Genomic DNA, 54839 nt, shown 5'->3' with positions numbered 1-54839 from the left:
GATCCTTTCACCCTGACTGACCAGGAGCATCGATGACCGAGACCGTGGCGAACGCCGAAGAGTTCTGGGAAGACTTCTACCGCGAACGTGCGCAGATCTGGACCGGTAACCCGAACCCCCTCCTGGTGCGCGAGGTCTCCGAGCTGACCCCCGGAACGGCCCTGGACCTGGGCTGCGGCGAGGGCGCCGATGCGATCTGGCTGGCGAAGGCCGGCTGGCAGGTCACCGCGGTCGACATCTCCGCCACCGCGATGGAGCGTGGCGCGCGCCGGGCCGCCGAGGCAGGCGTGACGATCGCGTGGGAGCGCCACGACCTCCAGGCCAGCTTCCCGGCAGGCACCTTCGACTTGGTGTCGGCGCAGTTCCTGCACTCGCCGGTGGAGCGGCCGGACGAGCGGGCCGGGATTCTGCGCAGCGCGGCTGCCGCTGTCGCGCCGGGTGGCGTACTGGTGATCGGCGCCCACGCTGCGGCGCCGAGCTGGGCCTCCAGCGAGATGCACGCTCATGTGTTCCCGACCATCGAGCAGGTACTCGAGCAGCTCGAGCTCGGGCCCGCGTGGCAGGTCGAGACCGCCGAGCTGGTCCACAGCCCCTCGACCAGCCCCGACGGTGTGGTCGGCGAGCGCGCCGACAGCGTGCTGCGCCTGCGTCGCGGCTGACCACGATCCCCAGCAACCTCCCAGCTCGGTCCCAGCTCGGTGGCAGCGCGGCCATCGAGTCTGGGTGTCATGACTCAGACCGAGGCCGAGCAGAAGGCCATGCAGAGCAGCCGCGCGCCGGTGCTCGACGTAGTGATACCCGTCTACAACGAAGAGGTCGATCTCGGCCTGTGCGTGCGGAGGTTGCATGCCTATCTGCGCGCCGGATTCCCGTTCACGGCCCGCATCACCATCGCCGACAATGCCAGCACCGATGCCACTCTCGCGGTGGCGGAGTTGCTGGCCGCGGAACTCGACGGCGTCGAGGTGCTGCACCTGGACGCCAAAGGGCGCGGACGGGCGTTGCGGACCGCGTGGGAAGCCTCGGACGCGGCGGTGGTCGCGTACATGGACGTCGACCTGTCGACCGACCTGGACGCACTGCTGCCGCTGATCGCGCCGCTGGTGTCCGGGCATTCCGATCTCGCGATCGGCACCAGACTCGACGCGTCGGCTCGCGTGGTGCGCGGACCCAAGCGTGAGATCATCTCCCGCTGCTACAACCTGCTGCTGAAAACAACGCTGCGGGCAGGCTTTTCGGATGCGCAGTGCGGATTCAAAGCCGTGCGCACCGAAGTCGCGCGCGAACTGCTGCCGCTGGTTCGAGATGGCGAGTGGTTCTTCGATACCGAGCTGCTGGTGTTGGCCGAGCGGGCGGGTCTGCGGATTCACGAGGTGCCCGTCGACTGGATCGACGATCCCGACAGCCGGGTCGACATCGTCGATACCGCGCGCAAGGACCTGCGCGGGATCTGGCGGTTGACCAGGGCGCTGACCACCGGCGCCCTCCCGCTGGACGAGCTGCGGGCCGCGGTCGGGCGTGAACCGCTGGTCGCCGGAGTACCTCTCGGCATGGTCGGGCAGCTGGTGCGGTTCGCGATCGTCGGGGTGACCTCGACCCTCGCCTACATCGCCCTGTATCTGCTGTTGCAGCCGCTGGTCGGCAGTCAGGGCGCCAATCTGATGTCGCTGCTGGTCACCGCGGTGGGCAATACGGCCGCCAACCGGGCATTCACCTTCGGCGTGCGCGGACGCGGCAACGCGATGTCGCACCAGTTCCAGGGCTTGGCCATCTTCGCGTTCGGGCTGGCGATCACCAGCGGGTCCCTGTTCGCCCTGCATCGCTGGGCTCCCGACGCGCCCGTCGCGGTGGAACTCACTGTCCTGATCACCGCCAATCTCGTTGCGACACTTGCTCGTTTCGTCGGCCTGCGCTGGGTGTTCCGGCACGCGGGCGCCGATCGGACCACAGGCGTCTCGCCGGTGTTCGTAGCCACGGACAGCGCGGATTCGGCAGCGCGCCCGCACGCGGTGGGGGTCCGTCGATGACCACGACCATCGCACCCTCCCCACCAGCCGACACCATGAAGGCACCGCCGACCCGACAGCGTTGGGAGCGAACGGCATTGGCGGCGTTGCTGCTCGGCACGCTGATCGCCTATCTCATCAATCTGAGCGCCAACGGCTGGGCCAACGACTTCTATGCCGCTGCGGTACAGGCAGGTTCGCAATCGTGGGAGGCGTTCTTCTTCGGCTCCTCCGATGCCGCCAACTCGATCACCGTCGACAAACCGCCCGCTTCGCTGTGGGTGATGGAACTGTCGGTCCGGCTGTTCGGGCTCAACAGCTGGAGCATGCTGGTGCCGCAGGTACTGCTCGGTGTCGCGAGCGTCGCGCTGCTGTGGGCGACGGTGCGCAGATCGTTCGGCCCCGCGGCGGGGTTGATCGCCGGCACGGTGCTCGCGGTGACTCCCGTCGCGGTGCTGATGTTCCGGTTCAACAATCCCGACGCGCTGCTCGTCTTGCTGATGATCGCGGCCGCGTGGGCGATGACGCGAGCGGTCGCGGACGGCCGGTGGCGCTGGTTGCTGCTCACCGGCGCGTTCATCGGATTCGGGTTCCTGGCCAAGCAGTTGCAGGTGCTGTTGGTGGTGCCGCCGCTGGCACTGATGTATCTGATCGCCGGACCCCCGAAGCTGGGCAAGCGGATCGCGCAGTTGTTCGCCGCCTGTGCGGCGATGGTGGCCGGCGCGGGTTGGTGGATAGTGGCGGTGGAGCTGTGGCCGTCGGATTCGCGGCCGTGGATCGGTGGGTCGCAGAACAATTCGATCATCGAGCTCACCCTCGGATACAACGGGCTCGGGCGGTTGAACGGCAACGAGACCGGAAGTGTCGGACCGGGCGGAGAACTGCCCGCGGGCGGCAACGGGATGTGGGGAAGCACCGGGATCACCCGGATGTTCGAACCCGCGCAGGGCGGTCAGATCGCGTGGTTGATTCCGGCGGCGTTGCTCACGCTCGTGGTCGGGCTGGCACTGCGCGGGCGAGCGCCGCGCACCGATCCCCGACGGGCCGCGCTGATCCTCTGGGGCGGTTGGCTTCTCGTCACCGGTCTGGTGTTCAGCTTCATGGCGGGAATCTTCCACCAGTACTACACAGTGGCGCTCGCGCCCGCTGTCGCGGCGCTGGCCGGGATCGGGGCCGCGCAGATCTGGGATTCGCGTGATCGGCTGTGGGTGCGGTGCGCGGGCGCGATGGCCATTGCGCTCACCACGGCGACCGCGTGGATGTTGTTGTCGCGCAGTGCCTCCTTCCAGCCGTGGTTGCGATGGGCGATCCTTGTCGTCGGTGTCATCGCCACCGTTGCCTTCGTGTTCCCACTGGCCCGCAAGCAGTCGGTGATCGTGGCGCTCGCCGCGGCCTTCATCGGCCTCGCCGGCCCGATCGCCTACTCGGTCGACACCCTCGCGTCCGCGCATTCCGGTGCGATCCCCTCCGCCGGACCGAGTTCCGGCGGAATGCACGGAATGGGTGGACCCGGTATGCGTCCCGGCGGGGACGGTGGCAGGCCCGGCGCCGATGGCTCCGCCAGGGACGGTGCCGCGCCCGGCGGTACACCCCCGGACGGTGCGGCTACGGGTGCGCCGACCGGCATGCCGTCGGACGGTGGCACGCCAGGGCAAGACGGCACGGCCGCGTCGGACGGTGCCGCGCAGGGTACGAACGGCGGTGACCAGCGCATGGGTGGCGCGGGTGGATTGCTGGGCGGATCGCGGCCGAGTGACCAGATCGTCACGCTGCTCGAGTCGAACGGCACCGACTACACCTGGGTCGCGGCGGCCGTCGGTTCCAACAGCGCAGCCGGGTATCAGCTCGCCACCGAACTGCCGGTGATGCCGGTCGGCGGGTTCAACGGCAGCGACCCGTCGCCCACTCTCGAACAGTTCCAGCAGTACGTGGCAGACGGAAAGATCCACTACTTCGTCGCCGGTGGGCGCGGTGGCCCCGGTGGGAACAGCGCATCGACCAGTTCGGCGATCACCGCCTGGGTGACGGCGAACTACACCGCGACGACAGTCGACGGGGTCACTCTCTACGACCTCACCCAACCGAAGTCGTAGCCGTCGCGGCACTTGGCCGGGCCCGGCGGATCACCCCGATCCGCCGGGTCCGGCCTTCGTGTGACCACCCAGGTGTCGCCTACCGTCGCCGCTACTCGGACCCCGCGTTCGGCAGCCTCAGCGAGCAGCGGAAACCGTGGCTGCGATCCACTCGGCGAAGGACGGACCGGCCAGGGTGGCGTGCGGGGAAGGCAGCAGGGTGCCGTTTTCGAATTGCTCGCGGTCGGGGTCGGCCGAGTCCGACGTTTCGATGATCTGCAGGGCATCGCCACGAGCCGCTACCAGCGCCGCGGCGGCAGTGGCCATCGTCTCCGGCTGCGGACCCGCGATCTCGGGGAACGGAATATCTTCGGCGGCAATCGGATTCGCGACCAGGTCGACCAGCGCCTCGGCGACGGTCCGGGCGGCGACCAGCTGGGTACGCATGCCGGGGACGTAGGCGACGGCGTCCTGTGTCCCCCATCCGACCATCACCTCGACAAGTTCGTGGAACTGCGCCGCACGCAGGATCTGCACCGGCACAGCCCCTTTGAGCAATTCCTGCTCATGGGCCAGCTTGGCGGCGTTGTACCCGGCGAGCGAACCGTCGATCCCGATGATGGACACCACCACCAGCCGCTCGACCCCGGCCCGCTCCCCCGCCGCATGCAGGTTCCGCGCGGAAGCGGTGAAGAAGTCGGTCGCCACCTGCTGATCGGCCGACGGCGTACTCGACGCGTCGATAACGATGTCGACCCCGGTCAACGCGTCGTCGAGACCCGCACCGGTCTCGATGTCGACACCGTCGGCGCGCGAGAAGGCGACAACGTCATACCCACGCTCGACCAGCACATCCACCACGTGCCGACCCAACCGCCCGGTTGCCCCCGCCACCGCGATCTTCTTCTGCTCCACCATGATCCACTCCTTCATCGCTTCTTGCGGGTTCACAGAGTCGACGAAGTAGGCGACCGGAGTGTGACATCACCTGGTCACGATGTCTCGAGACTCCCCCGAGGCGCGACCCAGCGGTGATCGAGGTCCACCACCGATGCGACCGTTTCGAAATCGGAGTCGTAGTGGAACAGGACAAGGCGGTGTTCTATCGCCAACACCGAAGCGAGCAGGTCATGGATACCGACCGCGCGGTGGCGGCCCGACCGCGCGAGTTCGCGTTGAATCGTGAAGGCGCTTTGCCAGTGTTCGTCATTGGTGGGCAGGTACTCATAGGCTGCGCGGCGTCGAAAACGAATCTGTTCGTATTCAGCCGGGCTTCGAGCGCTGTAGAGCGCCTCGGAATCGAGCGGTGCACACGTGGCTATCAACCCGGCCTCGAGCAGCGGCCCGAGTGCGGCCCCCACGTCCGGATGACGCATTCGAGCGGCCGCGCTGGTGTCGATGAGATAGCGCGCCGTTATCGCCATACGTCGTCGCGCCGATCCTTGTCGGCCATTTCGGCCATGCCGCCGTTGACCAACCATTCGACTTCGCTCGCGCGCGCATGCGCCACCACGGCCGAGTTCAGCGCGGCACGAACGGTATCGGAGACGCCGGCGGTCCCGAGCGCGTCCTGCGCGGACTCGAGTAGCTCGTCGTCGATCTCGATCAGGCGTTTGGTCATCGCACAGTCCCTCGATATATATTCCCCCATGGCCGAACTATATACCCCGGAACAACCAGGTCACAAGGGTTCAGTGGGACAGGTTCAGGGCGGTGTGGAGAGTGGCGGCCCATTGATCGACGATGAGTTTGCGGCGGGCGGAGTCGTCGGTGAGGACGTCGGCGAGGCCGAGGCCGCGGGCCAGGTCGAGGGTGGCCTGGACGAGATGGTGGGTCACCGGGTCGGAGTCGTCGACGCCGAGCGCTTCGATGGCGCGGCGGTGCGAGATGCGGCCGAACCGGGCCTCGAGGGGCAGGATGCGCTCGCGCAGGGCCGGGTCGGCGGCGGCGTGGGTCCAGACCTGGAGGGCGGCTTTGAAGAACGGGGTGGTGTAGGACTCGACGAGCGCGGACACGACCGCGCGCGTGCGACCTTCACCCTGGGCGACCGCGTTCACCGTTTCGGCTTCGGCCTTGGCCTGGTCCATCCGGAACTCGAACATGAACTCGAGCGCGGCGGTGATCAGGTCCTCGCGGGTGGGGAAATGGTGCTGGGCGGCGCCGCGCGACACCCCGGCCCGCTCGGCGACCACCGACACGGTGGCGGCTGCCCAGCCGGTTTCGGCCAGGCAGTCGATGGTCGCCTCCAGCAGCCGCTGCCGGGTGGCCCGGCTGCGGTCCTGCTTGGGTTCGTGGGGTGTCGCCATCGGACTATTGTGCCCAGCTGGGCGGACGCTTCTGAAAGAAGGCCGTCATGCCCTCGATCACCTCGGGGGTGCCGAAGAAGCTCGCCGAGCGCTTGGCCAGTGCTTCGGCCTCGGCGTCGAATGTGGCCAGCACGGCCGCGTTGACCAGCTTCTTGGACTCGGCCAGACCCTGCGGCGACCCCTTGCGCAGCTCGCCACTCAGGCGTTTCACCTCGGCGGCGGCGTCCTGCGCGGCCACGGTGACCAGGCCGATCTCCTGCGCGGTCGCGGCGTCGAACTTCTCGCCGGTCAGGAAGTAGCGGCTCGCGGCCCGCTGGTCCAGCCGCGGCACCAGCGTGAGCGAGATCATGAACGGCGCCATCCCGATGCGCACCTCGGTGAGCGCGAAACTACTGCCCGGCCCCGCGACCACGAGATCGCAGGCCCCGATGATGCCCATGCCGCCGGCCCGGACATTGCCGTCGATCTGCGCGATCACCGGCTTGGGCGAGGCGAGGATGCCGCGCAGCACGTCGATCATCACGCGGGTGCGTTCGTCGGCGGCCACCGCGGGGTCGGCGGTGCTCGCCTCCTTGAGGTCGGCGCCCGCGCAGAAGGTGTCGCCGGTGTGGGCGAGCACGATGCCGCGCACGGCGGGATCGGTGGCCGCGGCGTCGAATCCGGCGAGCAGCTCGCGAACGAGCTTGGACGAGAGCGCATTACGGTTGTGCGGGGAATCGAAGGTCAGCGTGGCGAACCCGTCGACGACCTCGTAGCGGACGAACGGTGCTTCCGTCGCGTCACTCATCGGGACTCCTGTTCATCCGGTAGGGGTGGTCGCCCCACCTGCCGGGGCGACCACCGTTGTGCCTAGTACGAGCGCGGCAGGCCGAGCGAATGCTGGGCGACGAAGTTCAGGATCATCTCGCGGCTGACCGGCGCGATGCGCGAGATACGCGCGGCCTGCAGCATGGCCGCCAGCCCGACCTCACGGGTCAGGCCCGAACCGCCGTGGGTCTGAATCGACTGGTCCAATGCTTTGATACTGGCTTCCGCGGCCGCGTACTTGGCCATGTTGGCAGCCTCGGCGGCGCCGAACTCGTCGCCGGTGTCGTAGAGCGTCGCGGCCTTCTGCATCATCAGCTTGGCCAGTTCCAGCTCGATCTTCACCTGGGCCAGCGGATGCGAAATACCCTGGTGCGCACCGATCGCCGTCTTCCAGACCGTGCGTTCCTTGGCATACTCCACAGCCCGGTCGATGGCGTAGCGGCCGAGGCCGACCGCCATGGCCGCGCCCATGATGCGCTCGGGATTCAGTCCGGCGAACAGCTGGGCGATGGCCGCGTCCTCTGAGCCGACGAGGGCGTCGGCGGGCAGGCGCACGTCGTCGAAGAACAGCGTGAACTGGTTGTCCGGCTCGATCACGTCCATCTCCTGGACGTTCTTCACCAGGCCGGGCGCGTCCACCGGCACGATGAACAGCGCGGGCTTGAGCTTGCCGGTCTTGTGGTCCTCGGTACGCGAGACCACCAGGATGGCCTCGGCCTGATCGACACCGGAGATGAAGATCTTGCGGCCGTTGAGGATCCAGTCGCCGCCGTCGCGGCGGGCGGTGGTGGTGATCTGGTGCGAGTTGGAGCCGGCGTCGGGTTCGGTGATCGCGAAGACCATCTTCGACGAGCCGTCGGCCAGCTTGGTCAGCCAGGTCTGCTTCTGCGCCTCGGTGCCGTACTTGGTGATGATGGTGCCGCAGATGGCAGGCGAGACGACCATCAGCAGCAGCCCGGCGCCCTGCGCCGCCAGCTCCTCCTGCACCAGCGCCAGCTCGTACATGCCCGCGCCACCGCCGCCGTACTCCTCCGGCAGGTTCACGCCGAGGAAGCCGAGCTTGCCCGCCTCGTCCCACAGTTCGGTGAGCGGCTCGTTCTTGCGCGAGAGCGGCAGCACGTAGTCGCGGTAGTTGTACTTGCTCGCCAGCGAGGCGACCGCCGCGCGCAGCGCCTTCTGCTCTTCGGTTTCGATGAAGCTCATGCCTGCTCCTGCTCTTCTTCCTCGACGACGGCGAGGACGGTTCCGACCTCGACCTGCTGGCCGACGGTCACGTTGAGTGCACTGAGAATGCCGGTCGCCGGGGCCGCGATGGTGTGTTCCATCTTCATCGCCTCCAGCCACAGGATGGGCTGCCCCTGCTTGACGTGGTCGCCTTCGGCGGCACCGAGGCGGATCACGCTGCCGGGCATCGGCGCGAGCAGCGAACCGGCGGCCACCTGCTCCGAAGGGTCGGTGAAACGGGGCAGCCTGCGCACGGCCACCGGGCCGAGCGGGGAGTCGACCGCGACGTGATCGCCGTAGCGGGCGATCTCGAATTGCCTACGCACCGAACCACGTTCACCCGGCACACCGAGGACTACCCGATCGGGCGCGACCGAGATGAGCTCGAGACCGTCGTGGCCCTCGACCGCGACACCCGTGCGGGTGAAGCGGTAGCGCACCTCGTGGGTGCCGGAGGTGCGGCTTTCGTAAGACTTGGTCTGCGGCAGCGAAGACAGGTTGCGCCAGCCACTCGGGGTGAGTCCGGCCAGGCGCGAGGTGCCGCGATTGGCAGCCGAATCGGCAAGTGCCGCAGCGGCAATAGACAACGCCTCGTCGGCCTCCGATACCAGCGGCGCCGAGAGCACGGCCAGGTCGTGGGTGGCGAAGAAGGCGGTGTCGGTGTCGCCGGCGAGGAACGCCGGGTGCCGCAGCACGCGCACGAGCAGGTCGCGGTTGGTGACCAGGCCGTGGATCTTGGCGCGCTGGAGCGCGGTGGCGAGCAGATGTGCCGCCTCCGCGCGGGTTTCGGCGTAGGAGATCACCTTGGCGAGCATCGGGTCGTAGTGGACGCCGACCACCGAGTCGTCGACGACACCGGTGTCCAGGCGCACGCCGGGCTGGTCGAGAACAGTGAATTCACCAGCGGTGAACGGGATCTCGATCTTGTGCACCGGACCGCTCTGCGGCTGCCAGTCGTGCGCGGGGTCCTCGGCGTAGAGACGAACCTCGATCGAGTGACCACGCTGGGCGGGCTGGGTCACCGGCAGCGGCAGACCCGATGCCACCTGCAACTGCAGGCGGACCAGGTCCAGGCCGGTGGTCTGCTCGGTGACCGGATGTTCCACCTGCAGACGGGTGTTCATCTCCAGGAAGAAGAAGTCACCCTTCTCGTCGGCCAGGAACTCGACGGTGCCCGCGCCTTCGTACCCGATCGCCTCGGCGGCCAGACGCGCCGCCTCGAACAGCCGATCACGCATGCCGTCGATCTTCTCGACCAGCGGCGAGGGCGCTTCTTCGACGACCTTCTGATGACGTCGCTGGATCGAGCACTCACGCTCGCCGACAGCCCACGTCTTGCCGAAAGTGTCCGACATGACCTGGACCTCGATGTGCCGGCCGGTCTCGAGGTAGCGCTCGCAGAACACCGTCGCGTCACCGAAGGCCGACTCGGCCTCGCGCCGGGCACCGGCGATCTGATCCTGCAGTTCGCCCAGCCCGCGCACCACGCGCATACCGCGTCCGCCACCACCGGCGGACGCCTTGATCAACACGGGCAGGTGCGCGTCGGTGACCTCGGCCGGATCGAGCTCGGCGAGGACGGGAACACCGGCGGCGTCCATCATCTTCTTGGACTCGACCTTGGAGCCCATCTGCTCGATGGCCGCGACGGGCGGGCCGATCCAGACCAGACCCGCGTCGAGTACGGACCGCGCGAATTCGGCGTTCTCGGAGAGGAATCCGTAGCCGGGATGGATCGCGTCGGCACCGGCCGACAGCGCGGCCTCGATGATCAGCTCGCCACGCAGATAGGTCTCGGCGGGAGTGTTGCCGGGCAGCCGGATGGCAGCGTCGGCCTCGGCGACATGCGGCGACGCGGCGTCAGCGTCGGAGTAGACCGCGGTGGTACCGATGCCCATCCGACGGCAGGTGGCGAACACGCGGCGCGCGATCTCACCACGATTGGCAACGAGGACATTCGTAATGGCCATGTTGTCGCGCCTCACATTCGGAAGACGCCGAAGCCCTCGGCGCCCTTGATCGGGGCTGTGTGAATGGCCGACAGAGCCATTCCCAGCACGGTGCGGGTATCGCGGGGGTCGATGATGCCGTCGTCGAAAAGCCTGCCCGACAGGAACATCGGCATGGCCTCGGCCTCGATCTGCGCCTCGACCATCGCGGCGAGACCGGCGGCGGCCTCCTCGTCGAACGGCAGGCCCTTGGACTCGGCCGCGCCGCGCTGCACGATGGTGAGCACGCCGCCCAGCTGCGCCCCGCCCATGACGGCGGACTTCGCGCTCGGCCAGGCGAACAGGAAACGCGGATTGAACGCGCGCCCGCACATGCCGTAGTGCCCGGCGCCGTAGGAGGCGCCGACCAGCAGCGAGATGTGCGGCACCGTGGAGTTGGCGACCGCGTTGATCATCATCGCGCCGTGCTTGATGATGCCGCCGTGCTCGTACTCCTTGCCGACCATGTAGCCGGTGGTGTTGTGCAGGAACAACAGTGGCGTGTTCTTCTTGTTCGCCAGCTGGATGAACTGGGTGGCCTTCTGCGATTCCTCGGAGAACAGCACGCCACGCGCGTTGGCGAGGATGCCGATCGGGTAACCGTTGATCTCGGCCCAACCGGTGACCAGGCTCGAACCGTAGAGCGGCTTGAACTCGTCGAAGTCGGACCCGTCGACCACCCGGGCGATGACCTCGCGGGGATCGAACGGGATCTTCAGATCCGAGGGCACGATGCCGAGCAGTTCCTCGGGATCGTAGATCGGCGAGATCACCTCCGCGCGCGGCTCCGGCCCCTGCTTCTTCCAGTTCAGGCGACGAACGATATTGCGGCCGAGGCGGATCGCGTCCTGCTCGTCGGCGGCCATGTAGTCGGCCAGACCCGAGGTGCGGGCGTGCATCTCGGCGCCGCCGAGGGTCTCGTCGTCGGAGTCCTCACCGGTGGCCATCTTCACCAGCGGCGGGCCCGCGAGGAAGACCTTCGCGGCTTCCTTGACCATCACCACGTAGTCGGACATGCCGGGGATATAGGCGCCACCGGCGGTGGAGTTGCCGAAAACCAAGGAGATGGTGGGGATCCCGGCCGCCGAAGCCTGGGTGAGGTCGCGGAACATCGCGCCACCCGGGATGAACACTTCCTTCTGCGTCGGCAGGTCCGCACCACCGGACTCGACCAGCGAGATCACCGGCAGACGATTCTCCCGGACGATGTCGTTGATGCGCAGTGTCTTACGCAGCGTCCACGGGTTCGACGTCCCGCCGCGCACCGTCGGGTCGGGCGCCACGATCATGCACTCGACACCCTCGACGAGACCGATACCGGCGATCGTCGACGCGCCGACGTGGAAGTCGCTGCCCCACGCGGCGAGCGGGCACAGCTCGAGGAACGGCGAGTCCTCGTCGAGCAGCAGTTCGATGCGCTCACGGGCGGTCAGCTTGCCCCGCTTGTGGTGGCGGGCCACCTTCTCGGGGCCGCCACCGGCGATGGCCTTGGCGAACTCCGCCTCGACCTCGGTGAGCTTGGTGGACATCGCCTCGGCGGCCGCGGTGTACTCGGGCGAGGCGGTGTCGATGAGGGAACGGAAGGTCGTCACGACTGGTACCCCAATACTTTCGACGCCAGCATGGTCAGGATCTCGTTGGTGCCGCCGCCGATGCCGATGATGCGCACATCGCGGTAGATGCGTTCGACCTCGGCCTCGCGCATGTAGCCCATCCCGCCGTGCAACTGCACGGCCTGGTTGGCCACCCATTCGGCGGTCTCGACGGCGTTGTTCTTGGCGAAGCACACCTGAGCGATCAGGTTCTCGTCGCCGGCGACGTAGCGCTCGACCAGCGCCCGGGTGTAGGTACGTGAGATATCCACGCGCTGCGCCATATCGGTGAGCGTCATCTGTACTTTCTGGCGGCTGATCAGCGGGCGACCGAAGGTCTCGCGATCGCGGCACCACTGCACGGTGAGATCGAGCGCGCGCTGGGCCAGCGAATACGCCTGCACCGCGAGGCCCACCCGCTCGCTGACGAACGCGGCGGCGATCTGCGCGAAGCCGCTGTTCTCGGCGCCGACCAGGTTCGAGGCGGGCACCCGCACGTCGACGTACGACAGCTCGGCGGTATCCGAGGCCAGCCAACCCATCTTCTCCAGCTTGCGGCTGACGGTGAAGCCCGGCGTGCCCTTCGGCACCAGGATCAGCGAAACACCGGCCGCGCCAGGGCCGCCCGTGCGCACCGCGGTGACGACGAAGTCGGCCCGACAGCCCGAGGTGATGAACGTCTTGGCGCCGTTGATGACGAAGTCCTCACCGTCACGCACGGCGGTGGTGGTGAGGTGGCCGACATCGGAACCGCCGCCGGGTTCGGTGATGGCCAGCGAACCGATCAGGTCACCGGCCAGCGTCGGCTTGGCCCACTGGTCGATCTGGGCCTGGTTGCCCGAGGCGATCATGTGCGGCAACGCGATTCCACAGGTCAGCAATGAGGCCCACAGCCCGCCGGACGCACCGGCGACATGGATCTCCTCGCCCACGATCACCGAGTCGATGGCGTTGCCGCCCTCACCGCCCGCCGATTCCGGGTACTCGATGCCGAGCAGGCCGAGTTCGCCCGCCTTCTTGTGCAGCTCACGCGGCAGTTCGCCGGCCCGCTCCCAGGCATCGAGGTCGGGCAGGATTTCCCGCTCGACGAACCCGCGCACGGTGGCGCGCAGCTCTTTTCGCTCCGGCGTTTCCCAAACTGATGTCATGCGAACAGCTCCGTCGGCATATCGAGGTGGCGGGAGCGCAGCCATTCGCCGAGCCCCTTGGCCTGCGGGTCGAAACGCGCCTGATAGGCGACGCCCTTGCCCAACAGCCCGGAAATGATGAAGTTGACCGCGCGCAGATTGGGCAGCACGTGGCGGGTGACGGTCAGGTCGGCCGTCTCGGGGAGTAGTTCTCGCAGCTTTTCGACGGTGAGGGTGTGCACGAGCCAGCGCCACTGGTCGTCGGTGCGCACCCACACGCCGATATTGGCGTCACCGCCCTTGTCGCCGCTGCGGGCGAGCGCGATCGTGCCGAGCGGGACGCGGCCGGTCTCGGTGGGAGGCAGCGGGGCGGGCAGCTCGGGCTCGGAAACAGGTTCGAGCACAACGGTGTCCGTGGCGGGAGTGATGTCGATCCGGGTGCCGTCGGCCAGTACGGCGACGTGCGGTACCTCGTGCGCGTCGACGAAGCCGGGAGTGAAGACGCCGTAGGGCGAGCCGTTTCCGGGCAGTGCGGTGAAGCTGGCGCCCGGGTAGCTGGCCAGCGCCAATTCCACGGCGACACTGGAGAACCCGCGGCCGACCTTGTTCGGATCGGGATCGCGCACCACGCAGCGCAGTAGCGCGCTGGCCTGCTCTTCGGTCTCGGCGTCGGGGCGGTCGAGACGGGCCAGTGTCCAGGTGAGCTCGGCGGGCTTGTCCGGCAACCACGATTCCAGCTGTCGTTGTGCCAGTTCGGCTTTGGCCTCGATATCGAGTCCGGTGAGGATGAACGACATCTCGTTGCGGAAGCCGCCGAGGGTGTTCAGCGAGACCTTGAGCTGCGGCGGCGGGGCCTCACCGGTGACGCCGCTGATCAGTACCCGGTCCTTGCCCTCCTGGCTCAGCACGATGCTGTCCAGGCGGGTGGTCACGTCGGGTCCGGCGTAGCGCGCGCTCTGGATCTCGTACATGAGCTGGGCTTCGACGGTGTCGACGGTGACCGCGCCGCCGGTGCCGTCGTGCTTGGTGATCACGCAGGATCCGTCGCGACGGATCTCGGCGATCGGGAACCCGGGGCGGCCGATGTCACCGAGTTCGGTGAAGAAGGCGAAGTTGCCGCCGGTGGCCTGGGTGCTGCACTCGATCACGTGGCCCGCGACCACCGCACCGGCGAGCGCGTCGTAATCGTTACGGCCCCAACCGAAGTGGGCCGCCGCGGGACCCACGATCACGGAGGCGTCGGTGACCCGGCCGGTGACGACGATGTCGGCGCCGGAGTTCAGGCACTCGACGATCCCCCACGCGCCGAGATAGGCGTTCGCGGTGAGCGGCTGACCGAGGTCGAGCTCGGCGGCGCGCGCCACCAGGTCATCGCCTTCGACGTGCGCGATCTTGGCATCGAGCCCGAGCTCGGCGGCGACCTTGCGCAACTGCTCGGCCAGTCCGGCCGGATTCAGCCCGCCGGCATTGGTGACGATCTGGACGTTCTTCTCGAGCGCGAGCCCGAGGCAGTCCTTGATCTGCTTGACGAAGGTCTTGGCGTAGCCGAGGCTCGGATCCTTCATCCGGTCGCGGCCCAGGATCAGCATGGTGAGTTCGGCGAGGTAGTCGCCGGTCAGCACGTCGAGCTGACCGCCTTCCAGCATCTCGCGCATAGCGCTGAGCCGGTCACCGTAGAACCCGGAACAATTCCCGATCCGGATCAGGTCCGGGTCAGCGGAGAGAGCACTCATGGCACCCAGGATCGCAGCGGTTCAGAAAAAAAGCAAGCACGCGTGCTTGTTAATTCCGTGCAATCGACCAGGCAAGATGGAGGACATGCTGTCCGTCCTCCTCTTCGCCCTCGCCGGATTCCTGCTCGGCGGCGCGTACACGACCTGGAAGAACAACCGCCCGGTGGCGATCGGTTTGATCGTCGCCGCTGTCCTCGCCGGCCTCGGCGCCGCGCTCTGGCTGGAATAGCAAGGCTTTCGCAAGATCAGGGCAAGGCGGGGGCTGTTGGCTTGCCGACATGTTCACTTGGTATGTCGGCCTGCTCGCAGTCAGCGGCCTCGCGATGATCGTCATGGCCAACATCGACAACGGCCGCAGCCAGCTCTCACGTGGGCTCAACGCGGTGTTCGGCGTCGCGTTCCTCGGCTACGCCGGGTACCTGTGGTTCGTGTTCGACGGCGGCGAGTATCTGATCTTCTTCCACGCGTTCATCCTGCCGGTGCTGCTCACGATCGACTTCGTCCGTTCCACGAACTGGCAGGCGCTCACCGACAAGCCGACACCCACCCAGCAGGCCTTCCGCGAGTACTGGAAGGAACAGGATCGGCTGGAAAAGCGCTCAGCCCGCCGTGTGTAGTTTGAAGATCCTGACGTCCTCGGGGACGCCGTTCAGGGGCGCGGCCCAGAAATTCCGCTTGTAGGGCTTGGCGATCACGCCCAGCTCATCGAGGGTTTCCGGACGCAGCGCGGCCAGGGTGGTGCTCGACAGCATCGTGTTGCCGTTGCCGCCCGCCTCCATCATCCTGGCGGCGATATTGACGTCGACGCCGAGCCAGTCGCCGCCGATCTCCCGGGGCGAGCCGGTGTGCAGGCCGACCCGCATGCGCGGGGTGTAGCCGTTGATCTCGACCCCCGCGAGATTGCGGCGGGCCGCCAGCGCGGCGCGCACGGCACGATCGGGCGAGGAGAACACCGCCATCAGTCCGTCACCCATCCGCTTGACCACCTGACCGCCACGTTCGACGATCGGCGGCTCGATGGCCCTGGCGACCTTGCGCAGCAGTTCCAGCGTGCCCTCGTCGCCCACCGACAGCGACCAGCTCGAGAACCCGACCAGGTCGGTGAACACGATGGTCACCTCCTCGGTGCCGCGCCCACGGCCGATCCGCTCCAACCCCGCCTGCCACACCTGCAGGGCACCGAAACCGATTTCCCTGGCCGCGGTCGGGGCGCCCCCGGCGATCTTGTCCGCCGCCCGAGCCACCGCGCGCGCTCCACCGGGACCTGTCACCGACAGCGGGTCACCGAACGCGGGGTCGCCGGGCAGCTGCTGACGCGCCCTGCGCAGGGCGCCGATCACGTCGGCTCTGCGGTTGGCGGCCTGTAGTTTCGACGAGATCTGGACCCGCTTACGGCCTGCGCGCGCATCGGTGTCGGACTCGGCGGATTCACTCACGATCGGCTCCAGCGGGATGGACACGTCCGCGGCGTCGCGCCGCCGCGGATTCACCCCGCCAGAAGGCGTTTCACTCACGCTCAAAGGTTAGCCGATCCGCCTCCCCGATCCGCCTCCCGAGACTTATCGCTCCCACGTACCCGGTGAGTACATGGGTAACTCACCGGGTACAGGCCACCGCGACCACCTACAAACCGTCTGCCGCGTCACCACCGCCCAACGCGCCTGAGTCTGGCCAGAAGTCGCGGGGAGGCGGACAGGTGCCCCCGGCGTCCGGGCAGCGGACGCCGGGGGCTCATGCAGGGGCGACCTCCCGACAAGGTCGCGGCCCTCGCGGCCCGGGCGATTGCGAGGGCGGCCCGGGCTGGCTTATCAGGCGTCGCGGCGGTTGACCAGCACGAGCGCGCCGGCGAACACGATCGCCACGAACACGGCGAAGTAGATCAGGCTGCCCCACACACCCCAGTGCCAGTCGCCTGCGTACTCCTCGACGCTCAGGAAACGGTTCGCGTTCTGGAAGGGCAGGAACGGCTTGACGGTGCGGCCGAAGCTGCCGAACGCGCCGAGCAGATTCTCCAGCAGCAGCGACCACAGCACGATCAGCGAGATCGCCGCGGCGGACTGGCGCACCAGCACACCGACACCGATGGCGAGCATGACGCACAGGAACGCGTAGATCGGAACGCTGTAGATGGCCCGCCAGTTGCCGTCGAGCACGAGACCGGGAGCGTCGTCACCGGTGATCAGTTTGGCCACGATGAACGCGATGAGCGCGAGCACGCCGGTCAGCACGGCCGAGTAGAAACCGACCAGCGCGGTCTTCGACAGCACGACCTTGGATCGGTTCGGGACCGCGAGGAAGCTGGAGCGGATGACGCCGAAGCGATATTCGCTGGTCACCGTCAACGCGGCCATGATCATCAGGACCATGACGCCGAAGCCGGCGACACCCGACACCGCCACGCTCGGGGTGAGCAACGGCGGGCCCTCGCCGGAATCCCCGGTGGAGTCGGCGTTGGTGACCAAGGCGATCAGCACGGCGAGGCCGATGCCGAGCACCACCACGACCGCCGAGCACCACCAGGGCGAGCGGGTGGAGGTGAGTTTGATTCGTTCCGCTGCGAGCACGCCCATCAGAGCGCACCTCCCATCGCCTGTTGATCGAAGCTTTCACCGTGGTACTCCACGGCGCCGCCGGTCATCCGCATGAACGCTTCCTCGAGCGAGGCCTGCTGCGGCGCCAGCTCGTAGAGCGTGACGTTGTTCGTACCCGCCACCTTGCCGACCTCGTCGGAGGTGACGCCCGCGACGATCAGCGCGGCGTCGCCGTCTTCCTTCACGGTCATGCCGTGCGAGGTGAGCAGGCTGCGCAACTGATCCAGCTGCGGGCTGCGCACGCGCACCGACTGCTCGGAGGCGCGGTCGATGAACTCCTGGGTGGTGCCGTCGAACATCAGCTGACCACGACCGATGACGATGAGCTGCTCGGCGGTCTGCGACATCTCCGAGAGCAGGTGGCTCGACACGAGCACCGTGCGCCCCTCGGCGGCCAGGCGCTGCATGAACCGGCGGATCCACAGGATGCCCTCCGGGTCGAGGCCGTTGACCGGCTCGTCGAACAGCAGCACCTTCGGGTCGCCGAGCAGCGCGCCCGCCAGGCCCAGGCGCTGGGACATACCGAGCGAGAATCCGCCCGCGTTCTTGTTCGCCACCTCGGACAGGCCGACCAGGCGCAGGACCTCTTCGACCCGCGACTTCGGGATGTCGTTGGAGGCGGCCAGCCACTCCAGGTGGGCGCGCGCCGAACGGTTCGGATGCACCCACTTGGCATCCAGCAGCGCGCCGACCTGCGTGAGCGGGCGTTCCAGCTGCTGGTACTGCTTGCCGTCGATGAGCGCACTGCCCGCCGTCGGCTTGTCCAATCCGAGGATCATCCGCATGGTCGTCGATTTACCGGCACCGTTGGGTCCGAGGAACCCGGTCACCAGTCCTGGTCGGACGGTGAACGTGAGGTCCTGCACCGCGACGGTCTGGCCGAATTGCTTCGTCAGGCCCTTCAGCTCGATCATGCGCCCCAGCTTGCCTCACAATCGCCGCGCTGCGCGTCGCCGAGAAGTAGCGAGTCGGGTCATCCTCGAGGATGACCTGCGACCCTTAGACGGCTGGGGAAGAAGCCTGAGCCCAGAAACGCTTGGGGATCCGGCCCGCCTGCCTGGCCAGATAGCCCGCACGCACCGCGGCCGACATGGCCGACGCCATGAGTTCGGGCTCTTTCGCCCTGGTCACGGCGGTAGCGAGCAGAACTGCCGAGCAGCCGAGTTCCATGGCGAGAGCGGCGTCGCTGGCGGTGCCGATGCCCGCGTCGAGGATCACCGGGACCCCGGCGGCGGCGACGATCATCTCGATGTTGTGGGGGTTGCCGATGCCCAAGCCGGTGCCGATCGGGGAGCCGAGGGGCATCACGGCGGCACAGCCCGCTTCTTCGAGGCGGCGGGCGAGGATGGGGTCGTCGGTGGTGTACGGCAGGACCACGAAACCGTCGTCGACGAGCTTTTCGGCGGCATCGAGGAGTTCGAACGGATCCGGCAGCAGGGTGCGATCGTCGGCGACCACCTCGAGCTTGACCCAGTTGGTGTCGAGGGCCTCGCGGGCCAGCTGAGCGGTGAGTACGGCTTCGGCGGCCGTGCGACAGCCCGCGGTGTTGGGCAGCAGGGTGATGTCGAGACGCTTGAGCAGATCGAGCACGCCGGTGCCGCCCGCGGCGTCGACCCGGCGCATGGCGACGGTGGTGAGTTCGGTGCCCGAGGCGATCAGTGCCTGTTCGAGGACGGCCAGGTTTTCGGCGCCCCCGGTACCCATGATCAGGCGGGAGCCGAACTCCTTGTCGGCGATCCGCAACGGCGACTCAGCCACCCTGCACCGCCGTGAGCACCTCGATGGTCCAGCCGCGGCCGACCGGCTCGTCCCAGCGCGACTTCGAGAAGACCGCGCCGTCGACCGCCAATGCCACACCTTGGCAGGGCAATTCGAGCTTTGCCAGCAGTTCGCGGACGCTGAGCGGCTCGGGGAACTCGTGGTCGACACCGTTGACGGTGACGCCGATCGGGATGGTCGAGGTCATCGAACTCCTCCTTGCGACAGAGATGGCATCTGCGATGCCGGAAAACGTTGGGGTGCTGCGGCTTCGACGACCGCGGGGGTCTCGCCGCCGAGCAGTGCGGGCACGACCGCCGCGGTGAGCGCGAGGGTGAGCATGCCGTTGCGGCCGTGACCGGTGGCGGCGATGACACGGTCGTCGAGGTGGCCGAGCAACGGCAGGTTGTCGGGGGTTCCCGGCCGCGAGCCCGCGTTCGCTTCGGCCAGTTCGTATTCGGCGATGCCGGGCAGGATGGTTTCGGCGTCGGCGATCAGGTCACGGACACCGCCGACGGTGACGGTGGTGTCGAAGCCCGCCTCGTATTGTGTTGCACCGACCACGATTCCGTCTTCCCGGGGAACCAGGTAGACCTGCCGGCCGTGGACTCGGGCGCGGATCACCCTGGTCGGTGGCGGGCTGACGCCGGGCCTGCGGCGCAACCGGAGGATTTCGCCCTTCACCGGGCGCACCGGTAGGCCGGGCCAGAGCTCGGCGGAGCGGGCGCCCGCCGCGAGCACTATCCGGTCGTGCGGTAGATCATCCAGCGCGGCAACCGCTTCGGCACGGATCTCGGCACCGGCTTCGGCACAGGCGGATCGGAGCGCACGCAGTACACGTCGATTGTCGATGGCGGGTTCGGTTTTCGCGTGCAGGCCGGCGCGGACGGTGCGCGCGAGCGCGGGTTCCAGTGCGCGGACTCCCGCACGATCGAGCACCCGCAGATCGTGACCGAAACCGGCCAGCCAGTCCGAGACAGTGCGCAGGTCCGTGACATCGGCACTGTCGAGAGCGACGGTGAGCGTCTCCTCGGCCACGAACATCGATTCGCCCGAGACCGCACGGAGCCGTTCAGCGAACGCGGGCCACTGCGCCAGGGCCGCCGCGCCGAAGGCGAGCACCCGGTCCTCCCCCGGCCAGCCTTCCGACAGCGGAGCGAGCATTCCACCGGCCACGAAGGAGGCGCCGCGCGCGGGTTCGGGGTCGTAGACAGTGACCGTCCAGCCTGCCTCGGCGGCCCGCCACGCGACGGCAAGTCCGACGGCGCCGCCGCCAACGACCGCCAGAGTTCGCATCACGTTCCACCTGTCTTTTTCGCCTACCGACCGCCACGGCGTTCGCACTCCAACGGTAGCGCGACTACCGTCGTGAACGTGCAGCCCTCCCTGTCGAACCGTTCCGTCCCGCCACGGGAGCGCCTGTCGAGTGCACTGCTGTATCTGTGCACCGATGCGCGGCGGGAAAAAGGCGATCTGGCCCGATTCGTCGATGCGGCGCTGGCGGGCGGAGTCGACATCGTGCAGCTCAGGGACAAGGGCTCGCCGGGCGAGGCCGAATTCGGGCCGCTCGAGGCGAAGGCCGAGCTCGGGGCGCTCGCCGAGATCAAGGCCGCGACCCGTCGCCACGGCGCTTTGCTCGCGGTGAACGATCGCGCTGATATCGCGCTGGCCGCGGGCGCCGATGTGCTGCACCTCGGCCAGGGTGACCTGCCGCCGTCCTACGCGCGCCGCGTCGTCGGCCCCGAGGTGGTGATCGGGCGCTCCACCCACAACCGCAACCAGGCGAGCCTGGCCGCGATCGACGGCCACCTCGACTACTTCTGCACCGGCCCGATCTGGACCACCCCGACCAAACCGGGCCGCCAGGCCGCGGGCGTCGACTTCGTCCGCTCGACCGCGGAGTCCCATCCCACGCTCCCCTGGTTCGCCATCGGCGGCGTCGACGCGCAGCGACTCCCGGAGGTGCTGGCCGCAGGCGCCCGCCGCGTGGTCGTCGTCCGGGCGATCACCGAAGCCTCCGATCCGGAAGCCGCGGCTCGCGAACTGAAGCAAGCGCTACTCGCCACCGACTGAGCGCCGCGACGGCACCGACCATGGCACGGCGGTCGGGTCCGATGTGCGCACAGTCCGGCGAGGTGCCGGATTCAGGCGAGGACGTCCGCCCTGGTGAGGACCGGGCCTTCGGTGGGCTCGCCATCGACGACGACTTCGACGCCGGGGCCCTCGACCCGCGCGTGCAACCAGAAGAAACCCTGGTCGGGCAGTTCGACTGTGCGGGGTAGCGCTTGCGCGAGTTCGGCGTCGGCGTCCAGGCGCACGCGCAACGGCACCGCGCGCAGTTCGATCCAGGCGGCGGCGAAGCCGGGGTGCAACGGCAGGTCGGCGACCTCGTCCTCGGGGACCCAGGCCAGCTCGGCGCTCTCCTTGTTGGCGACCGTGGGCAGCGGCTTGTCGGCGTCGGCGATGACGGTGATGTAGGTCCAGCCGCTCGGGGCGGTCATGGTCAGGCGCTCGGCCCTGACCCTGAGGTCGGCGGCGGTGATGCCCGCTTCCTCCTCGGCCTCCCTGACCGCCGCGTGCTCGGGTGACTCGTGCGAGTCACGCGCCCCACCGGGCAGCGCCCAGGTCCCGCCCTGATGACTCCACGGCGCCCGGTGCTGCAGCAGCACCGCGGACCCGCCACCGGGCAACGGCGCGCGCAGCAGTAGTCCCGCCGCACCGAATTTGCCCCAGTGCTTGACCCCATCGGGGCTCTTGAACCAGCCGTCTCCGTCGCCGCGCATCCCATACTCTTTCCTCCGAGCAGCCGAACAGCAACCGCTGCGGGGGTGTGTGAGGGGCTGCGCTACCCGTAGGCCCACAATAAACTCCGCACAGGTAGGTGTGCACGAACAGCGCCGGGAGGTGAACGATGGTCGAACCGGGGAATCGCAATGCCTCGACGGAGGTGGCGGCCGTCCGTGTTCGCCCGTCATCGCAGGCCGAGACGGGTGCGAAGCACCCCGAGACGGTCGGCGCGGCACCGGTGACACCGCGCTGGGCGCCGCTGCGCCGACCGGCCGCGCCGGTCGACCGGCCGCCCGCGCCCGACGTCAGAGCGTTGCGCGCGCAGTTCCAACCCGCCCGGTTGCGCCGCTTCGCGCACTCCTCGCCGGGGCGGCTCGTTGCCGCCGGACTGGTCCTGATGGTGCTGTGCGTCACCGCGGGCGCGGTGACTTCGACGACCGTGAGCGAGCGTCAGCAAGCTCTCGGCGTCATGCTCGACGACACCGAACCCGACGCGCATTCGGCCAACCACCTCTACACCTCGCTGTCGATCGCCGACGCCGCCGCCGGCACCGCGTTCATCGCGGGCGGACTCGAACCCCAAGCGGTGCGCGACCGCTATACGCAGGCCATCGGTGAGGCCGCCGCCGAACTGGTGACACAGGCCGGGCACGTCTCCGACGAAGAAGCGGCCGATCCGTCGGGCGCCGACCGCCGCCTACGCACCGGCATCGCGACCGGGCTGCCCGTCTACAGCGGGCTGATCGAGACCGCGCGGGTGAACAATCGCAACGGCTATCCCGTCGGCGCGGCCTATCTGAGCGAGGCATCGCATCAGATGCAGACCGGGCTGCTGCCGATGGCCGAGGAGCTGGAGGATCACCGCTTCGACGCGGTCACCGCCGCGCAGTACCGGCACGTGCAGCCGCCGTGGACGGCGATCGCGCTGCTGGTGGTGGCGCTCGGCGCGCTGATCTGGGTGCAGGTCGAGCTGGCGCGGCGCTCGCGCCGGTTCTTCAATATGGGCCTGCTGGTCGGCACCGGCGCGCTGGCGCTGACCCTGATCTGGACGGTGGCGGCCGGTTCGCTCTCCGCGGTGGCGATGATCCGCTGCCGGGACGAGGGCGCGGTGCCGTCGGCGCGATTGGCCGAGAGCCGAATCCTGGTGCAGCAAGCCAGATCAGCGGAAATGGTGAAGCTGGTCCGCCGCGACGCGACCGGCGACTACGACCGCACCTTCGATACGAACGCCACCCGGCTCATCGAGCTGCTCGCCGGTTACCCCGAGGACGCGCCCGCCCGCGACGAGGTGGCGCACGCGCGCGCCGCGCTCACCCGCTGGCAGTCGGCCCATCAGCGGATGAACGACACGCTGGAGCGGGGCGATTTCGTGGGCGCGGCCACCGTCGCGACCGGTCCGAGCGCCGCCGATTCGGCCGCCCAGGTCGACGCACTCGACCGGGCGCTGGACAAGGCAGGCGCGGTGACGCGAGACACCTTGCGCGCCAAGGTCTCGCAAGCGATCGAGGTGCTGTCCTTCCTCGCCCCCGGCGCGTTCGTGCTCGGAATCGTGGCGGCGGCATGCGTCGCGCTCGGTTTGTGGCCGCGGCTGCGGGAGTACCGGTGAGGCGCGGCCGTGTTCTCGCGGCGCTGATGCTGGCCGGACTGCTCGCAGGCTGTTCCGAGGGCACCCCGACGCCCGCCGAGCGGGGTGTCTATTCCGAACCGCCGTTGCCCGCCAAGGCCATTCCGATCGGCACCGACACCCCGGTGCCGCCCACCGGCGGCGAACAGTGCGGCGATCCGACCGCGAGTCTGCGACCGAGCACCGCCACCGGCCCGACGATCGATGCCATTCGCGCGCGCGGCAGGCTCGTTGTCGGCCTCGACACGGGCAGCAATCTGTTCAGCTTCCGCGATCCCCTCACCGGTCGCATCGTCGGGTTCGACGCCGACATCGCCCGCGAGATCGCCCGTGACCTGCTCGGCAATCCTGATCTGATCGAATACCGCAGTCTCGCTTCGGAAGAGCGCGAGCGGGCACTGCAGGATCACACGGTCGACCTGATCGCGAAGACGATGACGATCACCTGCGAGCGACGTCAGCGGGTGGCGTTCTCGACGGTGTACCTGCGGGCCGATCAGCGGGTGCTCGCGGTGAAGGGTTCCGGCATCGACGGTCTGGCCGATCTGGCGGGCAAGCGGGTGTGCGTCGTGCGGGGCACCACCTCGCTCGATCACATCCGCCGCGACCAACCGGCCGCCACGATCCTGACGGTGCCGACCTGGGCCGACTGCCTGGTGGTGCTGCAACAACGCCAGGTCGACGCCGTGAGCACCGACGACTCGATCCTGGCGGGCCTGGCCGCGCAGGACCCCTACACCGAAGTGGTGGGCGGGAGTATCAGCGCCGAGCCGTACGGCATCGGGATCCCCAAGGGCGACGACGACCTGGTGCGTTTCGTCAACTCCACGCTGGACCGTATCCGCAACGACGGCACCTGGACCCGCATCCACCGCCGCTGGCTCGCGACGCTCGGCGAGACACCGAGCCCGCCCGCACCGAAGTACCAGGACTGACGGCCATGAGCACGAACCCGACCGATGATGAAACAGGGCAATCGACACCCCCTGCCACTGCGCCGGATGACCAGGAACGGCGCGAGCCGACCCAGCTGACCCAGCGCCACCGTCCGGGCACGCTGCCCGGCGGCTGGACGCTGCCCGGCGACGACGAGACGCGGCCACTGCCCAAACTCACCGCCGAGGCGGCCGCGGAGTTCGCCAGGAAGCAAGCGAGCAGCCGCGACCAGACCCCGTCGACCGACGCCACCCGGCGCGCCGAGGAGTCCGGCGCCGTCCAGCGATCGGGCGATGTCCCCCCGGCCGACTCGGGTACCTCGCCGCCTGCGCAGGACAGCCTCGCTACGCAGCGGGCGAGCCGACCCGCGCCGACGGCACACGAATCCGCCGGGTACATCCCGACCGAAGCGACGCAACGCGCTCCCGAGGCCACGCCGAACGCGGCGGCCGAGCCCGCACAGCGCACCCGCGAGACCGCGCCCTACGCGGCAACCGAAATGGCACATCGCCCTGCCGAAACCGCACCCTACGCGGCGACCGAAGCGGCACAGCGGGTTCCGGCGAGCGAACCCCATGCGGCGACCGAGGCAGCCCAGCGCGCCGAGCAGCCCGGCGCACGAGCGACGTCCGAATCCTGGCCGTCCGCGCCACAGACCGGCGTGAGTACCGCGCGGTCGGGGCGCAGTGTGCGGACCGCGCGGTCGCGGCCGACGCGACGGCTCGGCGCCGGGCTGGTGCCGATTCCGACAGTCACCCCGGCCGACCCGCGTGATGCCGTGCTGGCCGATCCGATGGTCTCGGAAGGCCGGCGGTTCTGTTGGCGCTGCGGCAATCCGGTCGGGCGGTCGACGCCCGCGCGCGCCGCCTCGACCAGCGGCGAATGCGAAACCTGCGGAGCCGCTTACGATTTCCGGCCGTCGCTGCACGAGGGCGATATGGTCGCCGGGCAGTACGAGATCCAGGGGTGCATCGCGCACGGCGGTCTCGGCTGGATCTATCTGGCCATCGACCGCAATGTGAGCGATCGATGGGTGGTACTCAAGGGCCTGCTGCACGCGGGTGACGCCGAAGCGCAGGCCGTGGCGGTGGCCGAGCGCCAGTTCCTGGCCGAGGTGGCGCACCCGAGCATCGTCAAGATCCACAACTTCGTCGAGCACACCGCGGGTGACGGGTCCATCGGCTACATCGTGATGGAGTACGTGGGCGGACATTCGCTGCGCGACATTCTCGACGCCCGGCCCCGCGGCGAGCAGATGCCGCTGGCCGAGGCCATCGCGTACGTGCTGGAGATCCTGCCCGCGCTGGAGCATCTGCATTCGATCGGCCTCACCTACAACGACCTCAAGCCCGACAACGTGATGGTCACCGAGGACCAGGTGAAACTGATCGACCTCGGTGCGGTCGCCACCATCGACGCCTACGGAAACCTCTATGGCACCAAGGGTTTCCAAGCGCCGGAGATCGCCCGTACCGGCCCGACGCCCGCCTCCGACGTCTACACCGTCGGGCGGACGATCGCCGCGCTCACGCTGGCGCTGCCCAGCGAACACGGCCGCTACCTCGACGGCATCCCCGATCCCGCCGACGAACCACTGCTGGCCCGCTACGAGTTCTTCCACCGATTCCTGCTCACCGCCACCGATCTCGATCCGGCACAGCGCTTTCCGTCGGCGCGGGCGATGTCGGCGCAGCTGGCCGGTGTGTTGCGCGAGATCCTCGCCTACGACACCGGCACGGAACATCCACAGCTGTCCACAGTGTTCAGTCCACAGCGCACCAGCTTCGGAACCGAGGAACTGATCAGCCAGACCGACGCCTATCTCGACGGTGTCGGTCGCTCGCCGCTGCTCGATTCCGGCGATGTGGTGGCCGCACTGCCGATTCCGCTGATCGACCCCGCCGATCCGTCGGCGCCGCTGCTGGCCGCCACCGCCAACCCCGAGCCCGAGCGGGTACTCGAGGCGCTGCACGACTCCCGCGAGCGGGCCGAAGCCGATCCCGACAACGCACCCGACACCCTGGCGGGCGAATTGCTCTTCGCCGAGGCGCGAGCGCGGCTGGAACTGGGTGAGTCGGCGGCGGTGTTGCACCTGCTCGATCGGGTGCCCAACGAATCCGATTGGCGCACCGACTGGTTCACCGGTCAGGCATATCTGCTCGAACTCGACTACGAGGCCGCCTTCGCGTCGTTCGAGGCGGTACTGCGGGTGCTGCCGGGCGAGATCGCGCCGAAGCTGGCGTTGGCCGCCACGGCGGAACTCATTCTGCAACATTGGGATTCCGACGCGCCCGAGCAGTGGCGAAGCTTCGCCGAACGCTATTACGACACCGTCTGGCGCACCGACCGGGCGGTGGTGAGCGCGGCCTTCGGCCTGGCCAGGCAGCTGGCCGTGGCCGGGCGAGTAGGCGAGGCGGTCCACGCCCTCGACGACGTGCCCGCCGCGTCCCGTCACTTCACCACTGCCCAGACCACGGCGATCCTGTTGCTGCTCACCAGCTCTCCCGTCGCCGAACTCGACGAACAGATCCTGCGGCTGGCCGCCTCGCGCGCCCAGTCCATCCCAGCAGGCGAGCACCGTGTCACCCTCATGCGCACGCTGGTCCAGGGCACCGCGTTGGCTTGGCTACAGGCCGGGAACACGCCGAAACGCAAGGACGCCAAGCTGTTCGGCCGCGCCTTCACCGAACGCGAACTGCGCGACGGCACCGAATCCGGTCTGCGCTCCCTGGCCCGCAACGCCCCGGGCCGGGCGCACCGCTACGCCCTCGTCGATCTGGCGAACTCGCTACGCCCCAAATCCTGGTTCTGAGCTCAGCCCGCCGACCAGCTCGTGGGCCGCGCGGGCGATGGCCAGTTCTTCGTTGGTGGGTACCACCAGCACCGTCACCGGGGCGAACTCCGGCGAAATGCGGCGGATGCCAGGGACTCTCGTCGCATTGCGGGTCGGGTCGATGTCGATACCGAGCGCCTGGAGACCCGCCAGCGCGTCGGCGCGCACCGCCGGGCTGTTCTCCCCCACACCGGCGGTGAAGATGATGTTGTCGACAGTGCCGAGTTGCACCAGGTAGGCGCCGAGGTAGCGGCGCAGGCGGTGGATGTAGACGTCGTAGGCGAGCTTCGCCTGGGTGTCACCGCCGTCGATGAGCTGCTGCAATTCGCGGAAGTCGTTGACCCCGCTCATGCCTTTGAGGCCGGAACTGCGGTTGAGCAGTTGCTCCACCTGACTCACATCCAGATCGGCCGCCCGCATGAGATACGGCGTCACACCGGGATCCAGATCGCCCGGCCTGGTCCCCATCACCAGACCTTCGAGGGGGGTCATCCCCATGGTGGTGTCGATCGCGACGCCCCCTCGGATCGACGAGGCGGACGCCCCGTTGCCCAGGTGGAAAACGATCTGGTTCAGCTCTTCGGTCGGTTTCCCCAGGTACTCCGCGGCCTTCTCCGACACGTACTGGTGCGAGGTACCGTGGAAGCCGTACTTGCGGATGCCGTGGGCCGCAGCCAGTTTCGCGTCGATCGCGTAGGTCTTGGCAGCGTCGGGCATGGTGTGGAAGAAGGCCGTGTCGAAGACCGCGACCTCGGGAATGCCGGGCAGCAGTTCCCGCGTCGACTCGATGCCGACCACATTGGCGGGATTGTGCAGCGGCGCGAGCACCGACAGTTCATCGATCGCGTGCAGCACATCGTCGGTGATCAGGGTCGGTTCCCAGAACACCTCGCCGCCGTGCACCACCCGGTGCCCGACCGCGCCGATGCCGATCGTGGTCAGGTCGAGGCCGGTCTCGCGGAACATCTCGAACGCCCGCAGCAGACCGGCTCTGTGGTTGGGTATCGCCCCGTCGTACTCGAGTTTGGCGGGCCCCGCCTCGTGCACGATCCTGCCGCCGTGCGACTCACCGATCTTCTCGACCAGACCGGATGCCAGCACCTGCGCCGAGACAGCGTGCAGCAGTTGATATTTGATCGACGAGGAGCCGCTGTTCAGCACCAGAACAAGGTCACTCACTTGCCATCCCCCTGAGCCTGGATGGCGGTGATCGCCACCGTGTTGACGATGTCGGCGACCAGCGCGCCGCGCGAAAGATCGTTCACCGGCTTGCGCAGACCCTGCAACACCGGCCCGATCGCGACCGCGCCCGCGCTGCGCTGCACCGCCTTGTAGGTGTTGTTGCCGGTATTGAGGTCGGGGAAGACGAAAACCGTGGCTTTGCCCGCTACTTCGGAATCGGGCAGCTTGGCGCTGGCGACGGCGGGCTCGATCGCCGCGTCGTACTGGATCGGGCCTTCCACCGGCAGTTCCGGCGCACGCTCACGCACGAGTTCAGTGGCCGCGCGGACCTTGTCGACGTCGGCGCCGGTGCCGGACGCACCGGTCGAGTACGACAGCATCGCCACCCGGGGGTCGATCCCGAACCGGGCCGCTGTGCCCGCCGAGGACACCGCGATATCGGCCAGCTGTTCCGAGGTCGGATCGGGGACCACCGCGCAATCGCCATAGGCGAGAACACGATCGGCCAGGCACATCAGGAACACGCTCGACACCGTGGAGACGCCGGGCACCGTCTTGATGATCTCGAACGAGGGGCGGATCGTGTGCGCGGTGGTGTGCGCGGCGCCGGAGACCATGCCGTCGGCGATCCCCTTGTAGACCATCATGGTGCCGAAATACGAGATGTCGGACATGGTTTCGCGCGCCCGCTCGAGCGTCATGCCCTTGTGCTTGCGCAATTCGGTGTACTCGGCGGCGAATTCGTCGAGGTAGCCCGAGGTGCGTGGCGCCATCACCTGGGCGTCGGCGATATCCACGCCCAGCTCGGCGGCGCGGGCCCGCACCGAGGTCTCGTCACCGAGGATGGTGAGGTCGGCGATCTTGCGCTGCAGCACCCGGCCGGCCGCACGAATGATGCGGTCGTCATCGCCCTCGGGCAGCACGATGCGTTTGCGGTCGGCGCGGGCGCGTTCGATCAGCCGGTATTCGAACATCTGCGGCGTCACGACAGTCGAGGACGGAACCTGGATGCGCCGCAACAGTTCCGGTGCGTCGACCCGCTGCTCCATCAGCGCGAGCGCGGTGTCGACCTTGCGCGGGCTGCCCGCCCACATCCGGCCGCGGGTGCCGTGCACGGCACTGGCGGTGTCGTAGGTACCCAGCTCGGTGGCCAGGATCGGCAGCTTCGGGTGCAGGCCCGCCATCAGCCGCGCGATGGCCGGATGCGGGCGAAGGCCGCCGTTCATGATCACGCCCGCCAGCGACGGGAAGCCCTCTGCCTCATGGGCGTTCACCAGACTGAGCAGCACGTCGGAACGGTCGCCCGGGGCGATCACCACCACACCGTCGGAGAGCCGCTCCAGGATGTGTTCGGCGGTCATGCCGCCGACCATGATGCGTAACGCCTCACGTTGCAGCAATTCCGGGTCGCCACTGTAGATTTCGCCGTCGATCGCCTCGCACAGCTCGCCCATGGTCGGCGCCATCAGCAGCGGCACCTCGGGCAGCGTCCAGGACGGCACCTCGAAACCCGCCAGGGCGGTGGCGACGTCGTCGAGCTCGTCGGGAGCGCAGCGATTGGCGACGATCGCGACCAGGTGAGCGTGCTCAGTGGCGAGCTCGGCGGTACACAGTTCGACCAATTGCTTGACCTCGCCGGACGTACGTTCCGCGCCGCGAACGACCAGCAGGACCGGCGCACCCAGGTTCACCGCGATACGGGCGTTGAAGCGCAGCTCGCTCGGGCTGGCGACGTCGGTGTAGTCGCTGCCGACGATCACCACCGCGTCACAAGCCTTGGCGACGTCGTGGAAACGCATCACGATGTCGCTGATCGCGGCGGTGGGGTCGCGGTGGACGTCCTCGTAGGTGACGCCGATGGCCTGCTCGTAGCTGATATCGGCGGTGCTGTGCTCGAGCAGCAGTTCGAGGATGTAGTCGGGTTCGTCGGTAGAGCGGGTGATCGGACGGAACACGCCGACGCGTGCGGTGGTCGCGCACAGCATGCCGAGGACACCCAGTGCCACCGTAGATTTTCCGGTGTCACCCTCGGGCGAGGCGATGTACACGGTGGACGGCGCTTGTTCGACCATGCTCGCGAGCTTAGTGAATCGGCGGCGATTCAGGGGTTCGGCGGGGTCCGATCGGTCGCGTTATAGTCCGGCCCATGACATCGCAGTTCCCGGATCGCCAGTGGGGCTCCCGCGCCAATCCCCTCTCCCGCGCCGCCACCCGATTCGCCGCGACCAAGCCGGGTTCCTGGCTGATCCGCACCATCACCCCGCTCGACCGCGCCCTGCTCGAGCGCACCGACGCCAAGTACACGGTGCTCGGCCCGATCGGCGCCCCGGTGATCCTGCTCACGACCACCGGCCGCAAGTCCGGCGTCGCGCGCACCCAGCCGCTGCTCTACGTCCACGACGGCGACACCCTGTACGTGGTCGGTTCCAACTTCGGCCAGGCCCACCACCCGGCCTGGACCGGCAACCTGCTCGCCGATCCGTCGGCCACCGTCGCCATCGCCGGCGAACGCATCCCGGTCACCGCCACCCCGGTCACCGACGCGGACAAAGACGCGATCTTCGCCCGCTTCATCGACATCACCGGCGCCTACGCCGCCTACCGCGACCGCACCACCCGCGACCTACGCATGTTCGCCCTGCGCCGGGCGTAAGCGCCGGGTTCAGGCCAGATCGGCGGGGCGCACGCGCAGCTTGGCGGCGATCCGAGCCAGCGCTCGCCCGTCGGCGGCGCTCACCTGATCGAGGAAGCGTTCGCGGACCGCGCGCACATGTGTGGGCGCCGCCGCCACGACAGTCGCGTACCCGGAGTCGGTGAGCGAGGCGACCGTGTACCGACCGTCATCGGGGTCGGGCGCTCGGGTTACCCAGCCTCGCTGCTCGAATCGCTTGACGACGTTCGAGAGCCGGGACAGCGATCCGTTCGCCAGGAAGGCCAGCTCGCTCATCCTGATCCGGCGCTCGGGCGCCTCGGACAGATGGCTCAGCACGAGATACTCGAAGAGCGTCAGCCCGGCCTCGGCTTGCAGTGGCGCTTCCAAGCGGCCCGGCAGCAGCAAAATCAGTGAGACCAGGCCGGTCCAGGCTTCCTTCTCTTCCGCGTTCAGCCATGCCGGCGCCGCCACCTCGGCGCTCGCGCCGTCGGATCCTGGGGTCGCCGTAGTCATCGGATAATCATAGCGAGGCACATTGAGTTCACAAGTGAAGTCATTCCGTGCTAGTTTGACTTCATACTTGAAGTCAAACGAAAGGTTCGTAGCGATGAGCACCGCCACCTTCGCCAGCACTCCCGGATACGGCCAGACCCTCTTCGACCTGCTCCACTACCGACAGGCTGTCCGCGTCGGCGACCGGGTCGACATCTCGGGCCAGGGCGGCTGGGACGACGACATCACCTTCCCCGAATCCCTCGAGGAAGAAATCGTCCAGGCCTTCGAGAACGTCGAGCGGACTCTCGCGACAGTCGGAGCGACCTGGACCGACGTCATCGCCGTGGACAGCTTCCACATCCCGGCAGTCGAGGACACGATCGGCGACGCGCACAACCGCGTCATGGTCGAGCAGTTCCGCAAGCGCATGGGTGAGCGCGCGCCGATCTGGACCCAGATCGGCGTCGCCGCCCTCGGCGCCCCCGGCATGCGCGTCGAGATCCGGGTGACCGCACTCGTGAACCGGCAGGACTGACCCGGTATCCGGTCAGCCCTGCCGGTTCGAGTGCTCAGCTCACCCCGTTGCGGTGATCAGACCTTGTCGACTTCGCCGTTCGACAGTGCCTTCTGCAGGGAGTTGAACACCGTCAGGCCCTGACCGACCATGCCGTTGAGCAGCTCGCCGACGCCGTCGGGCCCGTTGAGGACGGTGAGGTTGGCGCCCGCCAGGCCGTGTGACGCCTGCTTGACGATTTCGGGGAGCTGCTCGATGAGCATCTGGTCCAACGCGATTCGGTTGTTGGACGCCGCGGCTTCGGCCTGGATGCGGGTTCGGTCCGCCTCGGCCACTGCGAGGATGCGGACTCGTTCCGCCTCCGCCTCGGCGGGTTTCACCACTTCGGCCTGGAGTTGCTGTTCGCGCAGTTCCGCGTTCTTGCGCGCCTGCTCGGCCTGGGCGTGCAGGACGGCCTGCCTGGCGATGGCGTCGGCGAGCGGGCCCGCCTGTGCCGCTTCGGCATTGGCCTTGTCGATGTCGCGCTGGTACTGGGCCTTGAGGATCGAGGTCTCGCGTTCGTATTCGGCGCGACGGCGCAACGACTCCTGCTCGGCTTCGGCGGAGCGCTGCGCGGCCTGGGCCTGAGCGATCTGGGCATCCCGCTGGACGGCCGCATTGTGCGGTGCCGCGAGGGCGTTGATGTAGCCGAGGTTGCCGTCGTCGATGGACTGGATCTGGAACGAGTCGACCCACAGGCCGATATTGCTCATCTCCACCTTGGAGGCGATGAGCACCTCGTCGGCCAGCTTCTGACGTTCGCGGATGATCTCCTCGACGGTCATCGAGCCGACGATCGAGCGCAGGTGACCCGAGAAGATGCGGCCCGTCAGCACCGACATCTCCTGCTCCTGTTCGGACAGGAAGCGCTGTGCCGCATTGACGATCGACTGGGTGTCGTTGGCGACCTTGAACGCGATCACCGCACGCACATCGAGCTGGATGGCCTGCTTGGTGACGCAGCGCTCGCGGATCTCGGACTCGAACATGGCCAGCGACAGGTAGCGGACCTTGCGGAACAGCGGCACCACCCAGGTGCCGCGCCCGATGACCACCTTGAACGGGGAGTCGTCCTTGGTCTTGGCGCCACTGACCAGCATGGCTTCGTCGGGATCGGGAACGTGATAGCCCAGCATCGCGGGCCCCTTTCATTCTGAGGGAAGCGGTATCCAAGTGACCACGTCGACCAGGCGACCCGGGTGGACCGCGACGATCAACACGGTGGTCCAGGCGGCGATCGGCTCGTCGGCTCGGGCGAGATAGAGCTCGGTGCCCCCGCGAATCGAGATCAGCACCTCACCCAGTGCGCCCGCCTCCCGGATGGGTGACGTGATGGTGCCCGTCATGCCCTGCACGGAGTCGGTCATCGCGGGTGAACCTCCCTGTCTCGCACCGGATGCCGTCAGCGTACGGAGGGTCGGCTACAAGCCGGTAGCAAAATTCTTATTGACAGTATCCTGTCAAATATGACAGGATACTGTCATGTCGATGAAAACAGTTCACGTAGCCGTCTACGACACCCTCGCCGACTGGGAAGTGGGGGCCGCGACGGCGCACATCGCCAACGGCAACTGGCACCGGGAGCCCGGAACGTTCGAGGTCGCGACGGTCGGCCTCACCACCGAACCGATCACCACCATGGGGCGTCTGCGGGTGACGCCCGACCTGGCCGTCGCCGATCTCGATCCGGCCGACAGCGCGATGCTGATCCTGCCCGGCGCGGATCTGTGGATGGGTGCGGACCTGATCACGTTCGCGCACAAGGCGAAAGAGTTCGTCGATGCCGGGGTACCGGTGGCCGCGATCTGCGGCGCGACCTTCGGCCTGGCCACGGCGGGCTTGCTCGATGACCGCGCGCACACCAGCAACGCGGCGGAATTCCTTGTCTACAGCGGATATTCGGGCGCGCAGCACTACGTCGAGGCGCCCGCGGTCACCGACCGTGACGTGATCACCGCGGACGGCATGTCGCCGTTCGAATTCGCCAGAGAGATCTTCGCGCGGCTCGATCTGTACGAGCCGCGGGTACTCGAGGCCTGGTACGAGCTGTACGCGCACAAGGACCCGGCCGGGTACGCCACGCTCGCCGAATACGAAGGGAGCCACGCGGCTTGAACTCCGAACAGGACCTACTCGACGGCGCCGCCCTCACCGTCTTCCGGCTCAACGGTCAATTCCTGACCATCGGCGACGGATTGTCCGCGCCGGCCGGAATCTCGGTGGCCTGGTGGCAGGTGATGGCCGCCGTGCAGGACCAGCCACAGCCGGTGGCCGGGATCGCCCGCGCGATGGGCATCACCCGGCAGAGCGTGCAGCGGATCGCGGACCTGCTGGTCGGCAAGGGCATGTGCGAGTACCGGCCCAACCCCGCGCACAAGCGGGCCAAGCTGGTCGCGATGACCGCGGAAGGCACGGCCGCCATCCGTCGCATCGATCCGCAGCACGCGGCCATGGCGCACCGGCTGGCCGAGGCGCTCGGTCCGGCCGAGTTCGCGGCGACGGTCGCGACCCTCACGCGTCTCGCGGCGACTCTCGACACGATCATCGCCGACGAGGACTAGCCGCGGTACACAGCGACCGACGCCCCCATCACCGAACAGGTGATGGGGGCGTCGCGTCGTGCCGGGTCAGCCCTGGAGGACGGCCTCGATCTCGAGGGTGAGAGTGATCTTGTCGCCGATCACGGCGCCGCCGTCGGGCAGCGGCATGTCGATGTCGAGGCCGAAGTCGCGACGCGAGACCACGGTCTTGGCTTCGAAGCCGGCGACCTGGCCGTTGCCCATGCCCGGGCTCACGCCGACGAACTCGACCTCGAGAGTGACCGGCTTGGTGTTGCCGCGCACGGTGAACTCGCCGTCGACGACGAAATCGCTGCCCTCGCCACGGAACCCGGTGGACTTGAAGGTCATCAGCGGGAATTCCTCGGCATGGAAGAAGTCGGCGGTGCGCAGGTGGCCGTCGCGCTGGGCGTTGTCGGTGGTGAGGGAGTCGACGCGGATCTCGGCGTGCGCGGTGGCGGTACCGTCCTCGGCGATCACGAGGGCGCCGTCGAAATCGGTGAAGCGGCCACGCACCTTGCTCACCATCAGGTGGCGTACGGAGAAGCCGACGGTGGAGTGGGTGGGATCGATGGCCCAGGTGCCCGCGGTGAGTCCCTTGGCGATGGCGGTGGTCATGAGTGTTCTCCTTGGGGGTAGGTGTGAATCAGTGATTTGCTGCGAGAAGGTCTTCGAACGGGGTCGTATCGGTGTAGGGGTCGGTGGGCCGGGGAGCGGACCTGCCGAGCAGTAGTGCGCCGAATTCGGCTGCGGCACGGTCGATTCGATTGTTGAGCGCCTTGTCGCCGCCGTTCGCGCCCCAATCGGTCGACGCCGCGTAGACCGCGGTGGGGACGACGATCGAGCGCAGATAGGCGAACAGCGGGCGAACAGCGTGTTCGAGCGCCAGGGAATGACGCTCGGTGCCGCCGGTCGCACCTGCCAGCACCGGCATTCCGGCGAGCGAATCCGGTTCCAGCACATCGAAGAACGTCTTGAACAGGCCGCTGTAGGAGGCGCTGAAAATCGGTGTGACGGCGATCAGACCGTCGGCGGTGACGACCTTGTCGATCGCCGCCCGCAGTGCGGGGGCCGGGAACCCGGTGAGCAGGTTGTCGGCCAGATCGCGCGCGTGATCGCGCAGGTCGACGAAGTCCACTTCGACCTCGGCGCCTTTCGCGCGCAGCTCGCGTGCTGCCGCGGCGGCCAGTCGATCGGCCAGCAACCTTGTCGACGAAGGCTGCGAAAGCCCTGCCGACACCACGGCGATACGGGTTGTCATGCGATCACCTCCGTGGTGTGCGGGTCGCCGAGTGCGCGCCGCGGTGTGGCTGTCACGCGCTGACCTCCGCCGTGGACTTGGCGGCGAGCAGCGAGTCGTGCGTCGGCGCGTCCGGGACGTGCGCCGGGCGTCGAGCCGCGAACTCCTTGCGCAACACCGGAATCACCTCCTCGCCGAGCAGGTCGAGCTGCTCGAGCACCGTCTTCAACGGGAGTCCGGCGTGGTCGACCAGGAACAGCTGGCGCTGGTAGTCGCCGAAGTGCTCCCGGAAGGTGAGCGTCTTCTCGATGACCTGCTCCGGGCTGCCCACGGTGAGCGGGGTCTGCTCGGTGAAATCCTCCAGCGACGGGCCGTGTCCGTAGACCGGCGCGTTGTCGAAGTAGGGGCGGAACTCACGAACCGCGTCCTGCGAGTTCTTGCGCAGGAACACCTGTCCGCCGAGCCCGACGATCGCCTGGTCGGCGCTGCCGTGGCCGTAGTGCTCGTAGCGACGGCGGTACAGGTCGATCAACCGCTTGAAATGGTCGGTGGGCCAGAAGATGTGGTTGGCGAAGAAGCCGTCACCGTAGTAGGCGGCCTGTTCGGCGATCTCCGGGCTTCGGATCGACCCGTGCCAGACGAACGGCGGCACGTCGTCGAGCGGACGCGGGGTCGAGGTGAACGACTGCAGCGGCGTACGGAACTTGCCTTCCCAGTTCACGACGTCTTCACGCCACAGCCGGTGCAGCAGAGCGTAGTTCTCGATGGCCAGGGGGATGCCGTCGCGGATGTCCTTGCCGAACCACGGATAGACCGGGCCGGTGTTGCCGCGGCCGAGCATCAGGTCGACGCGGCCGTCGGCCAGGTGCTGCAGCATCGCGAAGTCCTCGGCGATCTTGACCGGGTCGTTCGTGGTGATGAGCGTGGTCGAAGTGGACAGCAAGATGTTGTCGGTGCGGCCCGCGATATAGCCGAGCATCGTCGTCGGTGACGACGGCACGAAGGGCCGATTGTGGTGCTCGCCCATCGCGAACACATCGAGACCCACTTCCTCGGCCTTCTGCGCGATCGCGACCATCGCCTTGATCCGCTCGGCCTCGGTGGGGGTGCGGCCGGTGGTGGGATCGGTGGTCACATCGCCGACGCTGAAGATTCCGAACTGCACGGGCCCTCCTTTGGTTGCCATGGCAACTATAACCACGACAGGCGGGCGCCTATTCCGATGAGACGCGGATCACATGGCTACTCGGCGAACGGGTGGCGCGTTCGGCCGATCAAGTCGGCCACCGAGCCCACCACCATGGTCGGCCGGAACGGGTAGGCCTCCACCGAGGACTTCGTCGAGATGCCGGAGGTCACCAGCACTGTGCGCAAGCCCGCCTCCAAGCCGGCGATCACGTCGGTGTCCATCCGGTCGCCGATCATCACCGTCGATTGGGAATGCGCGCCGATCTGACGCAGCGCCGAGCGCATCATCAGCGGATTCGGCTTGCCGACGTAGTACGGCTCCTTACCGGTGGCGCGGGTGATCAGGGCGGCGACCGAACCGGTGGCGGGCAGGACGCCGTCGCGCGAGGGCCCGGTGGCGTCAGGGTTGGTGGCGATGAACTTCGCACCCTTGTCCACCAACCGGATCGCGGTGGTGATCGCTTCGAAGGAGTACGTCCGGGTTTCGCCGAGGACCACGTAATCGGGATCGCTGTCGGTGAGCACGTAGCCGATCTCGTGTAGCGCGGTGGTGAGACCGGATTCGCCGACCACGTACGCGGTGCCGTTGGGGCGCTGGTCGTCGAGGAAGGTCGCCGTGGCCAGCGCCGAGGTCCAGATCGACTCCTCGGGGATGTCGAGGCCGGTGTGGCGCAGGCGAGCCTGGAGGTCGCGGGGCGTGCGGATCGAGTTATTGGTCAGCACGAGGAACGGGATCTCGTTGGCGCGCAGTTCGGCGAGGAACTCGTCGGCGCCGGGGATCAGTTGATCCTCGTGCACCAGCACGCCGTCCATGTCGGTGAGGTACGACAAGATCTGCTCATCCTTGGTGGCCACCAGTTAATTGTCCGCTAAAACTCCGCGTGGTGGGTGACGAAACGGCATGGGCGCGGATGACGGGCTGCGCGCTAGTGTCGTGATGGCAGGGGTCAACGGACGACAGGAGTGGCTGGAATGGTTGAGCTCAAGCTCGGGTACAAGGCATCGGCGGAGCAGTTCGGGCCACGAGAGCTGGTCGAACTCGGCGTCGCCGCCGAGCAGCACGGTCTCGACAGCGCGACCGTGAGCGACCACTTCCAGCCGTGGCGCCACGACGGCGGGCACGCGCCGTTCTCGCTGGCCTGGTTGGCGGCCGTCGGCGAGCGCACCGAGCGCATCCAGCTCGGCACCTCCGTACTCACCCCCACCTTCCGCTACAACCCGGCGGTGATCGCGCAGGCCTTCGCCACGCTGGGTTGCCTGTACCCGGGCCGGGTGATGCTCGGTGTGGGCACCGGTGAGGCGCTCAACGAGATCGCCACCGGGTACAAGGGCGAATGGCCCGACTTCAAGGAGCGTTTCGCCCGCCTGCGTGAAGCAGTGAAGATGATGCGCGAATTGTGGACCGGCGATCGCGTCGATTTCGAGGGCGAGTACTACCACACCGTCGGCGCGTCCATCTACGACGTTCCCAAGGGGGGAATCCCCGTCTACATCGCCGCAGGCGGCCCGGTGGTGGCCAGGTACGCCGGTCGCGCGGGCGACGGTTTCATCTGCACCTCGGGCAAGGGCATGGACCTCTACACCGAGAAGCTGCTGCCCGCCGTGGCCGAGGGCGCCGAGAAGGTCGACCGCGATGTCGCCGAGATCGACAAGATGATCGAGATCAAGATCTCCTACGACACCGATCCCGAACTGGCACTACAGAACACCCGCTTCTGGGCCCCCCTCTCGCTGACCCCCGAACAGAAGCACGACATCACCGACCCCATCGAAATGGAGAAGGCCGCCGACGCCCTCCCGATCGAACAGGTCGCCAAGCGCTGGATCGTCGCCAGCGACCCCGACGAAGCCGTCGCCAAGATCAAGCCCTACCTCGACGCGGGCCTCAACCACCTGGTCTTCCACGCCCCCGGCCAAGACCAGCTCCGCTTCCTCGACCTGTTCAAGCGAGACCTGGCCCCCCGCCTGCGCGCCCTGGGCTGAGACCGGTCGGCTCAGACCTCTGGCCGGGCACGATTAACGGCGCCCGGCCAGATATCGATCCATGGTGACGAACACCGGATCGACACAAGGAAACGAACCATGGGATTGTGGATCGGTAGCCCCGCGCTGAACGCCACCGAGAACGTTGTCTGGCAGAGACTCGCCAATCGAACACAAGGCAGCAGGGCCGTCGGCGGACGCCTCCACCTGACCGAAACCCGGCTGCTCTTCGTACCCAATCACCTCGACGCGATCACCGGCGGCAAGCGCTGGGAAGCGCGTCTGACCCAACTGCGCGCCGTCGGGCAGCAAAGCCCGGATGGCGGCCTGTTCAGCGGCGGCCTGCGCACTCGTCTGCGTGTCGAGACCGACGCCGGAACCGAACTTTTCGTCATCGATCCGATCGACGAGGCGATCGCGATCCTGGACGCCGCAAGGACCTCGTGACGCCTGGAGCGACACAGGGAAGCCCGCCGGATCCGGCTTATTTCGACAGACCGACCCTGTGCGTTCGGCGAATCTAGCTCAGGGCGTGGTCGAGGTCGCCGAGGAGATCCTCGAGGTCTTCCAGGCCTACCGAGATGCGAACTACCCCGTCGGACAAGCCGATCGACGCACGTCCCTCCGGGCCCATGGCTCGGTGGGTGGTGGTGGCGGGGTGGGTGATCATGGTTTTGGCGTCGCCGAGGTTGTTCGAGATATCGATGATGCGCAGGCGGTTCAACACCTCGAAGGCGCGCTTCTTGCCGTCGTCGCCGGTGAGGGCGAAGGTGACGACCGTGCCGCCGCCGGTCATCTGTTCTTTGGCCAGCGCGTGTTGCGGATGTGATTCCAGGAAGGGGTATTTCACCCAGTCGACCGAGTTCTTGGTCTCCAGGAACTCGGCCACCCGCAGGGCCGACTCGGTGGAATGGCGCACGCGCAACGGCATGGTTTCCAGGCCCTTGAGCAAGGTCCAGGCGTTGAACGGGCTCAGCGCCGGGCCGGTGTGGCGCATCAGGGTTTTGACGGGGCCGTCGATGTAATCCTGGGCGCCGAGGATGGCGCCGCCGAGGACGCGACCCTGGCCGTCGATGTGTTTGGTGCCGGAGTAGACCACCACGTCCGCGCCGAGTTCGAAGCCGCGCTGGAGCAGCGGGGTGGCGAAGACGTTGTCCAGCACCACCTTCGCGCCCGCTGCGTGGGCGAGCTCGGTGACCTTGCGGACATCGACGAGGGTCTGCATCGGGTTGGCGGGGGTCTCGAAGAACACGGCCTGGGTGGGGACGGAGAGAGCCTGTTCCCACTGGTCGAGGTCGTCACCGTCGACGAAGACGGTTTCGATGCCCCAGCGCGGCAGGATCTCGTTACAGACCACGAAACAGGAACCGAACAGGCTGCGGGCGGCGACGAGACGGTCGCCCGCCTTCAGCAAGGCGCCGAGCGCGGTGAACACCGCCGACATGCCGGACGCGGTCGCGAAGGCCGCCTCGGCGCCGTCGAGCAGGCGGATGCGCTCCTCGAACATGGCCACGGTCGGGTTGCCGAAGCGGGAGTAGACGAAGTGCTCCACGTCGCCGGTGAACGCCGCCTCGGCGGCTTCGGCGCTCTCGTAGACGAAACCCGAGGTCAGGTACAGCGCCTCGGAGGTCTCGTCGAAGCCGGAACGGCGCAGGCCGCCACGCACGCCGAGCGTGCCGGGACCGACGCCTTCGGGCAGTGGCTTGTCGAACGAACCACCGGTGATCATGCTTTTCTCCTTATGCCTGACGCCACGGCAGGCCGACAGCGCGCCAACCGGTGCTGCCGCGCTGACCGAACGCGTCGGGACCACCTTCGAAACCGTCGAGCACGTTGTAGGACGGTGCCACGCCCGCCGCCGTCGCCAGGTTCGCCGCGTGCGCGGAACGCTGACCGGAGCGACACAGGAACACGACCGGTGCGTCGTCCGGGCGACCGGCGAGTGCCTTCTCGAGCTGCACTCCGAACTCCGGGTTGCGCGTGCCGGTGCCGTCGACCCATTCGATGAAATGGGCCGGGCGTTCGATGGAGCTGGTGTCGGGGATGCCGATGTGTGCCCACTCGCCTTCGGTGCGCACGTCGACCAGCACGGCGCCGGGGTGCTCGGTGAGTAGCTCCCACGCCTTCTCAGGGGTGATGTCGCCGGCGTAAGTCATGTCGATCCTCCTGCGTGAATCCGCTCTTGCCGTGCCGGAAATCCCCGAACACACGGCCAGGTCGTCACCCGGAGCACCCCACCGCGGAGGAGGGTTGCCGACCAGCGAGCCGGGGCTTGACGCTGGCACTCATGACCTTGCGATCTGAGATTGCCTCGGCACCGGTCATCGTGTCAAACGATTCAGAAGGAGCACACCAGCCACGCGCTGTCGACGCGGGTCAGTTTCCAGTTGCTCGCCGCCGGGTTGCCGTTCACCACGAGCGCCGCGTCGATTTTGGCGCGGTCGCCGTTGACGGTGGCGTTCTCGAACCCCTTGCCGTCTATCGTGACAGTGGATTTCGGGCCACCGAGCTGTTCGCCGAGGCCGGAGGTCTCTTCGCTGAAGCCGGGGCAGGCCACGCCCGTCGGCGGACGGAGGTCGCTGCGCGAGCGCGCGTCGATATAGTTGGTGACGGCGGCCGCGAGACGGTCGGCCTCTGTGACATTTTTCTCAGCGGGTGAGAGCAGTCCACCCGCCACGATGCCGATGAGCACGATGATCGCGATCACCGCGGCCGCGACGAACGGGACGATGGAACGCTTGTCGGTCTGATCCACCACTACGGGCTGGTCATCCGAGCCTGTTTGCTCCTCGTTCATGCTGTAATCCTGACAGACCCGCGCGGGCAGATACACCGCGCGCCGGGTGGCTGCAACGCCGCAGCTAGAATCGCCTTGATTGCGGTCGGCTGCCGACGTCGATGGCAGCTGCCAGTAAGCGGATGTCCGACTTAGCCTAAGCTAAGTTGACGCCGTCAAATCAGTTCTCGACCAAAGGGTGCGCGTAGAAATGACCGAACAGAGTGCAGCGACTCGCCCACTTCGCATTGCGATCGTGGGTGCGGGACCGGCCGGTATCTACGCCGCCGACGCGTTGATGAAGTCCGATGCCGACGTGAGCATCGACCTCTACGAGCGCATGCCCGCGCCCTTCGGCCTCATCCGCTACGGCGTGGCCCCCGACCACCCCCGCATCAAGGGCATCATCACCGCCCTGCACAAGGTCCTCGACAAAGACCAGGTCCGCCTGCTCGGCAACATCGACTACGGCACCGACATCACCCTCGACGACCTGCGCCAGTTCTACGACGCGGTCATCTTCTCCACCGGCGCCAACGCCGACCGCGCCCTGGCCATCCCCGGCATCGACCTCGACGGCTCCTACGGCGCCGCCGACTTCGTCTCCTGGTACGACGGCCACCCCGACGTCCCCCGCTCCTGGCCCCTCGACGCCGAGAAGGTCGCCGTCCTCGGCGTCGGCAACGTCGCCCTCGACGTCGCCCGCGTGCTCGCCAAGACCGGCGACGAACTCCTGCCGACCGAGATCCCGCCGAACGTCTACGAAGGCCTCAAGACCAACAAGGCCCTCGAGGTCCACGTCTTCGGACGCCGCGGCCCCGCCCAGGCCAAGTTCACCCCCCTCGAACTGCGCGAACTCGACCACTCGCCGACCATCGAGGTCATCGTCAACCCCGAAGACATCGACTACGACGAAGGCTCCGAAGCCGCGCGCCGCAACTCCAAGCAGGTCGACATGGTCGCCAACACCTTGGAGCAGTGGGCCATCCGCGACCACGGCGACCGCCCGCACAAGCTGTTCCTGCACTTCTTCGAATCGCCCTCGGAGGTGCTCGGCGCCGACGGCAAGGTCGTCGGCCTGAAGACCGAACGCACCCAGCTCGACGGCACCGGCAACGTCAAGGGCACCGGCAACTTCACCGACTGGGACATCCAGGCCGTGTACCGCGCCGTGGGCTACCTCTCGCAGAACGTCACCCAGCTGCCGTTCGACGATCAGGCGGGCACGGTGCCCAACGAGGCCGGTCGCGTGATCGCCGACGACACCGCCGAAGGTGACGCCCGGTTCATGCCCGCCACCTATGTCACCGGCTGGATCAAGCGCGGCCCGGTCGGCCTCATCGGCCACACCAAGGGCGACGCCAACGAGACCATCGCCTGCCTGCTCGACGACGCCAAGGCCTTCGCCCCCGCGCCGAAGCCCGAGCTCGACGCCGTCACCGAGTTCCTGGAGGGCAAGGGCATCCCGTTCACCACGTGGGCCGGCTGGTACCGCCTCGACGCCCACGAGCGCGCCCTCGGCGAGCCCGAAGGCCGTGAGCGCGTGAAGGTCGTGGAGCGCGAGGACATGCTGCGCGCGTCCGAGCCGAACAAGGCCTGAGTTTTTGGCGCGCTGGTGCGCGCGTGTTCGCGGCCCTGAATGGCCGGCCGCGAATCGGCGGCTTCGGCGCCGATCCCTCCTCGAGGTCGGGATGTGCGGGGGCTGGGCTTGCTGTGATGGCAGAACTCGGGGTTTCGGTGGTCCCGTCCTAGTGGGGGCGCGACGTTGAGCGCGCTCGCGCCGCAGAGATAAGGCATTCTGTACTGGTGTTCGATGCCCACGTCCACATCATCGATCCGCGGTTTCCGCTGATCGAGAACGAAGGCTATCTTCCCGAGCCCTACGTGATCGATGACTATCGAAAGCGTATGGCGCACTTCGATGTTCGCGGCGGTGCTGTCGTCAGCGCGTCTTTCCAAGGCGCTGATCAGACGTACCTGAAGGCAGCACTGTCCGCGCTCGGTCCCGACTGGGTCGGCGTGACCCGGCTGGATCTCGACGCCACCGACGACGAGATCCTCGAGCTGAACCGGGCGGGCGTGCGCGCCTTGCGGTTCAACCTCAAGCGTGCCGCCGCCGACATCACCGAGATGACATTGCAGGCGTTGCGCGCCCACGAACTGGCGGGCTGGCACGTGGAGCTCTACATCGACGGCCAGATGCTGGCCTCGCTGCAACCGGTGATCTCGAAGCTGCCCGCGCTCTCGATCGACCATCTCGGCATGTCCGACGAGGGTCTGCCGTACCTGCTCGACCTGGTGGACCGCGGCGCGCGGGTGAAGGCGACCGGGTTCGGCCGGGTCGAGATGGATGTGGCCGAGACGCTGCGGCGCATCCACACGGTCAACCCGGGTGCGCTGATGTTCGGCAGCGATCTGCCCGGCACGCGCGCCGGCAGACCGTTCGAGGAGCGCGATATCGACCTGATCTCGCAGGTGGTCGGCTCCGATATCCACGCGGTGCTCGAGGACAATGCCCGCGAGTTCTACCGGCTGCCCGCGGTGTATCGCCCGGAGCCAGAGCCGCTGCCCCGCGCCGAGAATCCGACTATCCCGATCCCGCGCAACCAGCTCCCCGGCGCGGACGACCACACCCGTCCGCTGCCGATCATCGAGTAGTCAGCTGATGATCGCGCCGGTGAGCCACACGCCGGACGCGATCAGCGCGCCGAACAACTCGACCAGCATCGACAGGCCGACGCCCTTGAGCGCGTGCACCGTCGCGGGCCAGGCCAGGTCGTTGGTCTTCAGGCGATACAGCTCGGCCAGGTACACACCGAGCACGAAGCCGATGAACAGGCCGACGATCGGGATCACGAAGAAGCCGACGATGCCGAGCACCGCACCGGCCAGCAGCGCACGGTTGGACACCCCGGCTTCGCGCATCCGCTTACCCGGCCAGGTGTACTTCACGACGCCGGAGAGCACCAGCGCGACGGTGGCGACAGCCAGCACCGTCCAGGCCGTCGCACCGCCGGTCATGAACGCCCACACCGCGATTGCCGCGAAAATGAGGATCACCCCCGGCAGAATCGGTACGATCACGCCGACGATGCCGACCAGAATGACAAGGCCGACAACGACCTCACCCCACACGCCCACTACCGGGTCCTCCCGTTGCCGCGCCGAGTCGCGCTCGTGCGAATTCTCGCCCATGCTCTACCCGAGCCGCCACCCCAGCGCTATTGTCGGAGTGTCAATACCGTTCGACGACGAACTGAGGTCACCGCGTGAGCACGGAGTCCACCGCCAAGCAGGGGCCCCTTGCGGGCATCAAGGTCATCGAGTTGGCGGGCATCGGGCCAGGTCCGCACGCCGCGCTGCTGCTGGCCGACCTCGGCGCCGACGTGGTGCGGGTGCAGCGCCCGAACCAGCTGCCCGGCTTCATGGAACGCCCACAGTGGCGTGGACGAACGATCGTCGAGGCGAATCTGAAGGACCCCGCCGACGTCGCCAAGATCCTCGACCTGGTCGAGAAGGCCGACGTGCTGCTCGAGGGCTTCCGCCCCGGCGTCACCGAGCGCATGGGCCTCGGGCCCGACGACACGCTGGCCCGCAACCCGCGCCTGGTGTACGGCCGGATGACCGGCTGGGGCCAGCACGGCCCGCTCGCCGATCGCGCGGGACACGACATCAACTACATCTCGCTGACCGGTGTGCTCAATGCCATCGGGCGCAAGGGCGAGCGGCCGGTGCCGCCGCTGAACATGGTCGGCGACTTCGGTGGCGGCTCGATGTTCCTGGTGTTCGGCGTGCTCGCCGCGCTCGTGGAGCGGCAGAGTTCCGGCAAGGGCCAGGTGATCGACGCCGCGATGATCGATGGCGCGCTTGCCCTCTCGCACATGATCTGGGGTATGCGCGGGGTCGGTCTGTGGTCCGACGAGCGCGGCACCAACCTGCTCGATACCGGCATGGCCTTCTACGACACCTATGAGACCTCCGACGGCAAGTACATGGCCGTCGGCGCGATCGAGCCGCAGTTCTACGCCCAGCTGCTGGCCGGGCTGGAGATCGACCCGGAAGGTCTGCCGATGCAGATCGACCCGAACGGTCAGGAACAGCTGCGCAAGCTGTTCACCGACAAGTTCCTGACGAAGACCCGCGACGAGTGGGCCGCGATCTTCGACGGCACCGATGCCTGCACCACACCGGTGCTGACCTTCACCGAGGCCACCGAGAACCCGCACATCGTGGCCCGTACCGGCCTGATCGAGATCGACGGTGTGGTCCAGCACGCGCCCGCGCCGCGCTTCTCGCGCACACCGGGCGGCACACCCACTCCCCCGCCGAATGTCGCGACACCGATCGAAACGGTCTGGGCTGACTGATTTGCCGGCCTGTCGTCGGTAAAGTTTTCCATTATCGACGACAGGCCGAGGTCCCGAACCGTCAGAACCCCACCGAAGGTGCTCGCCGCCCTCATCGCGGTCACCACCTTCGGCGCGGCAGTGCTGTGCTTCATCCTGGCCGAGGGATTGTTCGACACCCGCACTGCGCAGATCGCCGAAAACCATTGCCACAGTGCGGCGCCGGTGCCGGTGATGGTGAGCGTGCTGAACGGGCTCGCGACCGGGATGCTGCTGGCCGCCGCCGTCTCACTGCTGTGTTTGCTGGTGCTGCTGTTCCGCTATCCGTCCGAACGCGGCGCCGTCGCGGTGCCGCTGACCGCGGTGGGGTTGGTGGCCTCGGTGCTGTTCATGTTCGGGGCGGGGTACGAAACCGTGCGCCCCGAACCGGCTTCCACCGGGCACAACCCGTGTGCGTTCAGTAGCAGGTGAGCGGTTGGAGCGGGTCGGCGGCGCGGGGGGTGAGGGCGTCGTAGGCCGCGGCGATGGATTTGACGGCGATGCGTAGGTCGGCTTCGGGGTGGGTGTACGGCAGCCGGATGAAACGTTCGAACGCGCCCTGGACGCCGAAACGTGGTCCGGCGGCAAGCAATACGCCGTGATTGGGCGCGGTGGCGGCGAGCGCGGTGGAGACCGGGCTGGGCAGCTGGGCCCACACCGACATGCCGCCCGCGCCGACCGTGATGTGCCAGCCGGGGAGGTCTTCGGCGACGGCGTCGAGCAGGGCGGTGCGCTGGGCGCGCAGCTGTTCGCGGCGGCGCTCGAGGATGGGTTCGGCGTTCTCGAGCAGGTGGACGGTGGCCAGCTGATCCATCACCGGAGTGCCGAGGTCGACGGTGGAGCGGATGCCGAGCAGCTTGGTGATCAGCGGCTGACTGGTACGGATCCAGCCGACCCGCAGACCACCCCAGAACGACTTCGACGCCGAACCGATGGTGACGATCTCCGAGCCCTTCGCGAACGCGGCGACCGGTGGGGGCATGGTCCCGTCCGACAGGTTCAGTTCGCCCATCGACTCGTCGACGACGACGGTCATCCTGGTGTCGCGGGCGATGGCGGCCAGTTCGGCGCGACCCTCGGCGCCGAGCAGCAGTCCGGTGGGGTTGTTGAAGTCGGGAACCAGGTAGGCCAGGGTGGCCGCGGTTTGCCGCGCCGTACTGCGCAGGCCTTCGAGATCCCAACCGGCATCGGGGAATTCGGGGCGCAGTGGGATCGGGATGGGGCGGGCGCCGACGTCGCGGATGGCTTCGATGGCGTTCGGGTAGGACGGGTGCTCGATCAGGACTCGGGCACCGGGTGAGGCGAGCACGTTGAGGAGCAGCCGAAGTCCGTGTTGCGCACCGAGCGTCACCAGGATCTGTTCCGGTTCCGTCGGCAGACCGCGCGCGGTGTAGCGGCGGGCCAGTGCTTCGCGCAGCGCGAGGATGCCGACCGGGTCCATGCCGTGGGTACCGAGGTACGACGGGATTCCTTGCAGCGCGATCGAATACGCGTCGTGGAGTTCGGGGGACGCGGGCATCGCGGCGTAGGTCATGTCGATGGTCGGCAGTTCCGGCTGTGCCATCAGGGCCATGATGCCGCGGCTGGGCTTGGCGCCGTCGTGCTGGATCGCGGGCGGCAGCGCGACCGTGCTGCGCGAACCCTGGCGGCTGATCAAGTAGCCGTGTTCGCGCAGCAGTGAATAGGTGGAGGTGATGGTGGTGCGGCTGACGCCGAGAGTGCCCGCCAGATCGCGCTCGCTGGGCAGGGCGACGCCCAGCGGGGCGCGGCCGTCGTGGATCAGCAGGCGGATGGCTTCAGCCAAGGCCAGATAGGCGGGCCGGTGCGGGCGGCGCTCGGCATCGCCGTCGGTTTCGGGGTCACGCCACCGGCCGAGGTCGCGAGCCAAGCCTGCTGCGCCGATCACTCTTGTCGCCATAAAGTCCAGTATTCCCTAAGTGGATATTTCTAAGCAAGGCCAGTGGGGGGATTCTTACTGGCATGACCACTTTCCTAGCCCTCGCCGTTGCCGTTGCCTTCGGGTTGGCGGTCTACCACTTCTCGCCCAAGAAGGGCGAGCTTCCCTTCTGGCCCTTCCAATATCTGCCGCATGACCGGGCATTCGGCACCTACGACGAGCAGCGACTCTACCGAGATCTCGATGCGATGCGCGCACACGAGGTCGCTGACGATGCAGTCCAGTTGCCCGAAACTGGCCTTAACGTCCAGTCGACAGACACGCAGCGGGGGTCGCTCGCCGCGTGAGTGTGTCTTTGTCGGTGGGTCGGCGCACACTGTGATCATGAGTGACTCGACGCAGACCGAGACGGTGGTCTCGGCACTGTTCGACACCGCTATCGGGCTGTGCGCGATCGCCTGGCACGGTGACGCCGTTGTCCGATTCCAGCTGCCCGAAGCGAGCGAGGAGGAAACCCTCGCCCGGATCACCCGGCCGTTCCACGGGTCGCCGGTGCCGGAGAGCGCGCCGGGACCGGTGATCGTCGAGGCGATCGCGGGGATTCGCGCCCACCTCGATGGCGCGGTCGACGCACTGCGCTGGATCGAGGTGGATCTGCGGGGTGTACCGGAATTCCATCGCGCCGTGTACGCGGTGACGCGCGAGATCGACCCGGGTCACACGCTCAGCTACGGCGATATCGCCAGTCGTATCGGAGCTCCCGGCTCCGCGCAGGCCGTCGGACAAGCCTTGGGGCGCAACCCGGTGCCGCTCATCATTCCCTGCCATCGGGTCCTCGCGGCCGATCACGCCTTGCACGGATTCTCGGCGCCGGGCGGGATCGGCACCAAGGCACGACTGTTGGAGATCGAACGGACGCCGGGGTTCGGCGAACCGATGTTGTTCTGATCGGCAACTCGCTCGGCAGCGGTCCGGCAGCGCACCGATGAATTCTCGCGACGCGTCCCGTCTCAACGAACAAGATCAGACTCGCCCGGCTCGTGCCAACGGCCGGGTCCGCGAAACCCGCGCGGACCTGCGGTCGAGGTGATCGCGTACCGTCGAGCGCGGCGGCCCGTTATCGAGAGGAATTCCCCATGCAGACTGTGACGTCGGCCGACGGCACCACGATCGCCTACGACCGGATCGGTGAGGGGACCGCCGGGACCGTCATCCTGATCGGTGGCGCGTTCAGCTACCGCGCGTTCCCCACGATGGTCGAACTCGCGCAGGCGCTGGCCGACGATTACGGGCTCACGGTGCTCAACTACGACCGGCGCGGGCGCGGTGACAGCACCGACTCCCCCGGCGTGTACGACGCGGCCAACGAAATCGCCGACATCGCGGCGCTGGTCGAGGCCGCAGGCGGGAAAGCGGCGCTGTTCGGCTGGTCCTCCGGTGCCGCGCTGGCGCTGCTTGCCGCGCAGTCCGTGCCCGGCGTCACCGAGGTGGTGGCTTTCGAGCCGCCGTTCGTGGTCGACGCGAAAGGCCATGTGCCGCCGAAGGATCTGGAAGCCAAGCTGCACCCGATGATCGCCGCGGGCGATCGCGGCAAGACCGTGCGGTACTACATGACCAAGGCGATGGGGATGCCGTCGCTCATGGTGGCGGCGATGCGGGTGACACCGTTCTGGAAGACGCTGACGGCGACGTCGAACTCGACCGCGCACGACTGGGCGGTGATGAAGCCGTACATGCAGGGCAAGAAGCTGGACCCGGCCGACTGGCGGGGAGTCGAGGTGCCGGTGCTCGTGCTCGCGGGCGACCGGACCGCACCGCTGCTCATCAAGGGCTCCAAGGCCGCCGCCGAGGTGCTGCCGAACGCGGAATTCGCCGAGCTCCCCGGGGTGAGTCACAACCCCAAGATCTCGATCCTCGCCCCCGCTACCGGCGAATTCCTCACCCGCGCAAAGTAATTCAGGGTGGCGGTGGGTGATCGCGGAAGAACTGGCACGGCTCACCGGTGAGGTAGCCGTCCAGGCACGCGAAGTAGACCTGGACGCAGCTGTTGCTGGTGCAGCCGACGGTGTAGAGCATTCCGCGAATGCGTTCGTTGCGCTGCTGCGAGGGGGCGAGAGTCTGCGCGGGCGGCGGCGCCGAACTCACCGGGGAGACGCTGGGCGAGGGAGCCGGCGCATCCCGGGCGGCGCATCCCGGCAGGACCGCCAGCGCGAGCAGAGCCGCCGCGGCTGACCCACGTCGCAGAGCCATCATCCACCTCCATCCCGAAGCCCTTCTCGACGCTACCCCGGCGGGCATTCGGACGCCGGGGTCGCCCGAAGCCGATTCCCACCGGATCGCAGGACTGTGACCGTGCCGTCGAGGACGGGTCAGAGGGTCGCCCCGTAACCGCTGCCGAGCACGCCGCCCGCGACGGCACCCGCCGCGGCTGCGGGAACGCCGAGAACGGCGGCACCGGTAGCCGCACCCGCCGCGGCGCCGATGGCGGCGCCCGCCCCGGTGCCGGCGGCGGCGATCGGCCACGCCAGGGCAAAGCCAGCGGGGATCGCCGCCAAGGCGCTCACCCCCGCGGTCGGGACCGCCGCCGCGGCACCGAGAATCGCGGCCGCACCCGCGGTGCCCGCGGCGCCCACCGCGAAGCCGACACCCGCACCGATGCCGGCGCCGATGAGGCCGCCGCCGACCGCGCCGACGGCAGCGGCCGGAACTCCCGCGATCGCGGCACCGGCCAGTGCGCCACCGACGGTCGCCGCGGCGATCTTGTCCGAGCGGCTCGGATTGATGCCGACCGAGCGGCCCTGGGTGGCGATCGCGGCTTCGGCGTCGGCCGCGGTGCCGTTCACACCATCGAGGATGTCGTTCGGAACCTCGTCCGGGACCGGGCTGGTGAAGTCACCGATGCGCAGTGTCCGCTCGGGCGGGGCGATCGGCGCCACCGGCTCGACCGGCTCCGGAAGGTGGAGTTCCTCGATGACGATCGGCGGGGCCGGGGTGGTGTACTCCGGCACCGGGCGCGACTCCGGACGCTCGGGGGTGAGATGCCCGAGCGAATCCGGACCGTCGAACTTCGCCAGATCCGAGCGACCGCCTTCGTCGGCGGGCGCCTCGGTGGTGACACCCGGCTGCACCGGAGCCACATTCACGCCCGGCTGCGGCACCGCGATCGCGACACCCGCACAGGCAACCGCCAGCGCCATGGGCAGCACCCCGATCACCGGTCGAGCGACCCGCCGCACCGTCGAAGAGTTCACATTCACAGACCGACGGATCACGCCGACACCCACTGACACTCGAGGAAAACGGCACGTCCCCGCGCGCCGCCCCGCGACGATAGCGTTAGCCAGCCGGATGCCACAAATCGATAGCGAGTCCACATAATTCGCGCATGTCGCCCTGACCAGGACAGATATCCGCGACCCCGCCCAAAACAAAGGTCCGGCGCCGTAACCGGCACCGGACCTCCGACTGGTTTCCCAGCGTCAGATCAAGCGAGCACGTCGTGCCGAACGATCGTCTGGTCACGCCCCGGACCCACGCCGATGCACGAGATCCGCGCACCCGACAGCTCTTCCAGCCGCAGCACATACGCCTGGGCGTTGGCAGGCAGCTCCTCGAAGGTGCGGGCGTGGGAGATGTCCTCCCACCAACCCGGCAGCTCCTCGTAGATCGGCTTGGCGTGGTGGAACTCGGTCTGCGTAGTCGGCATCTGCTCGACCCGCTTGCCATCGATCTCGTACGCCACGCAGATCGGCACCGTGTCCAGCCCGGACAGCACGTCCAGCTTGGTGAGGAAGTAGTCGGTGACCCCGTTGACGCGCGTGGCGTACCGGCTGATCACCGCGTCGAACCAGCCACAACGCCGCGCACGACCGGTGGTGACACCGACCTCGCCACCGTTCTTGGCCAGGAACTCACCGAAGTTGTCGAACAGCTCGGTCGGGAACGGGCCGGAGCCGACGCGGGTGGTGTAGCACTTGAGGATGCCGAGCACCGTGTCGATCTTGTTCGGTCCGATACCCGAACCCACCGCCGCGCCACCCGCGGTCGGGTTCGACGAGGTGACGAACGGGTAGGTGCCGTGGTCGACGTCGAGCAGCGTGCCCTGCGAGCCTTCCAGCAGCACGGTGTCGCCGCGCTCGAGCGCCAGGTTCAGCTCGAGCCGGGTGTCGGAGATGCGGTGCTTGAACGATTCGGCCTGCTCGAGCACCTCGTCCACCACCTGCTGCGGGTCGAGCGCGCGGCGGTTGTAGATCTTGACCAGCACCTGGTTCTTGAACTCCAGTGCGGCTTCGACCTTCTGGGTGAGGATCTTCTCGTCGAGCACGTCGGCCACGCGGACGCCGACGCGGGCGACCTTGTCCTGGTAGCAGGGGCCGATACCGCGACCGGTGGTGCCGATCTTGCGGTTGCCGAGGAAGCGTTCGGTGACCTTATCGATGGCCACGTGATACGGCATGATCAGGTGCGCGTCAGCGGAGAGCAGCAGGCCGGAGGTGTCGACTCCGCGCTCTTCCAGACCGGCCAGTTCGTCGAGCAGTACGCCCGGGTCGACGACGACACCGTTGCCGATGACGTTCTTCACACCGGGGGTGAGGATGCCGGACGGAATCAGGTGCAGCGCGAACTTGTCGCCGTTGGGGAGAACCACCGTGTGGCCGGCATTGTTGCCGCCCTGGTATCGGACCACCCACTGCAACCGCTCACCGAGCAGGTCTGTAGCTTTGCCCTTACCCTCGTCGCCCCATTGGGCACCGATGAGGACGATTGCCGGCATTTCGGAGTCTCCTACAGATCGACGGCAGCACACGCGGCACTGCAGCTACCTGCCGTACTGAGGCGGTGGCCGGAGACACAGTCTAGCCGACGCCCGATCAGGTCCCGTCGACCTGCCCCGGCCGGAGCGGTTCGACCCCGCCCTACCGCACCTGCCCTGATCGGTTACGGTTACCAGTCGGCAGTGAGTTTGCGTGACCGAGGAGGGTGTACCGCAGTTTGAGTACCCACGTTCTCCGATGCGGTGACATGCCGGTCCCGATCGCGCTCTCCTCGTTACCCAACACCCAGACCGGGCGTGTCCCCGATGTCGCGGTGATCGACGAGCTGCTTCCGGTGCTGGCCGCCGACAGCCTGCCGCGCCTGATCGTGCTCGGCGCCGATGCCTCGCTCGCCGCCGTGCTCACCCATCTGATGCGCACCGAGCGATTGCACGTCGAAGTCGGTTTCGTCCCGGTCGACACCACCTACGCCTCGCGGGTCTATCAGACCGGCACCGGCAACGGCGCCGCGAAGCGAGCGGTGGAGGGCCGGGCGATCGAGACTCCGCTGATCCGCGACGACACCGGCACCGTGCTGGTCGGCCGCGCGAGCATCACCGGCATGGACGGCGCGAAGCTCGAGGGCGAAGCCTATGTCGACGACACGCTGCTGTTCACCGGCAAGGTCACCACGCTGCTGATCTCCCCGACGATGACCATGCCCGGTGTCCGCGCGCGAGTACGCAAAGGCCTGCGCAAGCGCACCTGGGTATCCGGCCGCGCCGCCCAGCTCGGGACGCCGGGGGCGGTTGTCACCCGCGACGGGATCACCGCCGAACGCACCGTCCCCCGCTCGACCTTTTACCGATTCGAACAACCCTGGCTCTTGGTGCGATGACCTACTCCTTCCCCTCGGATCGGCGGTCCGGGCACAGCGCGGTCCGGCCGAGCCCGGTTTTCCTGCTGATCGTCCTGATCACCGTGGGCGGCGGTGCACTCGCCTGGGACGCCGACATCGATTCGGTGCGCGCCAAGGTCGGCGTGTTCGTGCTCGTGGTGTTCGGCTGGATCATCAGCCTGTGCCTGCACGAGTTCTCCCACGCGTATGTGGCGTGGCGGGCGGGCGATCACGAGGTGGAGGTGCGTGGGTATCTCACGCTGAATCCGCTGAAGTACAGCCACCCCGTGCTGTCGATCGGCCTGCCGCTGGTGTTCATCGCGCTCGGCGGGATCGGGTTGCCCGGCGGCGCGGTGTATGTGGACACGACACGGTTCACGACGAGCGTGCAGCGCCTGGTGAGCGCGGTCGGACCCGCGTCGAACGCGCTGTGCGCGGTGGTGCTGCTGATCGTGATCCGGGCTTTCGGGTCGGTCGCCGAGCATCCCGCGTTCTGGTGCGGGCTCAGCTTCCTGGCGTTTCTGCAGATCACGGCGTTTCTGCTGAACATCCTGCCGGTGCCGGGGCTGGACGGCTACGGGATCATCGAGCCGTCGCTGAGTTACCAGACACGGCGCTCGCTCGATCAGTTCAAGCCCTACGGCATGTTGATTCTGTTCGCTGTCATCTTTTTCACTCCGCTGAGTCAGGTGTTCTTCAACGGTGTTTACGCATTGTTCGAACTGTCGGGGGTACCAGAGGTGTGGGCCGCCTACGGTGGTCAGTTGACCCGTTTCTGGCGTTGATAGCCTCGGGTCAGAATCGACCCTGGAACGGAAATTGCGTATGAGCTCCACCGGATCGTCCGCTGTCCTGTCCGTCGTCATCCCGGCGCTAGACGAAGCAGCGGGCAT

The 54839-nt window shown here is 67.9% G+C and carries 59 protein-coding genes and 1 riboswitch (1 of these 60 cut by a window edge); of the genes, 25 read left to right on the top strand and 34 right to left on the bottom strand.

The genetic code is table 11. The annotated features are described in order from the left end of the window. Positions 1-32 precede the first annotated feature (32 nt). The 3 genes from ACFVJ5_RS22770 to ACFVJ5_RS22760 all read left to right on the top strand — a co-directional run bounded on the left by ACFVJ5_RS22770 (position 33) and on the right by ACFVJ5_RS22760 (position 4099). The gene (locus ACFVJ5_RS22770; RefSeq protein WP_379222862.1) at positions 33-659 is read left to right on the top strand and encodes a class I SAM-dependent methyltransferase; all 627 of its coding nucleotides are present in this window, start codon (positions 33-35) and stop codon (positions 657-659) included. A 69-nt stretch (positions 660-728) separates the two neighbouring features. Next, positions 729-2027 (top strand): glycosyltransferase, encoded by a 1299-nt coding sequence (locus tag ACFVJ5_RS22765; protein ID WP_379222861.1) that lies wholly within the window; start codon positions 729-731, stop codon positions 2025-2027. Further along, on the top strand, positions 2024-4099 hold the full coding sequence (locus ACFVJ5_RS22760; RefSeq protein ID WP_379222859.1) for a glycosyltransferase family 39 protein: 2076 nt from the start codon (positions 2024-2026) through the stop codon (positions 4097-4099). The genes ACFVJ5_RS22765 and ACFVJ5_RS22760 overlap by 4 nt, the downstream gene beginning before the upstream one ends. A gap of 117 nt (positions 4100-4216) precedes the next feature. Here the strand turns inward: ACFVJ5_RS22760 and ACFVJ5_RS22755 are convergent, their stop codons facing one another. The 10 genes from ACFVJ5_RS22755 to ACFVJ5_RS22710 all read right to left on the bottom strand — a co-directional run bounded on the left by ACFVJ5_RS22755 (position 4217) and on the right by ACFVJ5_RS22710 (position 14855). After that, entirely contained in the window at positions 4217-4996 is a 780-nt protein-coding gene (locus ACFVJ5_RS22755) for an SDR family oxidoreductase (RefSeq protein WP_379222857.1), read from the bottom strand. A 74-nt stretch (positions 4997-5070) separates the two neighbouring features. Further along, the gene (locus ACFVJ5_RS22750) at positions 5071-5502 is read right to left on the bottom strand and encodes a PIN domain-containing protein (RefSeq protein WP_379222855.1); all 432 of its coding nucleotides are present in this window, start codon (positions 5500-5502) and stop codon (positions 5071-5073) included. Continuing rightward, positions 5493-5699 carry a hypothetical protein gene (locus ACFVJ5_RS22745; RefSeq protein ID WP_056814932.1) on the bottom strand — a complete coding sequence of 69 codons (207 nt, stop codon included), beginning with the start codon at positions 5697-5699 and terminating at the stop codon, positions 5493-5495. Before ACFVJ5_RS22745 ends, ACFVJ5_RS22750 begins: the two co-directional genes overlap by 10 nt. Before the next feature lie 70 nt (positions 5700-5769). Continuing rightward, positions 5770-6384 (bottom strand): TetR/AcrR family transcriptional regulator, encoded by a 615-nt coding sequence (locus tag ACFVJ5_RS22740; RefSeq protein WP_101465384.1) that lies wholly within the window; start codon positions 6382-6384, stop codon positions 5770-5772. Between the two features lie 4 nt (positions 6385-6388). Beyond that, the gene (locus ACFVJ5_RS22735; protein ID WP_379222853.1) at positions 6389-7171 is read right to left on the bottom strand and encodes an enoyl-CoA hydratase family protein; all 783 of its coding nucleotides are present in this window, start codon (positions 7169-7171) and stop codon (positions 6389-6391) included. A 62-nt stretch (positions 7172-7233) separates the two neighbouring features. Continuing rightward, a complete protein-coding gene (locus tag ACFVJ5_RS22730; RefSeq protein WP_379222851.1) occupies positions 7234-8394 on the bottom strand; it encodes an acyl-CoA dehydrogenase family protein in 1161 nt (386 codons plus the stop codon). Beyond that, entirely contained in the window at positions 8391-10385 is a 1995-nt protein-coding gene (locus tag ACFVJ5_RS22725) for an acetyl/propionyl/methylcrotonyl-CoA carboxylase subunit alpha (protein ID WP_379222849.1), read from the bottom strand. Before ACFVJ5_RS22725 ends, ACFVJ5_RS22730 begins: the two co-directional genes overlap by 4 nt. Positions 10386-10396: 11 nt before the next feature. Beyond that, on the bottom strand, positions 10397-11995 hold the full coding sequence (locus ACFVJ5_RS22720) for a carboxyl transferase domain-containing protein (protein ID WP_358061506.1): 1599 nt from the start codon (positions 11993-11995) through the stop codon (positions 10397-10399). Beyond that, positions 11992-13143, bottom strand: a complete 1152-nt coding sequence (locus ACFVJ5_RS22715; RefSeq protein WP_379222847.1) for an acyl-CoA dehydrogenase family protein — start codon at positions 13141-13143, stop codon at positions 11992-11994. Before ACFVJ5_RS22715 ends, ACFVJ5_RS22720 begins: the two co-directional genes overlap by 4 nt. Continuing rightward, positions 13140-14855 (bottom strand): acyclic terpene utilization AtuA family protein, encoded by a 1716-nt coding sequence (locus ACFVJ5_RS22710; RefSeq protein WP_379222845.1) that lies wholly within the window; start codon positions 14853-14855, stop codon positions 13140-13142. Before ACFVJ5_RS22710 ends, ACFVJ5_RS22715 begins: the two co-directional genes overlap by 4 nt. Before the next feature lie 85 nt (positions 14856-14940). On the opposite strand from ACFVJ5_RS22710, the gene ACFVJ5_RS22705 reads away from it, so the two are divergent. Continuing rightward, positions 14941-15084 (top strand): hypothetical protein, encoded by a 144-nt coding sequence (locus tag ACFVJ5_RS22705; RefSeq protein ID WP_378633702.1) that lies wholly within the window; start codon positions 14941-14943, stop codon positions 15082-15084. A 49-nt stretch (positions 15085-15133) separates the two neighbouring features. Then, on the top strand, positions 15134-15472 hold the full coding sequence (locus tag ACFVJ5_RS22700) for a hypothetical protein (protein ID WP_379222843.1): 339 nt from the start codon (positions 15134-15136) through the stop codon (positions 15470-15472). Here the strand turns inward: ACFVJ5_RS22700 and ACFVJ5_RS22695 are convergent. The 6 genes from ACFVJ5_RS22695 to thiO all read right to left on the bottom strand — a co-directional run bounded on the left by ACFVJ5_RS22695 (position 15455) and on the right by thiO (position 20500). Further along, positions 15455-16309 carry an adenylate/guanylate cyclase domain-containing protein gene (locus ACFVJ5_RS22695; protein ID WP_379223383.1) on the bottom strand — a complete coding sequence of 285 codons (855 nt, stop codon included), beginning with the start codon at positions 16307-16309 and terminating at the stop codon, positions 15455-15457. The two genes, ACFVJ5_RS22700 and ACFVJ5_RS22695, sit on opposite strands and share 18 nt — an antisense overlap. Positions 16310-16663: 354 nt before the next feature. Further along, positions 16664-17425, bottom strand: a complete 762-nt coding sequence (locus tag ACFVJ5_RS22690; RefSeq protein ID WP_378633697.1) for an ABC transporter permease — start codon at positions 17423-17425, stop codon at positions 16664-16666. Then, positions 17425-18360 (bottom strand): ABC transporter ATP-binding protein, encoded by a 936-nt coding sequence (locus tag ACFVJ5_RS22685; protein WP_378633694.1) that lies wholly within the window; start codon positions 18358-18360, stop codon positions 17425-17427. The genes ACFVJ5_RS22690 and ACFVJ5_RS22685 overlap by 1 nt, the downstream gene beginning before the upstream one ends. 85 nt (positions 18361-18445) lie before the next feature. Continuing rightward, on the bottom strand, positions 18446-19204 hold the full coding sequence (locus ACFVJ5_RS22680; protein ID WP_358190638.1) for a thiazole synthase: 759 nt from the start codon (positions 19202-19204) through the stop codon (positions 18446-18448). Further along, positions 19197-19412, bottom strand: coding sequence for a sulfur carrier protein ThiS (thiS, locus tag ACFVJ5_RS22675; protein ID WP_358104244.1), 216 nt, complete (start codon positions 19410-19412; stop codon positions 19197-19199). The genes ACFVJ5_RS22680 and thiS overlap by 8 nt, the downstream gene beginning before the upstream one ends. Beyond that, the gene (thiO, locus tag ACFVJ5_RS22670) at positions 19409-20500 is read right to left on the bottom strand and encodes a glycine oxidase ThiO (protein WP_379222840.1); all 1092 of its coding nucleotides are present in this window, start codon (positions 20498-20500) and stop codon (positions 19409-19411) included. The genes thiS and thiO overlap by 4 nt, the downstream gene beginning before the upstream one ends. 78 nt (positions 20501-20578) lie before the next feature. On the opposite strand from thiO, the gene thiE reads away from it, so the two are divergent. Then, the gene (gene thiE / locus ACFVJ5_RS22665; protein WP_379222838.1) at positions 20579-21277 is read left to right on the top strand and encodes a thiamine phosphate synthase; all 699 of its coding nucleotides are present in this window, start codon (positions 20579-20581) and stop codon (positions 21275-21277) included. Positions 21278-21348: 71 nt separating this feature from the next. Here the strand turns inward: thiE and ACFVJ5_RS22660 are convergent, their stop codons facing one another. Continuing rightward, a complete protein-coding gene (locus ACFVJ5_RS22660; protein ID WP_379222837.1) occupies positions 21349-21987 on the bottom strand; it encodes an NUDIX domain-containing protein in 639 nt (212 codons plus the stop codon). A gap of 128 nt (positions 21988-22115) precedes the next feature. Here ACFVJ5_RS22660 and ACFVJ5_RS22655 point away from each other — a divergent pair, with 128 nt between their 5' ends. From ACFVJ5_RS22655 to ACFVJ5_RS22645, 3 genes are all read left to right on the top strand, one after another. Further along, positions 22116-23597 (top strand): hypothetical protein, encoded by a 1482-nt coding sequence (locus ACFVJ5_RS22655; RefSeq protein ID WP_379222835.1) that lies wholly within the window; start codon positions 22116-22118, stop codon positions 23595-23597. After that, positions 23594-24550 (top strand): glutamate ABC transporter substrate-binding protein, encoded by a 957-nt coding sequence (locus tag ACFVJ5_RS22650; protein WP_379222833.1) that lies wholly within the window; start codon positions 23594-23596, stop codon positions 24548-24550. Before ACFVJ5_RS22655 ends, ACFVJ5_RS22650 begins: the two co-directional genes overlap by 4 nt. 500 nt (positions 24551-25050) lie before the next feature. After that, on the top strand, positions 25051-27363 hold the full coding sequence (locus tag ACFVJ5_RS22645; RefSeq protein ID WP_379223381.1) for a tetratricopeptide repeat protein: 2313 nt from the start codon (positions 25051-25053) through the stop codon (positions 27361-27363). Here ACFVJ5_RS22645 and ACFVJ5_RS22640 read toward each other — a convergent pair. Then, positions 27340-28563 carry an acetate kinase gene (locus ACFVJ5_RS22640; protein WP_379222832.1) on the bottom strand — a complete coding sequence of 408 codons (1224 nt, stop codon included), beginning with the start codon at positions 28561-28563 and terminating at the stop codon, positions 27340-27342. The two genes, ACFVJ5_RS22645 and ACFVJ5_RS22640, sit on opposite strands and share 24 nt — an antisense overlap. Then, the gene (pta, locus tag ACFVJ5_RS22635; protein WP_379222830.1) at positions 28560-30638 is read right to left on the bottom strand and encodes a phosphate acetyltransferase; all 2079 of its coding nucleotides are present in this window, start codon (positions 30636-30638) and stop codon (positions 28560-28562) included. Before pta ends, ACFVJ5_RS22640 begins: the two co-directional genes overlap by 4 nt. A 74-nt stretch (positions 30639-30712) precedes the next feature. Between pta and ACFVJ5_RS22630 the strand changes: the two genes are divergently transcribed. Continuing rightward, positions 30713-31219 (top strand): nitroreductase/quinone reductase family protein, encoded by a 507-nt coding sequence (locus ACFVJ5_RS22630; RefSeq protein WP_379222828.1) that lies wholly within the window; start codon positions 30713-30715, stop codon positions 31217-31219. A gap of 9 nt (positions 31220-31228) precedes the next feature. Here ACFVJ5_RS22630 and ACFVJ5_RS22625 read toward each other — a convergent pair whose 3' ends face one another. Continuing rightward, positions 31229-31732, bottom strand: a complete 504-nt coding sequence (locus ACFVJ5_RS22625; protein WP_379222826.1) for a MarR family winged helix-turn-helix transcriptional regulator — start codon at positions 31730-31732, stop codon at positions 31229-31231. Between the two features lie 94 nt (positions 31733-31826). On the opposite strand from ACFVJ5_RS22625, the gene ACFVJ5_RS22620 reads away from it, so the two are divergent. Then, positions 31827-32249 (top strand): Rid family hydrolase, encoded by a 423-nt coding sequence (locus tag ACFVJ5_RS22620; RefSeq protein WP_379222824.1) that lies wholly within the window; start codon positions 31827-31829, stop codon positions 32247-32249. A gap of 56 nt (positions 32250-32305) precedes the next feature. Here ACFVJ5_RS22620 and ACFVJ5_RS22615 read toward each other — a convergent pair whose 3' ends face one another. Further along, positions 32306-33403, bottom strand: a complete 1098-nt coding sequence (locus tag ACFVJ5_RS22615; protein WP_358104214.1) for an SPFH domain-containing protein — start codon at positions 33401-33403, stop codon at positions 32306-32308. A 12-nt stretch (positions 33404-33415) separates the two neighbouring features. Further along, positions 33416-33634 carry a hypothetical protein gene (locus tag ACFVJ5_RS22610; RefSeq protein ID WP_378633666.1) on the bottom strand — a complete coding sequence of 73 codons (219 nt, stop codon included), beginning with the start codon at positions 33632-33634 and terminating at the stop codon, positions 33416-33418. Positions 33635-33755: 121 nt separating this feature from the next. Here ACFVJ5_RS22610 and ACFVJ5_RS22605 point away from each other — a divergent pair, with 121 nt between their 5' ends. Both ACFVJ5_RS22605 and ACFVJ5_RS22600 read left to right on the top strand, forming a co-directional pair. After that, positions 33756-34382: a DJ-1/PfpI family protein gene (locus ACFVJ5_RS22605; RefSeq protein ID WP_379222822.1), complete on the top strand. Its 627-nt coding sequence runs from the start codon at positions 33756-33758 to the stop codon at positions 34380-34382. Next, entirely contained in the window at positions 34379-34828 is a 450-nt protein-coding gene (locus ACFVJ5_RS22600; protein WP_379222820.1) for a MarR family winged helix-turn-helix transcriptional regulator, read from the top strand. The genes ACFVJ5_RS22605 and ACFVJ5_RS22600 overlap by 4 nt, the downstream gene beginning before the upstream one ends. Positions 34829-34894: 66 nt before the next feature. Here ACFVJ5_RS22600 and ACFVJ5_RS22595 read toward each other — a convergent pair whose 3' ends face one another. From ACFVJ5_RS22595 to ACFVJ5_RS22580, 4 genes are all read right to left on the bottom strand, one after another. Beyond that, complete coding sequence (locus ACFVJ5_RS22595) at positions 34895-35443, bottom strand: YceI family protein (RefSeq protein ID WP_378996055.1); 549 nt, start codon at positions 35441-35443, stop codon at positions 34895-34897. A 28-nt stretch (positions 35444-35471) separates the two neighbouring features. Beyond that, positions 35472-36086 (bottom strand): FMN reductase, encoded by a 615-nt coding sequence (locus ACFVJ5_RS22590; RefSeq protein ID WP_379222819.1) that lies wholly within the window; start codon positions 36084-36086, stop codon positions 35472-35474. A gap of 52 nt (positions 36087-36138) precedes the next feature. Continuing rightward, positions 36139-37230 (bottom strand): LLM class flavin-dependent oxidoreductase, encoded by a 1092-nt coding sequence (locus ACFVJ5_RS22585; RefSeq protein ID WP_379222818.1) that lies wholly within the window; start codon positions 37228-37230, stop codon positions 36139-36141. 77 nt (positions 37231-37307) lie between these two features. Next, on the bottom strand, positions 37308-38066 hold the full coding sequence (locus tag ACFVJ5_RS22580) for an HAD-IIA family hydrolase (RefSeq protein ID WP_379223379.1): 759 nt from the start codon (positions 38064-38066) through the stop codon (positions 37308-37310). Between the two features lie 159 nt (positions 38067-38225). Between ACFVJ5_RS22580 and fgd the strand changes: the two genes are divergently transcribed. Together fgd and ACFVJ5_RS22570 are read left to right on the top strand one after the other, a co-directional pair. Continuing rightward, a complete protein-coding gene (fgd, locus tag ACFVJ5_RS22575; RefSeq protein WP_379222817.1) occupies positions 38226-39236 on the top strand; it encodes a glucose-6-phosphate dehydrogenase (coenzyme-F420) in 1011 nt (336 codons plus the stop codon). 99 nt (positions 39237-39335) lie between these two features. Continuing rightward, complete coding sequence (locus ACFVJ5_RS22570; RefSeq protein WP_379222816.1) at positions 39336-39683, top strand: hypothetical protein; 348 nt, start codon at positions 39336-39338, stop codon at positions 39681-39683. A 73-nt stretch (positions 39684-39756) separates the two neighbouring features. Here the strand turns inward: ACFVJ5_RS22570 and ACFVJ5_RS22565 are convergent, their stop codons facing one another. From ACFVJ5_RS22565 to ACFVJ5_RS22555, 3 genes are all read right to left on the bottom strand, one after another. Beyond that, positions 39757-40965, bottom strand: coding sequence for an O-succinylhomoserine sulfhydrylase (locus ACFVJ5_RS22565; protein WP_379222815.1), 1209 nt, complete (start codon positions 40963-40965; stop codon positions 39757-39759). A gap of 10 nt (positions 40966-40975) precedes the next feature. Then, complete coding sequence (locus tag ACFVJ5_RS22560; RefSeq protein ID WP_056815009.1) at positions 40976-41392, bottom strand: rhodanese-like domain-containing protein; 417 nt, start codon at positions 41390-41392, stop codon at positions 40976-40978. 17 nt (positions 41393-41409) lie between these two features. Continuing rightward, positions 41410-41529, bottom strand: a riboswitch (SAM riboswitch). 45 nt (positions 41530-41574) lie between these two features. Further along, positions 41575-42033, bottom strand: coding sequence for a hypothetical protein (locus tag ACFVJ5_RS22555; protein ID WP_379222813.1), 459 nt, complete (start codon positions 42031-42033; stop codon positions 41575-41577). Between the two features lie 190 nt (positions 42034-42223). Here ACFVJ5_RS22555 and ACFVJ5_RS22550 point away from each other — a divergent pair, with 190 nt between their 5' ends. Continuing rightward, positions 42224-43612 (top strand): FAD-dependent oxidoreductase, encoded by a 1389-nt coding sequence (locus tag ACFVJ5_RS22550; RefSeq protein ID WP_379222811.1) that lies wholly within the window; start codon positions 42224-42226, stop codon positions 43610-43612. Positions 43613-43818: 206 nt separating this feature from the next. Continuing rightward, positions 43819-44670, top strand: coding sequence for an amidohydrolase family protein (locus tag ACFVJ5_RS22545; RefSeq protein ID WP_379222810.1), 852 nt, complete (start codon positions 43819-43821; stop codon positions 44668-44670). On the opposite strand, the gene ACFVJ5_RS22540 is transcribed toward ACFVJ5_RS22545, so the two are convergent. Continuing rightward, positions 44671-45153 (bottom strand): DUF456 domain-containing protein, encoded by a 483-nt coding sequence (locus ACFVJ5_RS22540; RefSeq protein WP_379223377.1) that lies wholly within the window; start codon positions 45151-45153, stop codon positions 44671-44673. A 128-nt stretch (positions 45154-45281) separates the two neighbouring features. On the opposite strand from ACFVJ5_RS22540, the gene ACFVJ5_RS22535 reads away from it, so the two are divergent. Both ACFVJ5_RS22535 and ACFVJ5_RS22530 read left to right on the top strand, forming a co-directional pair. After that, positions 45282-46379 (top strand): CaiB/BaiF CoA transferase family protein, encoded by a 1098-nt coding sequence (locus tag ACFVJ5_RS22535; protein ID WP_379222808.1) that lies wholly within the window; start codon positions 45282-45284, stop codon positions 46377-46379. Between the two features lie 78 nt (positions 46380-46457). Continuing rightward, complete coding sequence (locus ACFVJ5_RS22530; protein ID WP_378655860.1) at positions 46458-46829, top strand: hypothetical protein; 372 nt, start codon at positions 46458-46460, stop codon at positions 46827-46829. Here the strand turns inward: ACFVJ5_RS22530 and ACFVJ5_RS22525 are convergent. Then, entirely contained in the window at positions 46816-48315 is a 1500-nt protein-coding gene (locus tag ACFVJ5_RS22525) for a PLP-dependent aminotransferase family protein (RefSeq protein WP_379222806.1), read from the bottom strand. The genes ACFVJ5_RS22530 and ACFVJ5_RS22525 overlap by 14 nt on opposite strands. A gap of 62 nt (positions 48316-48377) precedes the next feature. Here ACFVJ5_RS22525 and ACFVJ5_RS22520 point away from each other — a divergent pair, with 62 nt between their 5' ends. The 3 genes from ACFVJ5_RS22520 to ACFVJ5_RS22510 all read left to right on the top strand — a co-directional run bounded on the left by ACFVJ5_RS22520 (position 48378) and on the right by ACFVJ5_RS22510 (position 50249). After that, positions 48378-48641, top strand: a complete 264-nt coding sequence (locus tag ACFVJ5_RS22520; RefSeq protein WP_379222804.1) for a hypothetical protein — start codon at positions 48378-48380, stop codon at positions 48639-48641. Between the two features lie 37 nt (positions 48642-48678). After that, the gene (locus ACFVJ5_RS22515) at positions 48679-49242 is read left to right on the top strand and encodes a methylated-DNA--[protein]-cysteine S-methyltransferase (protein WP_379222802.1); all 564 of its coding nucleotides are present in this window, start codon (positions 48679-48681) and stop codon (positions 49240-49242) included. Between the two features lie 188 nt (positions 49243-49430). Next, on the top strand, positions 49431-50249 hold the full coding sequence (locus tag ACFVJ5_RS22510) for an alpha/beta fold hydrolase (RefSeq protein WP_379222800.1): 819 nt from the start codon (positions 49431-49433) through the stop codon (positions 50247-50249). Position 50250: 1 nt separating this feature from the next. On the opposite strand, the gene ACFVJ5_RS22505 is transcribed toward ACFVJ5_RS22510, so the two are convergent. From ACFVJ5_RS22505 to ACFVJ5_RS22495, 3 genes are all read right to left on the bottom strand, one after another. Then, a complete protein-coding gene (locus ACFVJ5_RS22505) occupies positions 50251-50544 on the bottom strand; it encodes a hypothetical protein (protein WP_379222798.1) in 294 nt (97 codons plus the stop codon). 119 nt (positions 50545-50663) lie between these two features. Next, the gene (locus tag ACFVJ5_RS22500; RefSeq protein ID WP_379222796.1) at positions 50664-51545 is read right to left on the bottom strand and encodes a hypothetical protein; all 882 of its coding nucleotides are present in this window, start codon (positions 51543-51545) and stop codon (positions 50664-50666) included. A 233-nt stretch (positions 51546-51778) separates the two neighbouring features. Next, positions 51779-53068: an adenylosuccinate synthase gene (locus ACFVJ5_RS22495; protein ID WP_378633609.1), complete on the bottom strand. Its 1290-nt coding sequence runs from the start codon at positions 53066-53068 to the stop codon at positions 51779-51781. Positions 53069-53316: 248 nt separating this feature from the next. Between ACFVJ5_RS22495 and ACFVJ5_RS22490 the strand changes: the two genes are divergently transcribed. The 3 genes in view from ACFVJ5_RS22490 to ACFVJ5_RS22480 are tightly spaced (at most 40 nt apart) and all read left to right on the top strand, a layout consistent with a single transcriptional unit that may run on beyond the window. Continuing rightward, positions 53317-53946 (top strand): hypothetical protein, encoded by a 630-nt coding sequence (locus ACFVJ5_RS22490; protein ID WP_379222794.1) that lies wholly within the window; start codon positions 53317-53319, stop codon positions 53944-53946. Beyond that, positions 53943-54731, top strand: a complete 789-nt coding sequence (locus tag ACFVJ5_RS22485) for a site-2 protease family protein (protein ID WP_379222792.1) — start codon at positions 53943-53945, stop codon at positions 54729-54731. The genes ACFVJ5_RS22490 and ACFVJ5_RS22485 overlap by 4 nt, the downstream gene beginning before the upstream one ends. A gap of 40 nt (positions 54732-54771) precedes the next feature. After that, positions 54772-54839: the start of a glycosyltransferase gene (locus tag ACFVJ5_RS22480; protein ID WP_379222791.1), read on the top strand. 787 nt of this gene lie beyond the right edge of the window; 68 of the gene's 855 nt are visible here — the first part of the coding sequence; its start codon is at positions 54772-54774; its stop codon lies off the right edge, out of view.

This window comes from Nocardia sp. NPDC127606, assembly GCF_042671725.1.
GTDB lineage: Bacteria > Actinomycetota > Actinomycetes > Mycobacteriales > Mycobacteriaceae > Nocardia.
The sequence above is the reverse complement of the archived record's forward strand: the minus strand, read 5'-3'. Positions and strand labels throughout refer to the sequence as shown.

Bases quoted from the DNA above. Each gene is read 5' to 3' on its own strand.
- ACFVJ5_RS22770 (WP_379222862.1), top strand. From the start codon at position 33: ATGACCGAGACCGTGGCGAACGCCGAAGAGTTCTGGGAAGACTTCTAC.
- ACFVJ5_RS22765 (WP_379222861.1), top strand. From the start codon at position 729: ATGACTCAGACCGAGGCCGAGCAGAAGGCCATGCAGAGCAGCCGCGCG.
- ACFVJ5_RS22760 (WP_379222859.1), top strand. From the start codon at position 2,024: ATGACCACGACCATCGCACCCTCCCCACCAGCCGACACCATGAAGGCA.
- ACFVJ5_RS22755 (WP_379222857.1), bottom strand. From the start codon at position 4,996: ATGGTGGAGCAGAAGAAGATCGCGGTGGCGGGGGCAACCGGGCGGTTG.
- ACFVJ5_RS22750 (WP_379222855.1), bottom strand. From the start codon at position 5,502: ATGGCGATAACGGCGCGCTATCTCATCGACACCAGCGCGGCCGCTCGA.
- ACFVJ5_RS22745 (WP_056814932.1), bottom strand. From the start codon at position 5,699: ATGACCAAACGCCTGATCGAGATCGACGACGAGCTACTCGAGTCCGCG.
- ACFVJ5_RS22740 (WP_101465384.1), bottom strand. From the start codon at position 6,384: ATGGCGACACCCCACGAACCCAAGCAGGACCGCAGCCGGGCCACCCGG.
- ACFVJ5_RS22735 (WP_379222853.1), bottom strand. From the start codon at position 7,171: ATGAGTGACGCGACGGAAGCACCGTTCGTCCGCTACGAGGTCGTCGAC.
- ACFVJ5_RS22730 (WP_379222851.1), bottom strand. From the start codon at position 8,394: ATGAGCTTCATCGAAACCGAAGAGCAGAAGGCGCTGCGCGCGGCGGTC.
- ACFVJ5_RS22725 (WP_379222849.1), bottom strand. From the start codon at position 10,385: ATGGCCATTACGAATGTCCTCGTTGCCAATCGTGGTGAGATCGCGCGC.
- ACFVJ5_RS22715 (WP_379222847.1), bottom strand. From the start codon at position 13,143: ATGACATCAGTTTGGGAAACGCCGGAGCGAAAAGAGCTGCGCGCCACC.
- ACFVJ5_RS22710 (WP_379222845.1), bottom strand. From the start codon at position 14,855: ATGAGTGCTCTCTCCGCTGACCCGGACCTGATCCGGATCGGGAATTGT.
- ACFVJ5_RS22705 (WP_378633702.1), top strand. From the start codon at position 14,941: ATGCTGTCCGTCCTCCTCTTCGCCCTCGCCGGATTCCTGCTCGGCGGC.
- ACFVJ5_RS22700 (WP_379222843.1), top strand. From the start codon at position 15,134: ATGTTCACTTGGTATGTCGGCCTGCTCGCAGTCAGCGGCCTCGCGATG.
- ACFVJ5_RS22690 (WP_378633697.1), bottom strand. From the start codon at position 17,425: ATGGGCGTGCTCGCAGCGGAACGAATCAAACTCACCTCCACCCGCTCG.
- ACFVJ5_RS22685 (WP_378633694.1), bottom strand. From the start codon at position 18,360: ATGATCGAGCTGAAGGGCCTGACGAAGCAATTCGGCCAGACCGTCGCG.
- thiS (WP_358104244.1), bottom strand. From the start codon at position 19,412: ATGACCTCGACCATCCCGATCGGCGTCACCGTCAACGGTGTCGACCAC.
- thiO (WP_379222840.1), bottom strand. From the start codon at position 20,500: ATGCGAACTCTGGCGGTCGTTGGCGGCGGCGCCGTCGGACTTGCCGTC.
- ACFVJ5_RS22660 (WP_379222837.1), bottom strand. From the start codon at position 21,987: ATGCGCGGCGACGGAGACGGCTGGTTCAAGAGCCCCGATGGGGTCAAG.
- ACFVJ5_RS22655 (WP_379222835.1), top strand. From the start codon at position 22,116: ATGGTCGAACCGGGGAATCGCAATGCCTCGACGGAGGTGGCGGCCGTC.
- ACFVJ5_RS22645 (WP_379223381.1), top strand. From the start codon at position 25,051: ATGGCACATCGCCCTGCCGAAACCGCACCCTACGCGGCGACCGAAGCG.
- pta (WP_379222830.1), bottom strand. From the start codon at position 30,638: ATGGTCGAACAAGCGCCGTCCACCGTGTACATCGCCTCGCCCGAGGGT.
- ACFVJ5_RS22630 (WP_379222828.1), top strand. From the start codon at position 30,713: ATGACATCGCAGTTCCCGGATCGCCAGTGGGGCTCCCGCGCCAATCCC.
- ACFVJ5_RS22625 (WP_379222826.1), bottom strand. From the start codon at position 31,732: ATGACTACGGCGACCCCAGGATCCGACGGCGCGAGCGCCGAGGTGGCG.
- ACFVJ5_RS22620 (WP_379222824.1), top strand. From the start codon at position 31,827: ATGAGCACCGCCACCTTCGCCAGCACTCCCGGATACGGCCAGACCCTC.
- ACFVJ5_RS22615 (WP_358104214.1), bottom strand. From the start codon at position 33,403: ATGCTGGGCTATCACGTTCCCGATCCCGACGAAGCCATGCTGGTCAGT.
- ACFVJ5_RS22610 (WP_378633666.1), bottom strand. From the start codon at position 33,634: ATGACCGACTCCGTGCAGGGCATGACGGGCACCATCACGTCACCCATC.
- ACFVJ5_RS22605 (WP_379222822.1), top strand. From the start codon at position 33,756: ATGAAAACAGTTCACGTAGCCGTCTACGACACCCTCGCCGACTGGGAA.
- ACFVJ5_RS22595 (WP_378996055.1), bottom strand. From the start codon at position 35,443: ATGACCACCGCCATCGCCAAGGGACTCACCGCGGGCACCTGGGCCATC.
- ACFVJ5_RS22590 (WP_379222819.1), bottom strand. From the start codon at position 36,086: ATGACAACCCGTATCGCCGTGGTGTCGGCAGGGCTTTCGCAGCCTTCG.
- ACFVJ5_RS22580 (WP_379223379.1), bottom strand. From the start codon at position 38,066: ATGGACGGCGTGCTGGTGCACGAGGATCAACTGATCCCCGGCGCCGAC.
- fgd (WP_379222817.1), top strand. From the start codon at position 38,226: ATGGTTGAGCTCAAGCTCGGGTACAAGGCATCGGCGGAGCAGTTCGGG.
- ACFVJ5_RS22570 (WP_379222816.1), top strand. From the start codon at position 39,336: ATGGGATTGTGGATCGGTAGCCCCGCGCTGAACGCCACCGAGAACGTT.
- ACFVJ5_RS22565 (WP_379222815.1), bottom strand. From the start codon at position 40,965: ATGATCACCGGTGGTTCGTTCGACAAGCCACTGCCCGAAGGCGTCGGT.
- ACFVJ5_RS22560 (WP_056815009.1), bottom strand. From the start codon at position 41,392: ATGACTTACGCCGGCGACATCACCCCTGAGAAGGCGTGGGAGCTACTC.
- ACFVJ5_RS22555 (WP_379222813.1), bottom strand. From the start codon at position 42,033: ATGAACGAGGAGCAAACAGGCTCGGATGACCAGCCCGTAGTGGTGGAT.
- ACFVJ5_RS22550 (WP_379222811.1), top strand. From the start codon at position 42,224: ATGACCGAACAGAGTGCAGCGACTCGCCCACTTCGCATTGCGATCGTG.
- ACFVJ5_RS22525 (WP_379222806.1), bottom strand. From the start codon at position 48,315: ATGGCGACAAGAGTGATCGGCGCAGCAGGCTTGGCTCGCGACCTCGGC.
- ACFVJ5_RS22520 (WP_379222804.1), top strand. From the start codon at position 48,378: ATGACCACTTTCCTAGCCCTCGCCGTTGCCGTTGCCTTCGGGTTGGCG.
- ACFVJ5_RS22515 (WP_379222802.1), top strand. From the start codon at position 48,679: ATGAGTGACTCGACGCAGACCGAGACGGTGGTCTCGGCACTGTTCGAC.
- ACFVJ5_RS22510 (WP_379222800.1), top strand. From the start codon at position 49,431: ATGCAGACTGTGACGTCGGCCGACGGCACCACGATCGCCTACGACCGG.
- ACFVJ5_RS22505 (WP_379222798.1), bottom strand. From the start codon at position 50,544: ATGGCTCTGCGACGTGGGTCAGCCGCGGCGGCTCTGCTCGCGCTGGCG.
- ACFVJ5_RS22495 (WP_378633609.1), bottom strand. From the start codon at position 53,068: ATGCCGGCAATCGTCCTCATCGGTGCCCAATGGGGCGACGAGGGTAAG.
- ACFVJ5_RS22490 (WP_379222794.1), top strand. From the start codon at position 53,317: ATGCCGGTCCCGATCGCGCTCTCCTCGTTACCCAACACCCAGACCGGG.
- ACFVJ5_RS22485 (WP_379222792.1), top strand. From the start codon at position 53,943: ATGACCTACTCCTTCCCCTCGGATCGGCGGTCCGGGCACAGCGCGGTC.